A 43681-nucleotide genomic window follows, 5' to 3' on the forward strand; every position below is an offset into this window, starting at 1 on the left:
TTGGGATGTGTTATCTACGGAATAAGTGAACTATAACATATTTGGGATAGTGTTATCTATGAAAAAAGCGGAACTATAACATATTTGGGATAGTGTTATCTATGAAAAAAGCGGAACTATAACATATTTGGGATAATGTTATCTATGAAAAAAGTGGAACTATAACATATTTGGGATAATGTTATCTATGAAAAAAGTGGAACTATAACATATTTGGGATAGTGTTATCTATGAAAAAAGCAGAACTATGACATATTTGGGGTAGGCAAGTTTAAGATATTACCAATTAGAATATTCTGAAATATAACAGTTAATAATCTTTTGTTATATTTCACTTTCTTTTCTCTGAAAATAATGTCATAATTTGTTTAAGATTACAAACTTGTTAGTAGGTGATAGTTTGATAGAAACAAAGCAAGTTGAATTTAAAGTAAATGATCTAATCATCCAGTCTAATGATTTAATAGAGGCTTATTATGATAATGAATTAACCACTTTAGAGCATAAGTTTATTCGATATGTTGCTAGTAAAATTAAGAAAAATGATTCCCAATTTCCAGACTACACAATTACTGTTAAAGAATTTGCAGAAGTCATGAATGTTAAAGGAAATAATTATCATAGTCAGGTAAAAGAGTTAGCTGATGATCTAACAAGAAAAAGAATAAAGATTCGCTCGTCTAATGATAAAATGGGATGGTTTCCATGGTTTAGCGCTATTATATATGATAATGGTACTGTTCATGTTTCTTTTAATCCAATAATTAAAGATTATTTAATTAGCTTAGACAGTAGATTTACAGGATATTCATTTGATGATATAAAAAAATTAAAAAGTGGATATACAGTGAGAGTTTATGAACTGTTAAAACAGTATGAGAAAATTGGAAAAAGAACAATAGAGCTAGATGAACTTAAAAGGATGATTGGAGTAGGGGATAAGTATCCTGTATACGGGAATTTCAAACAACGAATATTAAATGTTGCAAAAAAAGAATTAGAAGCAACTGGAGAATTATACTTTTCTTTTAAAGAAGTCAAACAAGGTAGAAAAACAGTAGCAATAGATTTTAATATTCATAAAAAAAGTCCTAAACAACAGACTCCTCTTTCAAAAGAAGCACAAGAATTTATTGAATCAGTAAAGAAATCTCTATATATTCATGGTATCGCTATTTCTGATAAGAAAATTCTATCCTGGAAAAAGTATGGAATAGAATTAATTTTAGAAGTTTTGGAAGAAATAAAGCATAGAGACATTGAAAATTATGAGAATTACATATCAAAAGTGTTAAAAAGTAAGTATGAAAATAAAGATGTTGATCCTGATATAGGAAAAGAGGAAAATACTAGCAAAGAAGTAATAGATGATATAAATGAAATAGATGAATCTCTATTAAATCTTGCTCGTCAAAACATCGTTGCAAAATATGCGCCTGGTAAGGAATTAATTCCAGATTATTTTCTAGAAAAAGAAGTAATTCCATTTTTCATGAAGTTCATGAACGTTAGTGAAAAAGTTGCAAGTGAATTATGGGAAAAATATAAAACAATTATTATGTATCAAATTAAAACCAAAAAAGATGAACAATTACAGAAACGATATAATAGATAACATAACAAAAAATAACTCAATGGGACTACCCCAAATATGAAGGTAAATCAAAGTTACCTAATATTTGGAGTAGTCTTTTTTGCGAAGGAGACTGAATAATGAGAAAGGAAAGAATACATTCAATTGATATTATAAGAGGATTTGCAATCTTAGGCATAGCTTTTGCAAATATATTACCACTAAGTGGTCCTCATTTATATGAATCCTCTCCAAGTAGTATTTGGATGGATCCTATTGATAAACTAGTAGAATCGATTTTATTTATCTTCGCTGAAGGTAATTTTTATTCCCTCTTCTCTATCCTTTTTGGTTTTAGCGCAATTATTTTTATGGAGAACGCAGAAGACAAAGGATATAATCCTTACTATTTATTCTCAAAGAGATTATGGATACTGTTTGCAATTGGAATTTTACATGCCTTTTTTATCTTTTATGGAGATATACTCATGATATACGCAGTAATAGGTTTGTTCTTACTTCCTGTTTATAAAGTTCCAGGACGTATTATAATGATAATGATTGGAATATTTATGGTTCCAATATTGTTTGAATTAATTAAGATACTGTTATTAGATTATCAAATTGCTGGTGTTGACTATAACTTATTACAAAATATTATCATTAATTATCAAACAGGGGGAAGAATTGGATTATTACAAAATACCGTCGATTGGTTAACGATTTACTCTATAGGAAATCTTCCAACTTTGTTCTGTAGTATTTATCCAATGTTTTTGTTAGGGATGGTGTTAGGTAAAAATAAAGCATTGATCATAGATATTAAAGGAATTCATAAATTAATGTGGGGTATAAGTGGTAGTATCGGGATAGCAATAAAAACATTAGCGATAATATATTCAGACTCCTACTTTTTATTAAGACTTTCCGAAACTTTTGGTAATATAAGCATGTCCATATTTTATGGTTTATCAATTCTGTTATTAATTAAAATAACAGGGAAGCGCTTCAAATTAGTTGCTAATATCGGAAAAACATCTATGAGTAATTATTTATTTCAAACAACATGTTGTTTTTTCATGTTTAAAGTATTTAAGTTATATGCAAAAGTTTCACCTGGTCATTTAGTCTTTCTTTCTATGGCTTTCATCTTCATACAAATATTATTAAGTAATTGGTGGTTAAAAGAACATAAGCAAGGACCCATTGAATCGTTATGGCGTAGATTAACTTATTATAAAAGGACTCCTTTATATAATAGGGTTGATAAGAAATAGATATAATAGTAGAATAAAAATGTAACTATTTTATATTTTCAACATTTTAGCAGCCTTTTATTGGCTAGCAGTTTCGATATTAAACGCAGCGTCCTTTGGGATGATTTATTGAGTATTACACTTTTTGTGTAATTCATTAAACCATCTCTCAGGGCGCTTTTTTGCGTTTTATATAAATAATATATTGAGAGGATGAAGAAAAATGATGAAAGAAACAATTAGTAAGGGACCAGTTTTTCAAGGAAATGTATTTGAGGAAAGTAAAAGAAAAGCGGAAAAAATTATTGCTAGTAAACCAATCTTACATTCTCGTCATAGTATCGAGATTATTTTGCCAGATGGGGAACGAAGAATATTTAAAGCTAAGTCAGTGTCTAAAGAAAATGCCTTTAATGAATTTTTAGTTTTTATTGAGTGTTTAGAGCAAGGAATTAACTCAAAAGTAATGTGGAGGTATAAAGGCGATAAGGTTTATCATTTTAGTACACTTATCAACGAAAAACCTTCTACAATTAAACGCTTAAAGAAAGCGATAATGGGATATTTTTTTGATATTGAATAAATATCTATGAGGGCATTTACATTTAAATAAGAGAGGTAGATTTATAATGAGTAGATATAACGACGCAAAGGAATATATAAATTTTTTCGGGGAGAATGATACTAGTTTTCCACATTTATTGGCTATTATTGTGGGTGAAAACGTATGTGACTCAACAATCGATATACTAGGTGAGTTAGGTTTGAGTGGGATTTCTCAATTATCTGAAGAGGAACTATTGAATTTAGAAGGAATAACCACTGAAACCTTATTTAGAATAAAAGCATTAAATGGAATTTTAAATATGGTACCAAAATTTGATTGGCAATCAGAATTTAAAATATCTACCAAATTTGATGTAGTTGAATATGTGAGAGACATTCGTTATAAGCAGGATTCACAACTAGATCTTTTATTTTTAAATAAGAATAATGTGGTAATAGGCAGACAAAATATTATTAAAGGGACTAGAACACTCAATAAGGACTTAGTTCATTTGGCTTTTCGACAAGCCATTAAAAGAAACGCTTCGAAGATCGTAGTCTGTAGTAATGAACCTGCAGGTTATGCAGTTTTAAAAGATGAAGACTATTCTTTATTCGACTATTTTGTATCCATATCCAATCTTGTGAATATTGAGGTAATTGATCATATTATTTTGGGTAAAAAAATGTGCGTTTCAGTTGCGGAAGGAATTTCGAAACAATCCAAAGGAGAGTTAGCATGAAAAACCAATGTAACCTAATCGGCCGTTTGAGTAGAGATCCATATTTAGCTGGTACAGAGGAAAATCCAGTCTGTTTTATGACACTTGCTGTAAATCGAAATTATAGAAATCAGCAAGGTGAAAGAGAGGCGGATTTTATTCCAATTAAAGCTTTTAAAGAGAAAAAGTTAGCTACCACTTGTCATAATAATTTACAAAAGGGGAGTTTAATTGCTGTTACTGCACGTTTGCAAGCTAAATTTAAAGATAATAAAACGGAAATAGAAATCATTGCAGACGATATAGTCTTTTTGGAATCAGGAAAAAAGAGACAAAAGTCTGAGGATGATGGAGAGTATAATCACGAATATTCAAATGATTATTCTAGTAATTATGAGAATTATCATCAAGAGGATAAAATGCCTTGGGAAAGGTAATATCGAGTAAACGTTCATTCTATTAGAATGGGCGTTTTTTCATGATTAAAAATAGGAGGAAACAACATGTCTCATATAGGTAACAAATGTGCGACACGTTGAGCTATAAATGACATTAAAAAAAGTCGTGAAAAGCTCGGATATGGGATTGCAAATTCATATCTAACTGTCATTCCAAACTATGAAATGAGGGAACTAACCACCCCGAAGCATAGTCACTAAGACTCCTACATGCGTCAACTCCCTCCGAAGGATTTGAGGTGTGAAGCTAGGTAAAGTCGATTGAAGTTGGTCCCAATGCTGTTATATGTAATGGTTCAACGATAAATCGGGTGTCTATAAAATATATATGGTGAGAATGTCCTTGTAACTGACGAACTTTCGAATGTACACAACTATAACCTAGATGATTAGGAATAATCATCGCCGTATAAAGCGGTACTTGTGAGGATGAGTAAGAATGTTTGTTATGAAAATCCTTAGCAACAAAGAAGGGTTGCTCCAGCAAGTAGTTGTAAAGAAAGCACCTAAGTATATATGAACAGATAGGAATGATTGGAACGTGGAAAGCGAGTAACGTGGAGGTTCGGAGACTTTTGAAGCGTTCATACGGAAAAGAGCAAATCTATAACGTGTGTTAATACTCGTGATGGTGGTGGCATGGTACCGAAGAAACAGGGATAACAAACTGTGGAGGGAAGGCCACTAGTCTAACGGAATTAAACAGAAAATTACTAGGGTAAGCAATCGGTTAGGACAAGTAGGCAAAATCCTTTTAAAGGAGAGTAGCGAACTTACCAATGAATGATAGTGTAAGATATTCCGAATATTATTTAATGCAACCAATTTTTGATAATCTATACGCCAAATCAAAAGAAAATTTTTCATTTTCTAATCTCTATGAACTAATTATTAGTAGAGACAATCTACTTTTAGCATATAGAAATATCAAATCCAATACGGGCAGTAAAACTGTTGGAACAGACGGATTAAGTATCAAAGATTATAAAATAATGGATGAAGCTACCTTTATCAATAATATCCGAGAAAGGTTAGCCAACTTCCACCCTAATAGTGTACGTCGAGTTTTCATTCCTAAAGCTAATGGAAAGGAAAGACCGCTTGGCATACCTACAATGGAAGATAGACTTATCCAACAATCCATAAAACAGATACTTGAACCAATATGTGAAGCGAAATTCTTTGAACATTCCTACGGTTTTAGACCAAACCGCTCAACACATCACGCTCTTGCAAGGATGCTAAACCTTATAAACGTAGGGAAAAATCATTATGTTGTTGATATTGACATTGAAGGATTCTTCGATAACGTCAATCACAACAAATTGATTAAACAACTATTTTCTTTAGGTATTAAGGACAAAAAGCTCCTGGCAATTATTAAAAAGATGTTAAAAGCCAATATTGAAGGTGAAGGGATACCAAACAAAGGTGTTCCACAAGGTGGAATACTTTCCCCTTTACTCTCAAATGTCGTTCTAAACGAACTCGACCATTGGGTAAGTGACCAATTTGAAACCTTCGACATTAGCAAACTAGGAAGTAAAGATACTCGTAAATACCGCTTTTTGCAGACCAAAACAAACATGAAGCAAGGCTTTATTGTTAGGTACGCAGACGACTTTAAAATCATCACAACTTCATATAATGAAGCGAAAAGATGGTATTTTGCAGTACAAAATTTCCTTGAAAAGAGACTAGGTTTAAATATCTCGAAAGAAAAATCGAAGATAACTAATCTCCGCAAAAGAAAATCCGAATTTCTTGGATTCAAAATTAAAGGGGTTAGGAAAGGAAAAAGAATCGTAGCACATAGTTTCATCAGCGATAAAAAGAAACAAGATATTATACAATCCTTACGCGAAAGAGCTAGAACACTATATCGTTCTAACACCCGAAAAGAAGCATATGAATACAACTCTTATATTAGAGGAATTCATAACTACTTTTCTGCTGCATCGCACGTTAGCGTTGATATGAAAGAAATTGCCTACAAAACTTACCGAACTATATGGAATAATCTTTCAAAAATTAGTGAATCAGGCAAATGTGAAGTGAAAGGATATGAAAGATACAATTACACTACCTTTTCCATCAAAGAAGTACCTTTAATTCCTGTTTCAGCGGTGAAATCTATCGTGGTGAAACAATTTCAACAGGATATTAATGACTACAGTCCGAAAGGTAGAGAGCTAAATAGTAAAGTCAATCTCATGTATAACATTCAAAAAGCTGTGCAACAACTAGCGAAAACTTACATTGAGAAAAGAAGCATTCAATACAATGATAATCGTGTCTCAAAGTTCAGTGCCAGTAAAGGCAAATGTTTTGTTACAGATGTGGACCTAACTAGAGACATTCACAACTATCATTGCCACCATATTACACCTATATATTTAGGTGGAACTGACGAATACGAAAATTTGGCTGTACTTCATAAATTTGCTCATATCTTGGTTCATGCTACGAAAGAGGAAACTATAGAAAAATATATGAGGTTGTTGAATATAAACGAATATCAACTAAAGAAATTAAACAAGCTTCGTAAAGCTTGCAAACTACAACCTATTAAAGACTAGTAAACTGTATAACCAGTTAGATGGGGCGCCGTATGAGGTGAAAGTCTCACGTACGGTGCTAACCGGGGGAAAAGTCGGAGATTACATCAAAGACTTACCTATCGGAACTAAAAGCAGGTTTTTTTGCAACACCTGAAACACAAGGTGAATATATCATTAAATTACTAAATGTAGAAGGTAGTGGTGTTTGGTTCGACCCCACTTGCGGAGAGGGAAAGATTCTAAATCAACTTGCAGCTGCCTTTAATAATGAAGAGACTATTATTAATACTTATGGAGTCGAACTTGATAGAAGACGTGCAGAACGCGCTTCAAAGCTTTTGAATCATTGTATAAATGCCCCTATAGAATCTATGGTAATACAAAATGAAGCTGTGTCATTCTTATTTCTTAATCCACCATATGATTTTGCATTAAAGGGGATGGATGATCCTTCAGCCAAAAGAAAAGAATGGGTTGAATTAGAAAGGAATTATAGATATTTAAAAGAGAATGGAATATTGATATATATTATTCCTTCATATCGTTTTGCTGATCAAAAAATTTCTAGGTTTTTAGCAACTAACTTTAATGAAGTTGGCATTATGCGATTTTCAAAAGAGGATTATGAAGACTATAAACAGTGTATTTTTATTGGAAGAAAAAAGGCAGGAAAATATAAAGGAATTAATGAAAAATTATATGATTTTTTATTAAGAATGGATTCCGAGGAATTTATATTAAAGAATGTAAATACGATTGATCAGATTGTAACTAGAGAATTTAAATGGAATGTACCAAGCGGTTATAAAAACTTATCTACATTTTATACAAAATTGGCAAATAAAGACGATTTTGTTGAAAGTATTAGAGAGAGTAAAGGATTCGAAGCTTTTATGAATAGAACCAAGCCACGCCAATTAAGTATAGGTGGAGAACCTATTCTGCCGCTTAATCAAGGGCAATTGTCTTTATTATTAGCAAGCGGAGCGATTAATGGTGAGCTAGGTGAAGGCGAAAATTATCATTTAGTACAAGGTCTTGAATCCGTTTCTAAAATTGTGGATGAAGAGGTAAAACATCACGACAATGGCAGCAAGACTGTAATAACTAAAACCAGAACAAAGAGGGATGTATCTGTAAAGATAATAACTCCAAATGGGATGATAAAAAAATTAGTGTGACGGTGATTGATATGATAAAAATTTTAGAATTATTCGGAGGTATTGGGGCCCCAAGAAAAGCTTTATTAAATCTGGGGGTTGATCATAAAGCTATAGATTATGTAGAGATAAAAGAAAATAGAGTACGTGCTTATAATGCTCTATATGACCATGCCCACAATCCGTTGTTGGATGGAATCTGAAGCCGGATGTCCTTATCCACGGATCTCCCTGCCAAGATTTTTCAAGGGCAGGATATAGAAAAGGTGGAAATATAAAGACTAAGTCTCGCAGTTCATTAATGTTTGAAACGCTTAAAATTATAGAAAATATGGGGAAGTGGAAACCAAAAGTTGTAATTTGGGAAAATGTAAAAGGCGTTTTAGATAGAGACCTAATTGGCCCGTTTAACTCTTATATTCAACAAATGCGTAAACTAGGATACACAAATTCTTTCGATGTTTTAAATGCTGTTGACTTTGGTATTCCACAGCAAAGAGAAAGAGTGTTTTGTATATCCATTTTTGGAAAAGAGGCATTTGACTTCAATAAATTAGAAAGAACCCCAATGCGTCATATTAGTGAATTTTTAGAGAATAAAGTAACTGGCTCTCAGTATTTGGTTAATGTTCCAAGTATGTTGAGTAGAATAGAAGAATTTAACCCAGTAAAGGAAACGGATAAGTACAAACGTAGATTATCCGTAATAGAAGATTATTGTTGGACTATAACAGAAAGACAAGATCGATGTCCTAACGCTGGAATTATTAGATTAAAAGATAAAGTGGGATATAGATATCTAACTGAAAGAGAAGTATGGAGATTAATGGGTTTTGATGATAAAGATTTTGAATTAATCTTGGAACAATTCCCTTCTAGAAAGGGTTGTAGAAATGCTACTCTTTACGAACTAGCAGGAAATAGTATAGTCGTCCCAATTTTAGAAGCAATTTTTAAAGTTATTCTAAAAGAGGATTTTGCAGAAGATTTACTAACAAATACAAAAGGGCAATTAGAGTTGATTATTTAATTAAATGGAAAAAACGGATTAGATCTAATATTCTAATCCGTTTTTTAGGAGGATATAAACATGAACTCACAATTAAGTATTTTTGATCTTAATATTAAGAAAGTTAAAGAAATAAGAACAGAAAAGCAAATTGATAAGAATGTTGCATATGACGTTGGAGACTTTATTACTGGTTCTAGAAAAGAACTAGATAAAATAAAAAGAAGATTTCAGGAAAATCATTCTGAGGAAGAATTAGAAAACATAGAAAAGCTTAATCCGCTTCTTTCAGAGGAATTAATAACCAAAAGAGAATTAACAAAATCTTTTTCTCTGAAGCTTGAAAAGGAAAATGGTGTAGAACCAGGAGTTGCTAAATTGAAGCAATTAATTATTAATAGAATAGATAAGGTTCCCGCTGTTCAAACAAAAGAGGGAAGAAGAGACTTTATGTTAGCAATCCAAAGTTTCTTAGAACTTATTAATAAAGTGAAAAAGTGGGACGATGTTTCAGACTTTATTGTTGGTTTTTCCAAAACGCTTATATTAGAAAGAAATAAAGAATCAGATACAAATTTCTTTATTTTAGGGAAAAGCTTCTTAAAATTTTTTCTGAGGGCAGGATATAAATCATCTATTAATACAGCATCAAAAATAAATACATGGGACGATATCTTTGGGAAAAAGGAAAATGGTGTAAAAGGTACAAAAAAGAAAAATAGTAAATGGGAAAGAGTATTACCAGAAAGACCTGATAGAAGAGGTGGGAAACCAAGCCCGGTAAAAAAACCAGAAGATTTGGTGGAGTTGTTTGGATTTCGAGGAGTGCAATTTGGCCATTATATGGATGATGAAAAAGGCATGGAGCATTTAGTTCGAGCTTCAGAAGCAATTTTGGATTTAGCAGATGTACTTGAAATTGATGTTACTTCTTTATCTTTAGATGGAACACTTGGACTAGCTTTTGGAGCAAGAGGAAGAGGCGGAAATGCATTAGGTACTTATGAGGCTCTATCAAGAGTTATTAATATGACAAAAAATAAAGGTTGTTTAGGAATTCTCGCCCATGAGCTATTTCATAGCATTGATCACTACATTTACATTAAAAGTAATAAAAATACAAGTAGTAGAGGATATGGAACAGAATGTAATACACTAGGTGAACAAATACCTTCTCAAATAAAAAGTGCATTAGAATATTTATCTGAGAGTTTAAGAGAAGGAAATGGAACAGCATATTTCATAAACACAAACAAAGATGATGTAACTTATAGAGGAGTTGCTTTAAAAAGAGATTATGAACGTTTTAACGGAGATATAGCATTAGCTATAAAAAAAGAATGTACTATTCAGCGAGAAAGCATAAATAGAAGACTTGATTTTTCTCAGTATTATGGAGCATCAGAAATTTCACTAAAGAAAGAAAAAGAAAAACTCAAAAGAAGGGCAAAAAGAGAAGTTAAAAAATATGCATTGGCTATGGCTTGGTATCATGAAAAAATTACTGGAGAAAGAGTTGAAAGAATACCTTATCCAACTGATAAATCACAATATTACCTAAATGCAATCGAGTTAGACAATGGAAATGAATCTAAATATTGGAGTAATATTATTGAAATGGCTGCAAGGGCGTTTGAAGCTTACATTGCAGATAAACTATCAGCAACTAATAGACGTAATGACTATCTAGTGTATGGGACATCAGATGAGATTGCTTTTCCTCAAGGAAAAGAGCGAGAAAAAATAAATAAAGCTTTTGATATATTATTTGATACATTAAAGATCAATGACATATTATAAATCAAAAAATATAAGAAACCCAAGATATCTAGCTCAAGATACCTTGGGTTTCTTTTTTATATAAAAATTACTATTAACTTCTTTATAACTCTAACTTTAGACCCTAACATTTTGTTTATTCTTTATATATACTTTATACTATAGTTTTATTATGATGATGGTAAATGATAACTAATAGCCAATTTAATTGAAGAGTGAATAAATAAATGGAGTGTCCAAAGGACTTTAAAAATAAAGTTGTTTTCTTCCTCAAAATGGTTATAATATAGGTAATATGTCATTAACGTTACAAAAGAATAGGAAATTTATAAAGAAATTCACTGTATACCGGAACTTTATTACTTAATATCTAAAGTGTAATAACAGCTAAGTAAACGTTGGTTTAGTTAGCTTTTTTTTGGTGAATTATATACTTTATTGAGAGATATCTATAGAAATTTATAAAATGTTTGTATATATAAGTTAAAATAAATAGAAGATGATATAAGAATGAGGGATATTAAGATGGAAAATTACTTATTAAAGCGGATAGGTTTTACATCTGAAGATAATTATGTGATTTTATATTCTTTGTTAAAGGAAAATTTTACAAATTGTAATGAAAATATAAGATCTAGTGTTTTACTTTCTATAATTCAAGAAAAACCTAAAAATAGATGTAAAAAAGTCCAAGAAGTAAAATTGCTAATTTCTAAGGAACAAGCCGATTACTTATTAAAAATTAATGAAGAAAAAGAGTTAATAAGAGAAATAAATTCCATCATATTGAAATAATTAATATCTTTGGAAATTAATCCTATTGAATAATTCCAAAAAGTATGTTTTAATAAATTCAATATTAATTACAAAGGGAAAAACCCTATGAAAAGGCCAAATTTCGATTTGGTATTTTGTCATAGGGTTTTTCCCTTTTTGTTTAATCCATAAACAAAAGCTTGTATGATAAAATAAAAAAACCCACCTAGATACAATTAAACTATCAGGCGCTAAACTGAAGTAGTTTAATTGAGTGAAAGCGGGAGTTTTCTAAACTTATATTCTTGAAAATATTTTAACATAAATATATGTTTTAGCAAGTAAAACTCCTTCTTTAATTTGTTTACTTGGGTTTACTTAGGAGGAACAATAGTGGAAGAAGAGTATTATAATTTAAAAGGTAAAAAGGATAAACTAAAGTATTTTCGATTAAAAGATACAGGTATGTTTACGCAAAGAAGTAAATTGATAAATATAGAGGATACTCAAGAATATAAAACCTATTTTTACCCAGAGCAAGATAAATTGATCTTTGAGGAAAATCAAGTTAGAAATTTTAGTTTAGACGAGCATGGAGAGTCTATTCCAGCAATTGATGGTGAGCTTACTATTTTTAATAACTATTTTTTTGACTTTTGGGGATTTTATCTGGGAGACGCCACACGATTATATGCATATTTAAAAAGACATGCTTATGGGGAAAAAGACTATGTGTATCCCAATTTTGAATTGATTTCAGAGAAAATGGATAAATCAAGAAAAACATTACATACCTATTTAGATATACTAGAGCATTACGGCTTTGTCTATAAGTTTAATGTAATAAATGAGTCTCGGAATAATATGGAAGAGAGTCCTATTTTTAAAGTCAGGAAACAAACTCCTTTATTATCTAAAAAGCTAATAGAGGGAGATAATAATATAATTATCCCTGAAAATGCACCTGCTCATGTAAAGAAAATGCTAAAAAAAGAGCGTGAAGGATTACCTCCTAGATTACGCAAAGAGCACGAAGTTTTTACCAAGAAGCATTTAAAAAACAAAGCGGATATCCTTCCAGAACAATTAGATTATGAGGAGATTTACAATAAATACTTACAATATAAAGATATACTTAAAAATATTCATAAAAAAGTTCAAAGTGAAGAAGTTGACCCATCTATTACCTATTCTGAAACAGAGGTACATTTAAAAAAGAATATGACACAAGATGAAAAACTGCTTTTAGCTGTTGTTCTAGAATCTGCACAAGCAAATATTTCTAAACCCTCTTTCGATACTTGGTTTAAAGATATCCTAATAAAAGTTCAAAATAATATTTTAACTATTTATGCACCGAACGAATTTGCTATGGATTGGCTAGAAGAAAGATATAAAGATAATATAGTAGAATGGGTGAATAAAACAGGTAGTTGGATCACTGACATAAATTTCTCCCATTATGAATTTTATAAGCAAGTTTAATTAATATTGTTAAAGACACAACTGTAATAATTGAGGGGGGAAGCTAGTTCTTCCCAATCTAATAAATGAAAAGGACCAGGATTGATTTCTGGTCCTTTTCTATATATTATTTACTCTCTTTTAACATGCAAAATAGCAGCACTTCTCTTAAACATCTCAACTGTCGTATAGTTTGATTTATGGACAGCAATAAATAAAAGCAGCTTCAGTATGTAATTATTAGAATATGCAGTAATTGCGGTATGAGAAAAAGCATATAAAAAATACGTCTACAGTTACAAAAATAGATTGTGACTACATTTCTATCTAAAATGTATGTGGAATGGGGATTCGTATGCTTGTAGAGGCAATATGCAAGGAAAAAGGGATTACTCAAACTCAAGTAATGAAAAGTGGAGAACCAAAGATAGGAATTAAAACCTTTTTGAAAAAATAAATACTCTTAAGGAAAAAAATATTATTGATGAGGCTCAAAAACAGGTTCTGCCCCAGATTAGAGACATGGGGAATCATACTGCGCATGAAATAAAAACACATGAAGTAAGAATATTAAAACAAGCTCTTCATGTTGTTGAGTTTGTACTCTATAACATATATGAGCTACCGAATATTACCATTATCACCAAGCCGTAGCGATGTAAATATTTCTTAATTCAAAACTATAAATAATGTTAAAGTAATCCACTAAAATTTCCGCATTATCAAAATTGTAATGGGGGTTGTAGTTTTTTCAAAGCGTTTTGTAAATTTCACAACACCCCATGTAAAATTTACAAAGCGGAAATATAATATGGGTTGTAAAAATTACAAGGCGTAATTATCTAACAATTTTCGCTTTGTAAAATTTTCAACCCCTATTGTGAAATTTTCAAGGTATTTATAGGTTGAGAAATTTACAAGGGGTGGTTGTAATTTTTGCAAGCAAATAAATACTAAGTTAATAAAAACAATTCTTTTAAAATATATATTATATAAGGGAAAACCAATTTTGTTATCTACTTGTCTTAAAAGAAAAGTAGGGATATAATACCACTATACAAATGTTTCGTACTTTTATTTTTTATTTGCAATCCCTTAAGGGATTAGCAGTCTTAATATAACGTTAACAGCCTTTGTGGTTGATGAAAATAAATAGCTTATAAGCTATTTATCTACATTAAATCACAAAGGCTTTTTTGTGTTATTTTAACGAAGCATTTGTACAGATGAATTCATAACAGAAAGGATTGAGAGAGGTATGACGACGAAAAAGCAATCTAAAAAGAGAAAATTAAAAGAGGGGACCAAGAATTCTAGGACCACCAAGGAACTAGTAAAACAAATCGAAAAGAAAGTAGAACAGGATGGATATTGCATTATAAAGCAGATTCATCATGGGAATGAAACTTACCATAAAATTTGGTGGTGGATGGAAATAGAATTAATGATTGGAGAATATGACGTAGCAGTTAACAAAGTTAAAGAAATAAAAGATATCAATATCGAAAATCGACAGAATCTACTAGATATTGTAGCAGGATTAGAAGGTAGCGTATCCCTTGTACCGCTTGTTAAAGATTAAACCAATCAGGAAGCACAATGTAATGGGAAATGAGATTATAACCACACACAAAGGTGAAAATATGAACATAGAAACTGTTCAGTTCTCGTATTTCAAATACAAAGATAGATATATAGAATATTGCGGTTATCAATACAACCAATATTGGTTTTTGATTCATAATTCAAAAAGATCCGAAGTAGTGTCTATATCTAATGAGCTTTGTCCATCTTTTGATACAGCAATGTCTTATTTATCTAAAATGTATATTGATAAAAAAATGAATTAATAAGAGGGAGGTGCCCTACCTAATTAGATAGAGGCATCGATGCTTTCTATTCTGATTAGGTAGAAAGCATGAAGGAAACTAAAACGATAAGTATAACAGAAGAGTTAATAGAAACACCAAAAATGATTGAAGTATATCTTGATGATGCATGGCAGACTGCTTTTTGCTATGGATTAGCCTATGAAAAACCAAAGCAAAATTGGCAAAGAGCAAAACTGCTTTTAACTATTATTGCTGGTAATGATTCTACTGTACAAGCTATGAAGGCTGCTATTGATATAGGATCAAGTGGTTTGTCTTTCGGAAACGGAGAGAAAGGCTTAACAGATTATACTTATACAAAAGAATTGGAACTCTATACAGAAAAAGGGAAATACGAAAAATTTCCAATGACTATTATTAATAATAGAAAAGCAATTGTTGTTGTTCATGATGAATTAATGGGAAATGATGATTATATTTTATCTTTTACTGGGGATCCAGCAGAAGACTTACGTACAGTTTTAGGCGGAGGCAAATTTGGACTACATATCCTACCCGAATGGAAAGATATTATTTTTCATGAATTTTTAAATATAGGAATTTTACAATCTGTAGATATTTACTTTGATTCTAAATTATTTCCAAAAGGATTTTCCTTATTTAAGTTACAAGCTACAGAAGAAGAGGTTGATAATTTAATCTCTAAAATGATTAAAGAGAAAAAGTTAAGATTCCGCAAAGAGGGTACTGGAACTGAAGTAGAAATGGTATCAGATTTGACAGAGTATATGCAACAAAATGTTGAGGGAATGATTAATAAAGTTAGCAGAGAGGTATCACCAATTCATAATCCTTTAGTGGATCATATTAGTCCTAAAATTAGTACTTATAAACGTGAATTGTTTCCAGTTCAAGCTCATGTAAGTACTGCTGTAGCGAAAATACTTGCTAAGAGTAAGGCTGTAATCATCCAAGGCGAAATGTCGACAGGTAGTGCGGCACGTTCCGCTATAAGTGCAGCTTAAACACGAAAAGCGGGGGCCGAATCTTTATAAGATTGGTTACAACTCTTTAATCGATTTACAGGGTGAAATCCCCTGTCATGACTAATATTCCAAGTCAAGTCATGTCTATGAGACTCCTACATGCGTCTATCATTCCAATGTGATAGAGGTCTGAAGCTAGGTGAAGTCGTCCTTGAAGCGAACTCGTTAAACGTGGATTTAGGGCGGTAGGCTTTAAAAACATTCTATGATGAGCGAAATCGAACCCTCGTATGTACGCTCCGTTAGACATTCCCCAACATAATAACGAGATATATGGTTGGGTAAAGCGTGAAGGTATTTCTCTCTTGCCTGTGGAGAAATTGCTTATATAGGTCTTTCCAGTGCCTATATAAGATTCATGAGAGTTAGGAATAGTCTACTCATGAACAAGTAGCGTCGGAGTATAGAGGGCATCTAAGGAATGTAAAAGAAGGGCTAGTTTAAAGGGAACGTGCGAGAGCCAATAAGCGGAGGCATTGGAGCCTAAGAAACTTATTGGAAGTCAGCGACACCATAGTACCTATAATGAATAGCCGTTTGTATCTTGCTATAAGTTGCTTCTGCAACGAAGTGTAAGAGAGGGTAGAAACTATTCTAGGGAAGGGTGTTAGTCGAGAAGTATTACACTAATGAGGAAAGTGTTCAAACGAACCATGTGAGAGTAAAAGAGTTAATTCATTTCGGATAGTCCATTCCTCTAATCAAGGGGGCGATCCACATAGAAATGAAGGATAATAAACAATTTCCGCAAAACGAAAAAGAGCTAAAACTAGCACTTGATAGTATGTACCGAATAGCCAAAGAAAGCAATAAACCTTTCTACAACCTTATTGAACTTATGAAGAACGAGCAGACTATACTGACCGCCATTCATAATATCAAGGGTAATAAAGGAAGCAAAACTGCTGGAATTGATGGTAAGACTATCGATTACTATCTTCAAATGGACAGAGATAAGTTGATGTCCCTAATTCGTAGGAATATCAATAATTATCAATCTAGTCCAGTAAGAAGAAAGTACATTCCCAAATCAGACGGTAAGCAACGTCCCTTGGGTATTCCTAACATGTTAGACCGCATCATACAAGAAATAACCAAAATTGTCATTGAACCCATAGCAGAAGCTAAGTTTTACCATTACAGCTTTGGTTTTAGACCAATGCGTTCAGCTGAACAAGCCATTGCTGAAACACTTGAACGTATTAGGAGAAGCAAAACCTATTGGGTAATAGAGGGCGATATTAAAGGATATTTCGATAACATCAATCACAATAAGTTGATTGAAATAATGTGGACATTAGGAATCCGAGACAAAAGAGTGCTTATGATGATTAAGAAAATGCTAAAAGCAGGAATTATGGAAGAAGGTAATGTCAAAGATAGCGTTAGTGGTTCCCCACAAGGCGGTATCATCTCACCTCTTCTGGCTAACATTTATCTTAATTTCTTTGATTGGGAGATTGCTAGAATGTTCCAAGAGCATCCTGCTAGGTATAAGGTCAAAGACGTTTCTCGAAATGGGTTACAACGTGTCCGTCAAAGACACGAAGATACATTTCTAATCAGATACGCAGATGATTGGGTTATCCTCTGTAAAAGCGAGGAAAATGCCAAAAGGATTCTCAAAAAAGTGGAAAAATATTTTAACCACCAATTGAAACTGGAGCTATCCAAGGAAAAGACCTTAATCACTGATGTGAGAACTAATAGGGTCAATTTCTTAGGATTCTGGATTTTTGCAGAAGAACATCGGCTTAGAAAAGGCAGCATACAAGGAAAAGCTATCCCTAATATGGATAAAGCCAAGGTGAAAATAAGGGAAATTAATAAAGATATTAAAACCCTTTATGACCACCGCGGTAATAAATCCAAACAGGTCGCTATAATCGAGAGCATCAACTCAAAGATCGTCGGTATAGCAAATTATTATAAAATCGCCAACGTATCTACTATATTTCAAGGGTTTGATAAACGTATTCATTACGCCCAATGGAGAACATGGTTGTTTATGAACAATCGTCGTGGACGGTATCATCAACTGACCACTCCAGCGGACACCCTTATAAATAGAAGAGACAGACATAAAGAGCAGAAAAGCAAGGTGTTCTTCGTTGAAGAGCATGGAGCCAAAGTAGGAATCACCAAATTTGCATTTACTCCTAAACGTAATGCAATGAAAGTGAATCTCTTAATGTCACCCTACACAGAAGAAGGCAGAAATATTTATAAACGGACAACCGGTAAACGTGAGGCATTAGAAAGACCGAATTTCTTCCAAGAGGATATTCCTTTCTATCAACTCAATAACCGTTATCCGATATATAATTTCGAATTCTATCTGAATAGAGAATATGCATTTAACAGAGATAGGGGAAAATGTAACTGTTGTAAGGTTCCGTTAAATGAATGGAATCTCAACACGCACCATAAGAACCCTAAACTACCGCTCATCAAAGTCAATAAGGTGATGAATCTAGTATCCTTGTGCAAAACATGCCATAAGCTGGTACACAACGAAAATCCTATTACCAATACAAAAGGTGGAAAGAAAATTGAGCAACTTAGAAAGTTGCTTAAAGAGGCTAAGTAAGTACGGCTTTCGAGTATAAATTAACTCTTATTCGTATTTTGAACAAATTAGTGTAATGGCGGTTATAGTCGTAATGCTATAACGGTCTTTTTGGAGAACTGAGACAACAGTTTGAAATAAGGCTTCCCGATGGAACGCCGTATGCGGTGAAAATCGCACGTACGGCGTGGGGCGGGGGAAAAGATGGAGATTACTTCAAAATCTTACCTATCGCACCCGAAATGGGTAGTGGCTACCTCAATCCTTGCGGATTGAGATGCCACACATAAAGTACTATTATGACTGCTGTGGCTGATGTACTATCGGATATGAAAAATAAAGAAGGATATCATAGTGTTTTAATGTGCCCACCTTCTTTAACTAAAAAGTGGCCAGAAGAGATTAAAGAAATAATTCCTCATGCTGAAGTGAGAGTAATTGAAAGAACGAGTCAATTAATTACTTATCATCGTGATTGGTTAATGAGTGGAAGAAAGAAACCAAAAAAACCAGTTTTTTTCGTTATATCTTTTACGACCATGAGAGGAGATTCATCTATCGTTCCGGCTGTTCAATTTAGTCAGAAAAAAACTAGTAAACAGCAAAGTGAAGATAGATTACCTTATCGATATGGTTATTATTGTCCTTCTTGTGGAAAGGCTCACCAGGTAATTGAAGATATAAAAATGATTCCTGATACGGATGAACCTTCTAAAGAAATAGAAGTGCGTTCTACAAGAACCATGGATAAAGACGAATTCGGAACTGGAAGAAGGCTCCAAAATACACAAAAGCCCGCAAATGCCTTTTGTTCAGAATGTGGAGAAAGCTTATGGACCAAGAAGGTAGCAACTCGTTATTCATCAATAAAAGAATGGTATGTATATGAAAAGAAATTGATTCATGCCATTAAAGAGGGAAATAAGAACTTATTAGAGCATATTCAAAGTAACCAAAAAGAGGTACCAAAAAAGCAGGGTCAACCACGAAGAGTTGCTAGTATTGAATACATTCGAAGAAAAATGAAAAATTTTTTTGATATTGCAATTGTGGATGAGATTCATGAACGTGTGACACGTTACCTTATAAGTGTCGCTTGATACGAAATAGGTGGTCTAAAGTAAATCTTTAGATACAACTGATATACCGATGTCGGGAATGAAAGCCGTCATGTTGAGCTGAAACCGACAGTCTGATACTCCTACACGCATATATCGTGATAGCGATAATTTGCGTTTTGTGTGGAACTAGGTGAAGTCGGCTGAATCTAGCACTAAAGCCACTCGAAAGAGAAGGTATGGTTAGAGATAGGCCGGGACGCTATAAAATACCTATGGTGAGAATGTTCCGTTGGGGAACTGACAAAGATCGCGAATGTACGCGCCTAGAGGATTAACGACTGGGAAACCTTTCGTACTACTTTTGTAGGGTGAGATACCGATGAGTAAGATTGTTCGTTATGAAAATCGGGATAACCAACAAAGAGGTTATAAGGCTCACAGGTGTAAAGCGACCACCTACGGGTATATATGCATAGCTAGGTATATCGGAACGTGGTAAGCAACCAACTCCTACCCAAACACCTATCAGTGGGGAGGTCACTATAAGATTAATTTTAATCGAAATGTGTTTATGGTTGTGAAAGTAGGGTCACAGTACCGTTGAAGCTATGGAAACATAGTGGAGGGATAGGCCCAAGTCTAGTCTTACTAATAGAAATTCGAGTAAAAGTTGAAGCTCATGTTTCGGGTAAGAAGGTGAGTTGGAAATCACGCCAAAGGAGTTGATTTCTGCACCAATGAGCGCAATAACGAAAAGACACAAACAATACTACGACTTCTCAGAAACACAAAACAATTTATTCCTTAGAAGTCGAGAGGGAACAAAAAATTTCAAGAATTTGTTAGAGTTAATAATTTCTGATGAAAACATCCTTCTGTCCTATCGGTTAGTTAAGTCAAACATGGGGTCAAAAACTCCGGGTACTGATGACCAGACAATTCTGGACCTAGCCAGAAAGGAACAGAGTGAATTCATTTTATATATGAGAAATCTCGTGTTGAATTACAAGCCCAAGACTGTTAGACGCAAATGGATTCCTAAGAATTATGGTAAAGGTAAAAGACCATTAGGAATACCTTGCATACAAGACCGAATTGTACAACAAATGTTTATGAATATTCTGCAGCCTATATGCGAAGGAAAATTCTATAATCATTCTTACGGTTTTAGACCGACCCGTACTACAAGGCACGCAGTCGCGAGGGTACAAACACTAGTTAATATTAATAAATATCACTACACGGTAGATATTGATATTAAAGGATTTTTCGACAACGTTAATCACTCCATACTTCTTAAACAAATTTGGAATATTGGCATAAGAGATAAAAGAGTAATTGCAGTAATCGGAAAAATGCTTAAAGCCCCAATAAAAGGCGAAGGAATACCAACAAAAGGCGTACCGCAAGGTGGAATACTCTCGCCTTTGTTATCCAATATTGTTCTAAACGAACTAGACCATTGGGTAGCAGATCAATGGGAATCCTTTGAAACTAAGCGTAAATACTCGGTTAATTACTCTAAATATGTAAACCTTAGAAGAACTTCCAAATTGAAAGAAGGGTTTTTAGTCAGATATGCCGACGACTTCAGAATCATGACTAATAATCATGACTCAGCGGTTAAATGGTTTCATGCAGTAGTTGACTTCTTAAATAAAAGACTAAAGCTAGAAATCTCGCCCGAAAAGTCAAAAATTATTAATTTAAGGAAAAAGTCTTCAATCTTCCTTGGTTATAAATTTAAAACGGCTATCAAAGGAGACAAAAGAGTGTTCTTCTCTCATATAGAAGATGATAAACAAAAACAAATCGTCAGAAAATTAAAAGGTAGAATTCAAAGCATACAGAAACATCCGACAGCCTCAAACGCTAATCTTTACAATTCGGTGGTCTTGGGAGTACAAAACAACTTCAAATATGCCACCCATATTGTCAAAGATATGAGCGATATTGAGTATCGAGTTCTTCGAACTCTTAAAAACAGGCTGAAAAAGATTTCAAAATATGGTATCCCTATTAACCTTCCTAGGAAGGGAGCGTATCTAAAGTTTTACAAGAATACACGTAAAACTTACAAAGTAGCTGATGTGTACTTGTTCCCAATAGGACAAGTAAAGACAACGAATAATTTCAATTATTCCCAGTCTATAAATCCTTATACAGATGAAAAGAATTTTGATTGGGACAAACAAATTGCTGAATTAATGAGATCCAGACTTCCTAATAGAAGTGTAGAATACATGGATAATAGATTATCTAAATATTCCGCTCAAAAAGGGAAATGTTTTATAACTGGAATCCCTCTTAAAGCGATTAATGTTCACTGTCATCACAAGAAACCTACTAGCTTAGGCGGAACAGACGAATTTCAAAACCTCGTCATCGTTCATAAGGACATTCACATTCTGATACACGCTACTAGGGAAGGAACCATATTAAAGTATGTTAATAGATTCAACCTTCATACTAAACAAATCGAGAAAGTAAACCAACTCAGGAAACTTTGTAAACTCGAAAGGATTACTATTAGATAAAACTAGATGGAACGCCGTATGAGCTGAAAGGTTCACGTACGGTGTGGAGCGGGGGAAAAGGTCAGTCTGAAATGACTGTTTAAGGAGGAAGTTTATTCTAAAGTTTATTCTATTAAACTATCCAAATACTTACCTATCGCTATTGAAAGCATCGACAAGTGCTCAAGGAAATGCACTTGGAAGTATTGCAGCGGCAGCTAAGAAAGTGGTTGGAGGAACGGGAACATTATTTGGTGGAAAAGTGCGCCCATAAGGGCATTTAGTAATTCGACTTTAGGCAAGTCGTAGGAGTGTAGAGGCATCGATTGTCTCCTATCATCTACTAATTTACTCGTGAGGGAAACCAATAACGGGGAACACAGCATATTAGGTGAAAAGCCATAAGTCACCAAGTTGTCATGGTGCAACTGAATGGCAAGATGAAACCGAAACAGACGAGGATGAATGCTAAACTGCGTGAACGATAGCCAAAGGAGTCCTAGCGAAGACATAGACGGAAGACTTCTATTAACGTCTATTGACCAAATATTATCTAATAGCCTTGCCGTTAGATAATTACTGCTTTATAAATAGCTTTTCCGTTTATAAAGTTATGCCTCAGTGGTCTTCCAACCATAGTAAATGGTAAATGGCGAAAGTCGCATCCGACACTGGTTCAAGCCTATTACTAAATGTACTAAATGGGGATTGCCTAAGTTGGAATGCCTGTAAAGGCTATGGCACTTTAGGTGTCTGAATATCCAATATGGCAACAGAGAGTCCGTAGTAGTCAGAGCTAGGGAAAGCCTAGTACATGGCGAAGGGACCAAGTTATCTAGTCCAGAACAAAATCAGGAAGGTGTGGAGACACTTTGAGAATCCCAAAAGTAGTTATGGACAACCTAGTTGAAATGTCCAAGAGAGATGAGAATTACGTTTTCGAGCGTATATATCGAAATCTATATAATGAAGAGTTCTTCCTAGAAGCTTATGCAAAGTTAGCCAAAAAGGAAGGTAATATGACAGAGGGAACGGACGGAAAAACCATTGATGGTATGAGCATCGACCGAATCCGTAAAATTATTGAACAGTTAAAAGACGAAAGTTATCAACCAAGACCTTCAAGAAGAGAATACATCCCAAAGAAGCCAACAGGTCAAAGACCTCTAGGAATTCCTTCAATGGATGATAAGTTAGTTCAAGAAGTAGCACGTAGAATCTTAGAAGGGTTATACGAGCCTATCTTCCGTGATTCTTCACATGGTTTTAGACCTAAACTTAGTTGCCAAACTGCTGTAGACAAAATACAAAAAACATTCACTGGAGTTAAGTGGTTTGTTGAAGGAGACATCAAAGGATTCTTTGACAACATTGACCATCACACTTTAATCAATCTTCTTAGGAAAAGGATAAAAGATGAAAAGTTCATCCGACTTATCTGGAAATTCCTCAAAGCAGGATACCTAGAGGATTGGGTTTACCACAAGACTTTCAGCGGCACACCTCAAGGTGGCGTTATCAGTCCATTATTAGCAAATATCTATCTACATGAATTGGATAAGTATATGGAACAATATGCTGAAGAATTCAATAAAGGTAAGAAGCGAAAACGGACACATGAATACAGAGCGTTAGAATGGCAACTAACGAAAATGAAGAAATCAGATGAAGAATGGGCTTTAATGTCCACTTCCGAGAAAAAGGAACACACCAGAGTTTACAAGGCACTCATTAAGAAACGTAATGAGATGAATGTGACTGACCCGTTTGATCCTGACTTCCGAAGAATCAATTATGTTCGTTATGCTGATGATTTTCTTGTCGGTGTAATTGGTAGCAAGGGAGATGCATTAAAAATCAAACAGGATATTAAAGCATTCTTAGCTAATAAGCTAAAACTTGAACTATCTGTAGAGAAGACCCTTATCACTCATGCTCATAAGGAGAAAGCTAGATTTCTAGGTTTTGATATTGTAACAAGTTACAGTACACAACCAACAAGAAATAAAGATGGCAAACTCCAAAGGCAAAATAACGGTAAGGTTAAACTTTATGTCCCGAAGGAAAAATGGGTAAATAAACTTCTTGATAGGAACATTCTAAGAATAAACGATAACGATTGGAAAATGATTCATAGACCTGAACTTATCAATAATGACGACCTTGAAATTATTAGCATCTATGATGCTGAATTACGAGGATTCTACGAATATTACAAAATAGCAAATAACGTGAGTGTGCTTAATAAAATGGCATACATCATGGAATACAGTATGTATAAAACGTTTGCTAGTAAATATAAAATTTCGGTTAGAAAAGTCATAGATAAATTCAGTGTTAATGGAGTATTTACTGTTCAATATGAAACGAAAAAAGGAATGAAGTCTAAAACTTTAATCAGCTCGTTTACAAGAGCAGAAAAAGTAAATAAAGATTTCAAAGTGGATAATCTACCTAATGGTTGGATGTACAGTGGTATCACAAGCCTAATTGACAGAATGAAAGCTCGCGTATGTGAATACTGCGGAGCGATAGATGTCGATTTAGAGATGCATCATGTCCGGAAATTAAAAGACCTCAAAAAGAAGAAAAATCTTCAAAAGTGGGAAATGATTATGATTGCTCGTAACCGAAGACAATTAGCTTTATGTGCTAGAGGACAAGGAAACGACTGTCATATGAAATTACACAAAGGACAATTGTAATTAAACTAGGTGGATAATAGTGAGCCGTATGCTTGGAGACTTGCAAGTACGGTTCTGGGGGAGAGTTGGTGGAAACCTACCATAGTAATATGGCAAGGCACCGCCTTCTTATCCCGTTGCGGAAGATATTTATTATACCTTATGGAGGCTGTTTCCTTCTTTGATGGTGGAAAATGGTTATAAATATTCTGAAGTTAGAAAATGGAACGAAGAATATGGGGTAATTGAAACCACCACTTATAATCAAGATTCCAATGCTGAATATACAAACAAGCAATCAAGAGGTGGGACAAAAAGAAACGAGAAAATACTACCAGGTATTTCACCGTTTGTTTTTTCAAAATTTCTTGTACAAAATACAGTACTTGTTAGATTAGTTGATGTTTGGCCAGATCCAGTTGAATTCGTGAATGTGCCAACTATACTAGTGAAACCAGATGAAGATCTTCAACAAAATTATCTGAGAATGGTCAACACTTTTGAAAGATCCATTGAGGAGTTAGAAGATGGGTTTAAATTATATATGCCGTTAACTCAGACTGGAATTTCATACCCAGATAATCCATTTACTTATCCGGCATTTTATATGAATGGTGAACTTATTTGGAAGCCAGAACCATTTGAACAAGAAAGAATTCTTAGCAAAGAGAAGAAGTTACAGGAAATAATTAAGGGCGAGATATCTGAAGGAAGAAAATCTATTGTTTATGTTCGAGATACCGGGTCAAGCGTTGAAGGTAGGGATGTTAGACCACGATTAAAGCATATTTTAGAAATGATTGGTGCTAAGGTCTGTATCCTGGATACTTCTTCAACAAGTACAAATAGACGAAGTGAATGGTTAGAAAAAAAGATAAAAAAAGAAAATTATGATGTTTGTATTGTATCTCAAGAATTAGTGAAAGTAGGATTAGACCGTGCGACAAGAAGTTGCTAAATAATAGTGTTTCCATAAGAAACCGTCTTAGTCATTGAGGACGTTCCCGCCCGAAACTGCTTTTCGAGTAATCGAATTGTTGGGTTGCATGAGGGTTAAATGCTTAATGGAGGAATTTACACAGAATTCCAAAAGAGCTAGGAAAGTTAGGAAGGTATAAGCGTAAGCTGAACCTTTGTAGTCTTCGTTACCGACAACAAGCGTACTGTGATTGAACAAGCTTGTAGATGTGGATAGGAAAAGTTCTACGGTCGAGGAACTGCGAAATGACCCATAGATCCACCGGAGTAAAGAAGGATGCCTAACCTAACGTATCTATTATTAGTGAAACTTGGTAAGCCCTATACATTCCTCTCATCTAAGGTAGGGTGACCGTAAGGAAACCACAATATGTAGAGGGTAAAGGAACGTGGAGAAAGCGAATGTCGACATAACGAAAGTTAAGGTGAAAACTCATTTGTATAAGCCGTCGAATAGGGCAATACCCAAATCGAAAGATTGCAGACTTCCACGTGGTCATCAACACGAATAGAAAGCGAAAAGAATAATCCTTAAAGAGAGGGAGATATGTTATGAAAACCAACGAGTACGTTGCGTCGGCTGTTTCCCCACTGGTGGATAACTGGCACTCAATTAATTGGATGAAAGTTAATCGCTATGTAAGGAAACTTCAACAACGAATCTATCGTGCCGAACAACTTAAACAAACGAGAAAAGTAAGGAAATTACAAAGACTTCTACTTAGAAGTAAAGCGAATTTACTGTTAAGTATTAAGCGCGTAACGCAAGAAAATAGAGGCAAAAAGACAGCTGGTATAGACGGATATATTTCTAACACTCCGCAAGAGCGAGTTGAATTATACAACAAACTTAAAATGTACAGTATAAGAAATATTAAGGTTAAACCGGCTAGAAGAACATATATCCCTAAAAAGAATGGAAAGAAACGTCCGTTAGGCATTCCTGTAATTGTTGATAGAGTGTACCAAAACGTATTTAAAACTGCTCTAGAACCACAGTGGGAAGCAAAATTTGAAATGACATCGTATGGATTCAGACCTAAACGTGGCGCACATGACGCTATGAGCGATTTATTCGTGAAATTAAGCAGAGGAAGCGCTAAGGGGTGGATTTTCGAAGGTGATTTTGAAGGCTGCTTTGACAACTTAAACCACGACCTTATTATGGAAAGAATTAAAAACTTCCCAAATAACAAAATCGTTAGAGAATGGTTGGAAAGTGGATACGTTGACAATGCTACATTCCATAAAACAGACAAGGGAACACCACAAGGCGGAATCATCTCACCACTGTTAGCGAACATAGCATTACATGGGATGGAAGAAGAAATTGGAGTAAGATATATCCACTCTAAAAGACAGGGAGATACATTGTATACCTCGTCAGTTGGCGTTGTTAGATATGCAGATGATTTCGTTATCGTCTGCCCTACGAAAGAACAAGCCGTTGGGATGTACGAAAAATTACAACCATATCTAGACAAACGTGGATTGAAGTTAGCAAAGGAGAAAACAAGAGTTGTTCATATTAGTGAAGGATTCGATTTCCTCGGATTTAACTTCAAACAATACCCAACTAAGGATGGAAATAAATTATTCATTAAACCATCACTTGAAAGTGTCAAAAATGCTAAACAGAAAATCAAGGAAGTATTCGACTGGGGAAAAGGCAGAGAAACAGCATATCTAATTGAAAAACTGAATCGTGTATTACAAGGGATTGCAAACTATTGGTCACCAACAGTAGCCAAAGTAATTTTCAGAGACATTGATACTTATGTTAATGAAAAAGTCGTAATTTACCTTAAACACAGACATCATAGAACTTCATTTAGAAAACTGATGAAAATGTACTTTAAACCAGACAATACAGGCGTAAGCAAAGACAAGTGGCTCCTAACGTGTCCAAAAGATAATACGAAACAGCTTATTCGCATGAGTTGGACTAAGATTGAAAGACACGTAAAGATCAAACAATATAATAGTCCATTTGACGCATCGCTTAAAGCTTACTTTGATAAACGTGACGAGAAAATATTCAATAGGGAAAATACTAATGCTAAAAGGAAACTTGCGAAAAAGAGCAGATACAAATGCAGAATTTGTGGTGAATCCTTACAAGGAATAGAACCAATTGAAAGCAATCATATAGTGCCTGTAGTAATTGGCGGAGTTGATAGTTATGATAACCTCGAACTACTACACAAATCATGTCATAAAACACACCATGTATTGTTAGAGAATTATGGCGAAGGTAAGAAATTACCAAAAGTCGTAAACTACCTAGAAAGCAATGGTATCAAAGACGTGAATAGTAAAAAGGCTATTAATCTTATGAAAAGAGCATTCAAGAAGTTCCGTTATTAAGTTGAGAGGATGATAGATGGCTTGAGCCGTATGTGCTGAAAGGTACAAGTACGGTTCTTAGGGGGGAAAGAGGTGGTAACATCTCCGACCTACCCGACTATTATGTACTCCAACATTGATATTTTATCAATTTAGTTGGTCTTTATTTACAATTAATCAAGCTGCACGAAGAGCGTGGAGAATAAAACAAACTGAGGAGTGTAGACTGTATTATTTAGCGTATAAAAATATGTACCAAGAACAAATGGCAACATTGATAGCCATGAAGAATAAAGCTGCTGGTGCTATTAACGGTGATGTTTCAAGTGATGGATTGAATGCTATGTTAGGGGATACTGGCGATTTACAATCCATGTTAATACAGTCGATAAAGAAAGGAAATGTGCTTCAAGGAAGTACGGAAGAATGGGTTGCAGAAGCGTCTGATAGAGCTAGAGAAATTCTTTCTAATATTGGAAAACCAAAGAATTTCTCATTAAAATCAAACAAAGAATATTTCGAAGAATGGGCTAATAAGTACATTAAAACTGACAGTTCAAGAAATGTTCTTATAAGAAAATCTAAAACTATCGCTAGCAATATAGAGAAAGGTAAAATTCCTGGTTTTCATTTTAACGAAATGATATTGGAAGTAGATTTATATGCTGCTTTTGGAAGTGATTCAGCTCTTGATGGTGAAATAGTAGACTATTTAACTCGAAGTGAGAGGGAGTCTAAAACAAATAATGATAGTTCACAAATTTCCTTGTTTGATTTAGTGGAGGAAAAACCAGAAAAGAAAAATAAACGTAGAGTAGTCAGTGGTCAGCTGGCATTCGAATTATTTTAGGAGGATAAAAATGCATACTATTACGATAAATTTAGATTGGTTTGTATATATGTATTTTCTAATAGAATATTTTTTCCATGCAGTCTGTATGGATTTAAAGATGAAACAGTATTATTTAGAGAATGGATTAATTCCAACAGAGACAGAATCTAAATCGAAAGATGAAATTATTTATTTAGAAGAAACTCAAAATCTAAATATACAGGAAGATGATTGGGAAGAAGTTATGCGCCCAACTAATATTTATCATATTACTCCGACTGTTTCAGAATTAGATGATAGAACAATAGAATACTTATCGAATTTGACTAAAGAAATTAATTTTGAGGAACTATGTGACGAGCAAAGTGGACCTCTTGAAGAGGAACTTAACCTTACAGATTTAAATACCACAACTTCTCGAGAATGTAGAAATAAACAAGTAAATTCAGAAATAGAGGATCAAGTGGATGATATACCCACTACAAAAATAGCTGATAATTTACAAGGGAAGCAGCGTTGGCTTGTATCTGTTCTAGGTATGGAAGAGGAATATATTCATGTTTCAGATGGTAAAAGAGCGTGGATAAATATTGGCGAAAGTGTGTATCGAATAAATAGAAAGGATTCCTTGTCTTTAGAAATTGAAAGAGAAGGAAAAAATATAAGAGTTTTAAAGATAGAAATTTTAGAACATGCTGTTTCATCAGATTATATTATCCCGGATGAAAAAATCGAATATGAGGCAGCTGCAATTTAAGGGTTATTTGCTATTCGGAGGAAGTGAATTTAGTTCACCTCCTTCACTAAATGAACAAATTAGGATTTGTTCATTTAGTGAAGGGGGAATCCTCTCGGGTACAAATCCACCAGTCAAGGTCTATTTAACTAGTTTTTGGTGAATTTTTCATGAAAATTAGTAAAAATATCCCTGTAATCGACAAGCTTCGACAGTTTTACTATATATATTAATACTATACTAATGTACATCAATGATAAAAAAAATGAAAGAAATTATAAAAAGCCATCTAAAGGGGGCAGTGGAATGAGATCTGAAATCAACACAGCTGGTTTAGAATCTATATTGTCTGTGATTGAGGATGACAATCGTTATATTCAAAAACTAAATTTAGATTATAGGATAAAAGATAATAAATTCTATATTGGTTGTTTATATGGAGATACATTTAATATGTCACTCAAGAAAAATTACTTAGAGGTGCTATCTCAAGAAGTAATTAGTATGTACGAGAGATGCTTATTGCCTTTAAGCACTCTTAAAGTTCATGATTTTACAGTAAATTTAGAAATTAATGATAGAGGTGAATTTATACGGGAAGAGCAATATATAGAGATTATTATCCCTGTAGAAGCAGTTGATAAATTATCAACTTTATCCCAATTATATAGCAAATTGAAAAAGCTCATCCCTCTTTTTCCCATAATTAATTCGATAGAGGTTCAAGGAGAAAGAAAACAGTTAAATCAAATTCGAATTTACCTTAACCCTAAGGAAAAATCCTATTTAATAAATGAAAATAAAACGGATGTTTTAGGACAATGGATAGCAAGTTTTGATAATTTTATAGACAATCTTCCAGAAACACCGTTCTATACAAAAATTAAAGTCCAAAATGGAATGATAAAACCAATACAATTTAAAAATGAAAAGGAGAAATGGAAATGGTTCGTATAGGAGAAAAAAGTATAAATGAGATTATGGTAACAATTAAGGAAAAACAATTAAACTTATCGAGATTAGAATTTAAAACGAGAGATAAGTTTGTTTTAATAGGGCCAATTGGTACAGAGAAAATAAAGCAAGAAGATGACTATTATGAAAATGTAAAAGAAAATCTTATATTTGCTAATTATAGCTGGCTTTCACCATTATGCGATGATTTAAATTGTCCATTTCAAGGACATTTAGAAGTCTTACCTTCAGGAGAAATGAACCATCATAATATTGATTTAACAATCAGTATCCCACTATCTGGAAGCCTAGAAAAGGCAAAAATAATGAGTACATTATATGAGCAATTTAAGGTGTTAGAAAAATATCGGAATTTCATCCAATTTTTTGATGTAAGTGGTTTTAAATACATGACAAATCTCATCCATGTAAGTTTAAAAATTCCTGGTAATAAAATTACGCCTCTTTTAAAAGAGGCAAAAACAAAACCTGTGAATAAACAAATTATTTCTCAGTGGTTAGCTACAGTAGAAAATATCATGGATCAGAATGCCAATAATTTCAGTTATTCACATAAGGTTTATGCTGTTGATGGTAGAATGCAATCCACTACTTTTGAGTCCAAATTCACTTTTAAAGTTCATCAACGAAGAGGGATCTTTAATGATTAGAAGCCAAGTCAAAACGATTATGTCATTAATAATAATCACAATTTTATTGATTCCTACAAAAGCAATGGCAAATCCCTTTAGTGATGCTCCATCTATGGATGATATGATTACAAATTGGGGAAATTCCATAAATGATTCTGCACCGATAGTTTCTAGTTTATTCTCATCTCTTTTTACGATAATGTTCCTGGTTGGAGTTGTTAGGCTAGGGTATTCAATTGTTACAAAAACTGGGCAAGTTATGAAAGGGGCTACCGGTGTACTAATTTGGGCTCCAATTTCTTTCTTTATAATTCGTATTTTTTTAATTGTATTATTTACAATAAACACAACAAATGTTACACTGTTTGCAACTGATGTAATAAACTTATTACAGTTATCTGGTTTTTATACAGTAGTGGGAATGACATTAGTTGGATTAGTTATGTTTCTATTCTATAAACTTTTGAAACACCCTGAATTTGGTAGATGGAGTAAGAGACTATGGGCATCTGCGGGGTTTCTATTGATTATTAGCTTTATAATCCCATATGCATTTGGTGCAGCATAAATAAAGAAGGTGATATCTTGTTGTCTTTAGTAGTAGATAATACAAAAAATGCGAAAGAAATATCTTATACATGCCGGAATTCTTGTGATCTTTATGATGTTTTAACAGAATCCTGTTCAATTAAGAATAAGGTAGATGTAGATAATCCGTTCGTTGTTTCAAAATGTAGTAGATATTTACCCATAAGTAGTTTGGAACTGGATATAAAAATAAATCAAAAAGAATTGGATGGATTAGAAGAAGAGGAAATCTCTTATCCTGAGATACAAGGACAAATTGAAACCTTAGAAAAATCGTGCTATCCTTTTAAACCGGATTTTCCAGCTGGAAGAACGGATGCCAATTGGTATGTTTCTCCTTGTCAAGAATACGGTTGTTGGATAGTTAATGATTATAAGAAGCCAATTGTATTAGTTAGTCCTAATCCTGGAGAAAAAGTCTATAAGTCGGCAGTACCACTTCATAATCATAATGCATCAATAGGTTTAGCATCACGAATAGCTTGGTATATTGATGAAAATGGTATAGGGCGATATGTAACCTTACTCAATGGACATATTCTAAACTAACAAAGCCATCAAAGTTTGAAGTAAACGTTGATATCTAGCGATTCAAAGGATATAATAATATCAATTAATTGAATATCTAAAGGGAAAAACCCTATCTGAGTTAGACACTTTTATGGTGTCTTACTTAAGATAGGGTTTTTTTGATTTCTTAGGGAGGACCAGCTATGAAGGAATGTATTTTTATTGTTGAAAATGAGAATATTACTTTTCGCAAAGGCTTTAAAGATCTATTGGAGGTGAAATTCGGTAAAGATTATATAGTCTCGACAAAAGATAGTCTACAAGATACTTTACGTGGTGAGCCAAAACTTATAATTCTCACACAAGAGGCTTTAAAAGAAGTAAAAGCTATGGATAAGATAAAGACTTTGTACGAGTATGGTACTAAGTTCATTTTGATTAAGGAAAATGATAATGGGTTTCCTTTTGAATTAAATATGTTTAACGGTTTTTTATCCAAACGAATGCCTACTAAAGAAATGACTGAAGCGATAGAAAACGTATTGTTACATGGAACAATCTATGTTCACCCTGATATAGGTGCATATATCTTATCAAAATATAACCGATTTGTTAATGTCTTAAAAACAAAAGAAGAGATTCGGTTGTGAATGATGTAATGAAAGTTTTGTTTTATTTAAAAAAAGTTGTATTTGTGGTATTTTGTGTTATGATTATTTTAAATTAAGTAATTGGAGTGATCATAATGGCAAATACATTGTTGGTTGTTGGTGGAAATCAAGATAAAACGTTCAAAAAAATGGGCGACAGATTTGAGCTTAAAGTGCTACATCATCCTGGAGAATCGAAAAAGTCAGGAAATAAAAAAGAATACCAAACGTTAATCAATAAGGCGGATTGTGTAGTTGTGTTAAAAGGGGCAATAAATCGTAAATCTATGATTATGGTTAAGGAGATTTGCAAAGAGCAAAACAAAACAATTGTTTATCATCAAGGACGCGGAGTAACTGGAGCAATTCAATCATCACTTGCTTATTTTGAAGGATTGTCTGCATAAAAAGGAGCTAAGATAATGTTCTTCATTACTACGGACATTAAAGGTGTAAAAGGTAAGATTTGCGTATTTTATAAAATTTCTTTTTCAGATGAAAAATTTGAAAAGTATTTATTAGAATTAGCTTACCAAAAGGTAACCATACATTTAGAAATTAAAAAGAAACATTTTCATTTGTTTAGTAGAAATAAAGGAGCAAAAATCATTTTCTCTGATAGTTTGCTAACAAAGGATCAGGACTGTTTAGAGGACTATATTTTGAGCGGAACGACATTCTCCTTTTCTGAGATGGAAGAGGCATTAGAGTTTGCAAAAAATGTTAGAAAAGCAACTATATCTTATTTGAGAAAGCAAGAGAAGAAGTATAAATGGAAATGCCGCCAAGTTAATTGGAGCACATATGTTAAAGCTAAATTTATGTTATGAAAGGAAGACATAAAATGATATCAGCTATGTTTCGTGATGGAAGGATTATCTCTATTAATGAATATAATGATGATCTACACAGTCAACAAATTTATTGTATCGATAAAAGCTGCAAGGCACCATTGGTTCATGTAAAAGGTAACGAAAGAACAACACCATATTTTAAAACTACAGGTAAAAATGAATCTAAGCATACTTCTTCCTGTGGATTTTACAGACCTCTATCGTTTGAAGAGAGCCTTTCGAAAATTAATGACTATCAAAGTGATTTTATAGATCAAGGGTTAAGTGAAACAGTGATTAAATTAAGTTTTAATAAATTAGACCCTGATTATGAACCTAGAAGAATCCAAAGAGAAGACAAAGATGAAGAAAAAAAGAATAAGGAAACTATTAAAATAAAAAACGAAACCGCTCCTCCTAACAGCATAAGCTCACTGAAATCTATTGTTAAATTGTTTTCCACTTATGAACCAGATATTCTTAGTAGTATTTTAATTCAAGTGAAAGGCCACAAAATCCCTATTTCCAATTTGATTTTGTCCCAAGAGGTAGCTCATGAGAAGTTATGGTCTGATATGGCTGTACTTAACCTTCCTTATTTAGTTCATGGAGAGATAGAAGCAATAAATAGAAGAGAAAAAGTTATTTACTTGAACTTTAAAAAAATTAATAATATCCCTTTTTCAATCGTTATCTTTGAAAAATACTTTAAATATTTCACTTATACGGATGAAGAATTAATCGGAAAGTACATTCTTTGTTGGGGACACCTACATAAAAATACATTTAACGATAAGAGTTTTACCAATCTACTAATTAAATCGGACGAATATATAGAAATCATTAAAAAAGGATGAATTAATTTGATCAGACAAGAAGTAATAGAAACCTTAGAAGGCAACCTAATAAAAGGGGTATTTTTAGGGGGATGTTTCTCCATTCCGTTATGGATTTGTTTGATAGGTTGGATAAAGCTATTTATATCTATAATGGAATATTTTTTTGAAACGGGTTTCCCCTACATATAGAAAATTTCAACTTGTAGGAGAAACAAAAAGGTGAGGTTGTACATGAAAAGGGTGGGTTACTTAACTAAGAAAACCTCTAAAGGAAAGGTGTATTTGTATATTCGTAAATCTTATAGAGAGGGGAAGAAGGTAAAACATCAATATATATATGGATTTGGACCAATTGAAACGGCCAAAGAAAAGCTATATAAAATTTTTGAGGAAGAAATAGAATTCCCAAAAGAATTGAAGATAAATGGATTTAATCTAGATGATGTCTATGATTGGATATTAACTTTAGAAACAGGTGTAACAAAAAGTGGAAGGTTATTTGATATAGGCTGTTTTCGAAAATAGATAGGAGTATAGATATAAGATGATGAGTCAAGAAGAGAGAACAAAAATGAAAACATATGTAAGGAAAATTCTTATTTTTTTTATAGTATTGTTCATCGTAAGATCATTTATTTTTGTTCCTTTAAAGGTAGATGGAGAATCTATGAAGCCTACACTACAGAATGGTGATTTAGTTCTAATAAATAAATTTAATACACCGGATAGATTTTCAATCATAATTGCCCGTCTTCCATCAGGAGAGAAAATAGTAAAGCGAGTAATTGGGTTGCCAGGTGAAACGGTCCAATACAAGAACAATCAATTGTTTATAAATAATGAAGCTATTGATGAGGTGTTTATACCTAAAAACAAAGATATTTATACGGAAGATTATGCTTTAGTGGGGAAAGTACCAGCTGATCATTTATTTGTATTAGGGGATAATAGACAATTTAGTACGGATAGTAGAGAAATAGGAACAATTCCTATTGAAAGTGTAGAAGGCTGCATTGGAATGCGTTATTGGCCTTTAAACAAAGTGTCTATTTCAATCGGAAAGGATAGTTTTAAATGATTATTTTTCTTCTAATATGTGTTATATCGTTAATGTTTGTTATTGACTACTTGAAAAGAAATATAACGGAGTTGAAAAAAGAACAACGAAGAGACAGTTTGGAACATAGAAAAATCCAACAATTTATAAACGTAAGGAATGGTACTGAAATAAGAGAACGAAGTGGAATGAAAAATGGGCAATTGAAAGGTTACTCTAATAAAAGCAGTTATGAAACTAACAAAAACTCTAATGAGTTTTTCAATAATAATTTTTATTTTGAAAATGGAAATGTACTAAGGGAAATGATTGAAAATTCAAACGAGTAATCAAGTAGTTCTGATTATACAAACAATAATTCTTATGATTATTCATCTAGTGATTATAGTAATGACTCTTCAAGTGATAGTTCTTCATCTTTTGATTAAGGAGGAAAATGTAATGAACCAAAAAATAGCAATAATGACCCTCAGTATTATTTTATTATTTTTCACAGCATATAGTACAGCCTCTGCAAAGGTATCTTTAGGGAAAACCGGAGGTTCTAGTGTGAAAAGTTCTTCTATTAATAGCGGTAAGGTTAGCTCAGTGAAATCAAAAAATAATACAAAAACCAATGCAAAAACTAGTCCTAGTAATATTAAAAGTAAAAATGCTGCAGCAAATGCAACTAAAGGAAAAAATAAATATAAAGGACAAGCTTATTATAAGGGGAATAATTTTAGCAAAACATTATTAACCGCTGCTGGTGTGTATTTGATTTTAGATTCTGTGACCAATGAAGGAGATCCGATATACGTTTCTGCTGAAACAGGCGAACCAGTTAAAGTTGAAGAATTGAAAGATGTAAAAGCTGTTGAGGATACTGAACCGATTACTGAAGAAGAAAAGGAAGAGGCGAGCAAAAAGGTAAATAGTTATTATGAATTAATAAGACAAGGGAATTATGGAACAGCAATTAAAGAGCTGTTACTATCTAAACCGGAAATTGAAAGTCAATTAGTGCCTGAAGAAAAGAGAAATACCTCTGATATTCAACAAGTAATAAAACAAATATCCCAATTTTATACTAGCAAAGTTAATTCTGTTGCTACTTTTAGCATAGAAGATGCTAAGGAAATCGATGGAAGAAGTATTTTGTTTACTGCTTCGTTAACTGACTCCAAAAAATATACCTATCAAGAAAGAATCGTTGCTATTAAGTTTGAAAATCAATGGTATTTAACTTTTGAACTAGTAGATGATGCTGTTAACCAAGTGATCGATAAACATGATTTAACCCCAAGGGAAGTAGTTACTAAATATTATAAAGAAGTAATAAATGCAAACTATGGGGCTGCAAGCACTTTAGTCTCTAAAAATCAAAGCTTTACAAAGGGGAAGACAGATGAAGAAATTAAAACTGAAATGATTGAAGCATTTAGTGAAAACGAAAACCCGTTATCATCAATAGACATACTTAAAGAGAAAAAAGAAAATGATCAAATGTATTCTTTCACCGTTAATCTAACTCATCTATATCCTGGATTTTTTGACGATTATATAGAGAAAACAACTGAGGTTGAAATTAAAGCTTTATATGAGGGAGGAATGTGGAAGCTTAACTTTGATGACGAGAAAAAGGCAAGTAGCAAAAACGAATCTCCCTTTTTATCACTAGATGATTTAAAGATTCTGCTACATATCGTCTTTATAGGTGCTTTATGTATTTCAATAGCGATAATGTTAAGCAATGGTTTAAAAGATAGGAAGAAGCTTAAAATGGCCATTATAAAAGGGAGAAGGTAATAACATGCAAATAATATTATGGATAGAAAAAATACTGTTGGTATTTCTTATTGGTTCATTATTATTTAAGATTCATTATTCTCGTAAATATTTGGACCAATTAAAAAATCATAAAAAGGTAAGTTTTATAAATGAAATTGATATTCCTTATGGGAAGAGCATAGGGAAAGTTATTGAGTTTTCTTTTCCTATTAATGAATATGACCCTCTGAATCCGAAATGGAATCTGATTTGGTCCATGAGAAAAGAAAATCTTAGGGTAAGTAACCGTTACTACGAAGTAAATAAAAAGAGATTTGCTTTCAAGCTGGACAATAGCAATTATTACTTATTCAGAAATGAAATTTTGATTCCTTTATCAAAAATTAAAGAAGAATATTTTGTGATTCATTTTAATGAAGAAATTATTTATTCGATTTCGTCATTGGAAGACCTCTCTAAAAAACTTTCTGAGCAGGATTTAAAAAAAAGAGATAGAGAGAGTTATAGGTTTTATTAAGGAAATTTCTGAATATGCTAATGGAATTGAAATGCAGGCTAGTCAAAAAGTAAAAATCTATCAAGATGAAAAGATGAAAGATTTATTAGAGAAACATCATTTAGCTATGGAACAAAATATAAAAAAGGTGCAATTGATTAACAAGATCAAATAAATAGAGAAGGAGATCAGGTATGTTGTTTTATATTGATGTATTGGGGGCAATTCTGAAGATACTTGGTTGGATTAAATCATTGATAGAAATGATAGATTAGTAATAGGGAATAAAAGAGGTTTATCAATGAATAATTGTGTTAATTTTTGTGTTAGCAGGTTTTATTGGCATACTTTTAGGAAGACCATTTAAAAATTGAAGTTGAAAAATAAAGACCTTTAATGCGGAATTGAAATGAAAATATAAAAGAGAGGGTCATTAGTGAGTATGAAAAATAAGAAAAGAAATTTAATTGTGTTCGGTTTTTTAGTTATAACTATCATATATATTTTTAGTTCATTTATTACAAGATCTTTAGAAAGCACATTTAATGTTTTACCTAAAAAAGATGAAGATATTGTTGTTAATGAGGAAAGAATTTATAAGATAGGTGATTATATAGTAGATAATTCCGTTTACTTCTCTGGTTTTATTAATGATTCGATTTCAATTGGAGTAATGAATGTAAGTAGTCGGGGGGATGATACTACACAGCTATATTACCCTTTAAAAAAAAATCAAATAATTGAAACGGATGTTATTAATGCTCCATTTAGTTTCACTGAAAAATTTAAAGTTGTTGATTTTAATGCTGAGACTGGAAGGCTGGAGTTAAAGAGAGTGAAGTAGTAGATAACCTATTTGCGGTAGAAAAGATTTTAATTGTGGCAAATTGACAGCTCCCATTAGAGAATGAGACTAAAACGATTACAGACTAAAGGAGAGGGTTTCACATATGTTTAAAAATCCGAATAGTAATCACTTCGCAAAAAAAATTATATAGGTAGGTAAACTTATGAATATGATACAATTTTTTGAAAGATTTTTATTATATGCCAAAATATTTGCCCCAATATTAATTTTCTTGATAATATTTTCAATTTTAATGGTTTTTGTATTAGTTGTTAGGGATATTTTTGATAGTCTTCGCATTAAATTTCTTGATAATAAAAATACAAATAAAGATAGTGATGATAAATTCAACTTAAAACAGGACATAGAAAATTAGTAGATAACTAAAGTTTGAGGGTTATAAAGAATTAAATTTGAATAGATAACTATTATTCATTAAAGGGAGGTAGTAAGTATGAAAAGAGTGGCAATAAAAGTAACACTAGAAAGAGAAGTTTGGCTTAGTAAAGAAGTATGGGAAGAAAGTTTTGGAGGTCAGTTACCTCAAGACATGGACGATTTAGACATGATAGAAGAAGAATGTTTAAGGAGAAATACAGAGTTTAAAAATGCAGAATTCATAAGTGAATTCTAGTTAAAGTACTTCCAAACCATATAAAATTAAAGTGCGTTAAAAAGGAGTGGGAAAAATGAAAGAAATTTTGATCGATATAACTTTAGATGAACCAAAAGCAACAATATTAGAAGCGATGGAACAAGCAGGATACAAGTATAAGGGTATATTCAAATACGACTATCCAGAATGGGGGCATAAATACTATGAAAGAATAAAAACAGAGTTATTCGAAAAAGAAAACAAACTCTTCTATTTTGCTAATGTTCCCCAATGGAAGGAAGGAAATATTTCAGTTATCAGAATCGGTGAAGTGGAGAATAAAAGTAACAAAAATCCTGAATATATTTATGCGTAGTTCGAAACTATTCTGCTGTAGAAAGGGGTTTATATATGAAAGTTCCAAAAGAAATAAAGGATAGTATTAGAAAGTCTGCAAAAGCGTTTCACACAGCGAGAGAACATGAAAAAATAGTAAGGGGTTAGCTTGATGAACAAGGTCTTGAAAATGATACTGTTCACGATAGCTGGATTGACACAATTGAAATGGGGTCTGGAAATTCAAAAGATTTTATTGAATTTCTAAAAAGAGTTGATGAATAGTTCGAAACTATTGTGAAGGAGTGAGTTGTTAATGGAAAATGAAGTGGTTAAGACAGTAAGTCTTGAATGTTTAGGTGTGAATCTGATTTTCTTGCTTTAACTAATAGCAAAGAATATGAATTGAATATATGTTATTGATGTTTTCTAAATGGTATGGCTAATTCATATATGAAGAGAAACGGAATAGAAAATAGATAATTTATATGGGGTAGAAAGAAGGGGATTTTCTCAGTGTCGCAAAAAGATTTAAGAGTATGTCCGAAATGTTTAAATGAGAAGAATATTGCTGATAAGACATGTAGTTACTGCAAAGAAAAATCAATAGTAATTAAAGATGGGGTTATTCTGAATTTCTTATTATTCTTTGTCCTTATGGTAATTCAGCTTGTAGCATATACATACAATGCAAGTTCACAAGATAAGTTGCTAATAGGATTTTTCTCAATGTTACTTCTGATTTTAACGAATATATTAGTTTTTGTTGCCTTGAAAAAGTTTGAAGAGAAGAATAAGTATCGTAGAAGTAACAAAAATTGAATCAAACAAAAAACGTGTTTATCTTATATTATAATTGCAAATCATACAGCAAAAGATTATATAAGGAAAAAATGATTTCAAAGTAGATAACTATTATTCATTAAAGGAGAGTTAATCGTGAAGAAAGAAAAATTAAACAAACCTTACACCATAGTTATTTTTCATAATGATAAGCCAGTTAAAAAGAAGAGATTTATTTCATTAGAAAAGTTAGATAGATATTGTGACCACGTTGAGAAATTAGGTAAAACCTATGGAACGTACAGCATAAACGCTTGGTAACTATTGCGAAGGAGTGAGGAAATGGAACACTTTTTAAAAATACAACCGCAATATTTTGAAGAAGTACGAAATGGAAATAAAAGTTTTGAAATCAGAAAAAATGACAGAGATTTTAAAGTTGGAGATACTCTTTATTTACAAGAATATAACCCTTTAGCACAAGAGTATACAGGGGAAGTAGTTAAAAGAGAAATTACTTATATTACTAATTATGCACAGCAAGAAAATTATATAGTAATGGCTATTGTTTGATAACTATTGTACGGTAGGAAAGGGGTTTTGCAATGAATAAGAATCAGAAAATTGTATGCGACTGGTTTCTAAACAATGGAATGGATTTTTTATCAGCTATAGTTGAATTAGAAGGGGTTTATGAGAGTATTCCTAACGAGGTTGCAGAAGCTTTTAGCGAACTAACTGATAAAGAAATAATAGAAGTAATAAAAAAATCAGCAAATAACATATTAAAACGTATAGCATAGTACGAAACAACTGTTCATTAGATAACCATTATGACAAAAAAATTTTAAGATTGGAGAAGCGAATCAAAAAGATGTGAATTTTAAAGTGAGTACCTTTCTAACAATAGAAGGATATAAAATATTAATACAATTAGTTGAATAGTACAAAGGTTATATGAAGGAGAGAAAATAAAGTGAATTTAATAAATATATTAATAGTGAGTTTAGTCATCATTAATTTATTTTTAATTAAGAATAAACGTTTTCCAATTATAAAAAAAGTATTGCCTTGGATAATTGTCATATTATTTTCATACCATTGGGGTGTCGGAGGATTAATTCAATATCCTTTTCTCGCTAATGTTGTTGGAATTATAGTCATTTCTTTTTGGTTTATAGTCATTACACAATATTTAAGAAGTTTATACATGAATCAAAAAGTAGAATAACTAAATTTAATAGGGTTTAACAACACGAACTTGAAAAACTTTTATAATGAAAATCGTGTTGTAAAGATAGTACTTATAATATGCCTTGATATTGAAAATTAAATAACTATTTTGTGGAAAGGGAAATGAAGAATATGAAAGATTCCATTATTATTAATGAAGCGAGAGGAAAAGCAGTAAATAATTTAATAAAGATTATGAAGAGTAGTTCGAAAAAAAGTAGAATAGCAATTCATTTTACTAGACTTAATAACAAAAGTGAAAATCTACAAAGAATAATTGAAAAGAGATAATTACAAGGTTTTAGATAGATATAGCTATAGTATGGAAAATTAACCATAAGAAAAATAGCTTAGTAATGTAGGAAGGAGAACAAAATTTTGATGATAACAGCAAAAAGTTATTTTAGTGGTGCTGGTGGAATGGACTTAGGAATGTTAGACGCTGGTATTGAAATTATGGAATCTTTTGAAATAGATAAAGTTGCTTGTGAGACTTTAAGGAAAAACTTTAAACACAGAATAAACCAAACCGATATCACAAAAATAACTGTACTCGATCAGCAAGATGCAGATGTTTATATTGGAACTTTCCCTTGTACGAAGTATAGCCGGATTGCTGATATACATGGAACTAGAACAGGCGATGATTTATTTTTACATTTTTTTAGACATGTGGCTTTAGCACAACCAGAAGTGTATATAGTTGAAAATGTTCCTGGTATGCGAAAATTTCAAGTGGTGATGGAGTGCTTAACTAGATTACCCAATTATTACGTTAGAGTAGAATGCCCTGTTAACGCAAATATGTGGCTCCCTCAAGAACGTAAAAGATTAATAGTTATAGGAACTAAAAAGCCTTTCCATAATTTATCTTATCCAGAAGCAAAACCAATGAGAATGAGAGATATTATTGATATTGGAGCAGAAGTATATACTCCTGATTATGTTCAAAAAAGATTAAATGGTGCATATCGAGATAAGCCAATTATTACAGATTTAGATGGAAAAGCTCCAACTTGTGTAGCGCAAAATATTGCCTCAATCTCTTACAAGTTGCATTTGTAGACAATGAGCACTATCGATACCTATTTTGCTTACCACTACAGAAGACTTATCATTAAAAACAAAAATGGAAGAAAGGAAAGAAGTATGCTTAATAAACTCATCGAGTTGATATCTGAAGGAAATATTAGTCTTGGACAATTATCCATTATTTTCGCTGTTATTCTAACAATAACTGCTATAATCGGTTACACCTTTCTTTTCTGGGAGCAGCGATCTTATGAAAAACTACTAACAGGTAAACCATTACCTTCTAATAGGGGTAGCGTCAGGAAAATGCGGATTTACAACGTTAAGGAAATCAAAATATAAAAAGCCTAATTTCTCGGTGTTATAAGTGAAAAATTAGGCTTTAGTTACTTCATTAAAGCGCCTGATTGTTGAAGACTAAAGTTTATATTCACCAAGAAATGCTCTTATCCTAACAAATTTTATTTAGGACTTACATGTATGCCTTCACTCTCTCGCCAATCTGCGTAAAGTATACGCTTTACATTATCATATCCATTGGTAGTTAATTGGTTATCTAACCACTGTTGATCAAATCCGAGTTCATGTAAATTATCCCATAAAATTTCCCCATCTATAATT

Annotated in this window: 49 protein-coding genes; 48 read left to right on the forward strand and 1 reads right to left on the reverse strand. The window is 32.6% G+C overall.

Annotated features, from left to right (window positions below; translation table 11 throughout):
• The first annotated feature begins 400 nt into the window (after positions 1 to 400).
• The 48 genes from ACTQ5K_RS19310 (at position 401) to ACTQ5K_RS19545 (ending at position 43402) form a co-directional block, all read left to right on the forward strand.
• Positions 401 to 1615, forward strand: coding sequence for a replication initiation protein (locus ACTQ5K_RS19310; protein WP_016205244.1), 1215 nt, complete (start codon positions 401 to 403; stop codon positions 1613 to 1615).
• 98 nt (positions 1616 to 1713) lie between these two features.
• Positions 1714 to 2850: a DUF418 domain-containing protein gene (locus ACTQ5K_RS19315; RefSeq protein ID WP_441994207.1), complete on the forward strand. Its 1137-nt coding sequence runs from the start codon at positions 1714 to 1716 to the stop codon at positions 2848 to 2850.
• 202 nt (positions 2851 to 3052) lie between these two features.
• Entirely contained in the window at positions 3053 to 3412 is a 360-nt protein-coding gene (locus ACTQ5K_RS19320) for a DUF6018 family natural product bioysynthesis protein (RefSeq protein WP_441132333.1), read from the forward strand.
• Between the two features lie 46 nt (positions 3413 to 3458).
• Positions 3459 to 4118: a JAB domain-containing protein gene (locus ACTQ5K_RS19325; protein WP_251628110.1), complete on the forward strand. Its 660-nt coding sequence runs from the start codon at positions 3459 to 3461 to the stop codon at positions 4116 to 4118.
• Positions 4115 to 4534 carry a single-stranded DNA-binding protein gene (locus ACTQ5K_RS19330; protein WP_441994208.1) on the forward strand — a complete coding sequence of 140 codons (420 nt, stop codon included), beginning with the start codon at positions 4115 to 4117 and terminating at the stop codon, positions 4532 to 4534. Before ACTQ5K_RS19325 ends, ACTQ5K_RS19330 begins: the two co-directional genes overlap by 4 nt.
• Positions 4535 to 5334: 800 nt before the next feature.
• On the forward strand, positions 5335 to 7134 hold the full coding sequence (ltrA, locus tag ACTQ5K_RS19335; protein ID WP_016205239.1) for a group II intron reverse transcriptase/maturase: 1800 nt from the start codon (positions 5335 to 5337) through the stop codon (positions 7132 to 7134).
• A gap of 80 nt (positions 7135 to 7214) precedes the next feature.
• The gene (locus ACTQ5K_RS19340) at positions 7215 to 8297 is read left to right on the forward strand and encodes a DUF6094 domain-containing protein (RefSeq protein ID WP_441994213.1); all 1083 of its coding nucleotides are present in this window, start codon (positions 7215 to 7217) and stop codon (positions 8295 to 8297) included.
• 11 nt (positions 8298 to 8308) lie between these two features.
• A complete protein-coding gene (locus tag ACTQ5K_RS19345) occupies positions 8309 to 8479 on the forward strand; it encodes a hypothetical protein (protein WP_441994209.1) in 171 nt (56 codons plus the stop codon).
• Positions 8480 to 8493: 14 nt separating this feature from the next.
• Positions 8494 to 9306: a DNA cytosine methyltransferase gene (locus ACTQ5K_RS19350; RefSeq protein WP_441994214.1), complete on the forward strand. Its 813-nt coding sequence runs from the start codon at positions 8494 to 8496 to the stop codon at positions 9304 to 9306.
• A 60-nt stretch (positions 9307 to 9366) separates the two neighbouring features.
• Positions 9367 to 11085, forward strand: a complete 1719-nt coding sequence (locus ACTQ5K_RS19355) for an LPD1 domain-containing protein (RefSeq protein ID WP_144545606.1) — start codon at positions 9367 to 9369, stop codon at positions 11083 to 11085.
• Positions 11086 to 11589: 504 nt separating this feature from the next.
• Positions 11590 to 11859, forward strand: coding sequence for a hypothetical protein (locus tag ACTQ5K_RS19360; protein ID WP_016205235.1), 270 nt, complete (start codon positions 11590 to 11592; stop codon positions 11857 to 11859).
• A 354-nt stretch (positions 11860 to 12213) separates the two neighbouring features.
• Positions 12214 to 13305, forward strand: coding sequence for a DnaA N-terminal domain-containing protein (locus tag ACTQ5K_RS19365; RefSeq protein WP_369989742.1), 1092 nt, complete (start codon positions 12214 to 12216; stop codon positions 13303 to 13305).
• Positions 13306 to 13764: 459 nt separating this feature from the next.
• Positions 13765 to 13938 carry a hypothetical protein gene (locus ACTQ5K_RS19370; RefSeq protein WP_369989789.1) on the forward strand — a complete coding sequence of 58 codons (174 nt, stop codon included), beginning with the start codon at positions 13765 to 13767 and terminating at the stop codon, positions 13936 to 13938.
• A 604-nt stretch (positions 13939 to 14542) separates the two neighbouring features.
• The gene (locus tag ACTQ5K_RS19375; protein WP_016205233.1) at positions 14543 to 14866 is read left to right on the forward strand and encodes a hypothetical protein; all 324 of its coding nucleotides are present in this window, start codon (positions 14543 to 14545) and stop codon (positions 14864 to 14866) included.
• Positions 14867 to 15202: 336 nt separating this feature from the next.
• The gene (locus ACTQ5K_RS19380; protein ID WP_441994210.1) at positions 15203 to 16141 is read left to right on the forward strand and encodes a hypothetical protein; all 939 of its coding nucleotides are present in this window, start codon (positions 15203 to 15205) and stop codon (positions 16139 to 16141) included.
• Between the two features lie 745 nt (positions 16142 to 16886).
• Entirely contained in the window at positions 16887 to 18752 is a 1866-nt protein-coding gene (gene ltrA / locus ACTQ5K_RS19385; RefSeq protein ID WP_047940450.1) for a group II intron reverse transcriptase/maturase, read from the forward strand.
• Positions 18753 to 19030: 278 nt separating this feature from the next.
• Positions 19031 to 19831, forward strand: a complete 801-nt coding sequence (locus ACTQ5K_RS19390; RefSeq protein ID WP_321198297.1) for a hypothetical protein — start codon at positions 19031 to 19033, stop codon at positions 19829 to 19831.
• A 698-nt stretch (positions 19832 to 20529) separates the two neighbouring features.
• The gene (gene ltrA, locus ACTQ5K_RS19395) at positions 20530 to 22329 is read left to right on the forward strand and encodes a group II intron reverse transcriptase/maturase (RefSeq protein WP_144545677.1); all 1800 of its coding nucleotides are present in this window, start codon (positions 20530 to 20532) and stop codon (positions 22327 to 22329) included.
• An 851-nt stretch (positions 22330 to 23180) separates the two neighbouring features.
• A complete protein-coding gene (locus ACTQ5K_RS19400) occupies positions 23181 to 25013 on the forward strand; it encodes a reverse transcriptase/maturase family protein (RefSeq protein WP_341118255.1) in 1833 nt (610 codons plus the stop codon).
• 160 nt (positions 25014 to 25173) lie between these two features.
• Positions 25174 to 25950: a hypothetical protein gene (locus ACTQ5K_RS19405; RefSeq protein ID WP_441994211.1), complete on the forward strand. Its 777-nt coding sequence runs from the start codon at positions 25174 to 25176 to the stop codon at positions 25948 to 25950.
• A 572-nt stretch (positions 25951 to 26522) separates the two neighbouring features.
• Positions 26523 to 28337, forward strand: a complete 1815-nt coding sequence (gene ltrA, locus ACTQ5K_RS19410; RefSeq protein ID WP_144545618.1) for a group II intron reverse transcriptase/maturase — start codon at positions 26523 to 26525, stop codon at positions 28335 to 28337.
• 115 nt (positions 28338 to 28452) lie between these two features.
• Positions 28453 to 29166 carry a hypothetical protein gene (locus ACTQ5K_RS19415; protein WP_341195284.1) on the forward strand — a complete coding sequence of 238 codons (714 nt, stop codon included), beginning with the start codon at positions 28453 to 28455 and terminating at the stop codon, positions 29164 to 29166.
• A 10-nt stretch (positions 29167 to 29176) separates the two neighbouring features.
• The gene (locus ACTQ5K_RS19420) at positions 29177 to 29905 is read left to right on the forward strand and encodes a hypothetical protein (protein WP_047944133.1); all 729 of its coding nucleotides are present in this window, start codon (positions 29177 to 29179) and stop codon (positions 29903 to 29905) included.
• 285 nt (positions 29906 to 30190) lie between these two features.
• The gene (locus ACTQ5K_RS19425) at positions 30191 to 30841 is read left to right on the forward strand and encodes a hypothetical protein (RefSeq protein ID WP_152116066.1); all 651 of its coding nucleotides are present in this window, start codon (positions 30191 to 30193) and stop codon (positions 30839 to 30841) included.
• Positions 30829 to 31509 (forward strand): hypothetical protein, encoded by a 681-nt coding sequence (locus tag ACTQ5K_RS19430; RefSeq protein WP_047944131.1) that lies wholly within the window; start codon positions 30829 to 30831, stop codon positions 31507 to 31509. Before ACTQ5K_RS19425 ends, ACTQ5K_RS19430 begins: the two co-directional genes overlap by 13 nt.
• Positions 31502 to 32059 (forward strand): hypothetical protein, encoded by a 558-nt coding sequence (locus tag ACTQ5K_RS19435; RefSeq protein WP_047944130.1) that lies wholly within the window; start codon positions 31502 to 31504, stop codon positions 32057 to 32059. The genes ACTQ5K_RS19430 and ACTQ5K_RS19435 overlap by 8 nt, the downstream gene beginning before the upstream one ends.
• A gap of 20 nt (positions 32060 to 32079) precedes the next feature.
• Positions 32080 to 32628, forward strand: coding sequence for a hypothetical protein (locus ACTQ5K_RS19440; RefSeq protein WP_144545622.1), 549 nt, complete (start codon positions 32080 to 32082; stop codon positions 32626 to 32628).
• A gap of 164 nt (positions 32629 to 32792) precedes the next feature.
• The gene (locus ACTQ5K_RS19445) at positions 32793 to 33239 is read left to right on the forward strand and encodes a response regulator transcription factor (RefSeq protein WP_047944127.1); all 447 of its coding nucleotides are present in this window, start codon (positions 32793 to 32795) and stop codon (positions 33237 to 33239) included.
• Between the two features lie 95 nt (positions 33240 to 33334).
• Positions 33335 to 33646, forward strand: a complete 312-nt coding sequence (locus tag ACTQ5K_RS19450) for a DUF2325 domain-containing protein (protein WP_047944126.1) — start codon at positions 33335 to 33337, stop codon at positions 33644 to 33646.
• Positions 33647 to 33661: 15 nt separating this feature from the next.
• The gene (locus tag ACTQ5K_RS19455; RefSeq protein ID WP_047944125.1) at positions 33662 to 34069 is read left to right on the forward strand and encodes a hypothetical protein; all 408 of its coding nucleotides are present in this window, start codon (positions 33662 to 33664) and stop codon (positions 34067 to 34069) included.
• Positions 34070 to 34083: 14 nt separating this feature from the next.
• On the forward strand, positions 34084 to 34929 hold the full coding sequence (locus ACTQ5K_RS19460) for a hypothetical protein (RefSeq protein WP_047944124.1): 846 nt from the start codon (positions 34084 to 34086) through the stop codon (positions 34927 to 34929).
• A gap of 264 nt (positions 34930 to 35193) precedes the next feature.
• A complete protein-coding gene (locus ACTQ5K_RS19465) occupies positions 35194 to 35436 on the forward strand; it encodes a hypothetical protein (RefSeq protein ID WP_235251773.1) in 243 nt (80 codons plus the stop codon).
• A gap of 19 nt (positions 35437 to 35455) precedes the next feature.
• Positions 35456 to 35989 carry a signal peptidase I gene (lepB, locus tag ACTQ5K_RS19470; RefSeq protein ID WP_053215780.1) on the forward strand — a complete coding sequence of 178 codons (534 nt, stop codon included), beginning with the start codon at positions 35456 to 35458 and terminating at the stop codon, positions 35987 to 35989.
• Between the two features lie 71 nt (positions 35990 to 36060).
• Entirely contained in the window at positions 36061 to 36297 is a 237-nt protein-coding gene (locus tag ACTQ5K_RS19475; protein WP_441994212.1) for a hypothetical protein, read from the forward strand.
• A 112-nt stretch (positions 36298 to 36409) separates the two neighbouring features.
• Entirely contained in the window at positions 36410 to 37756 is a 1347-nt protein-coding gene (locus ACTQ5K_RS19480; protein ID WP_047944121.1) for a hypothetical protein, read from the forward strand.
• A gap of 4 nt (positions 37757 to 37760) precedes the next feature.
• Entirely contained in the window at positions 37761 to 38255 is a 495-nt protein-coding gene (locus ACTQ5K_RS19485; protein WP_047944120.1) for a hypothetical protein, read from the forward strand.
• A gap of 31 nt (positions 38256 to 38286) precedes the next feature.
• The gene (locus ACTQ5K_RS19490) at positions 38287 to 38409 is read left to right on the forward strand and encodes a hypothetical protein (RefSeq protein ID WP_264298272.1); all 123 of its coding nucleotides are present in this window, start codon (positions 38287 to 38289) and stop codon (positions 38407 to 38409) included.
• A gap of 261 nt (positions 38410 to 38670) precedes the next feature.
• Entirely contained in the window at positions 38671 to 39078 is a 408-nt protein-coding gene (locus ACTQ5K_RS19495) for a hypothetical protein (RefSeq protein ID WP_047944119.1), read from the forward strand.
• 457 nt (positions 39079 to 39535) lie between these two features.
• Entirely contained in the window at positions 39536 to 39715 is a 180-nt protein-coding gene (locus ACTQ5K_RS19500) for a hypothetical protein (RefSeq protein ID WP_047944117.1), read from the forward strand.
• 55 nt (positions 39716 to 39770) lie between these two features.
• Positions 39771 to 40052 (forward strand): hypothetical protein, encoded by a 282-nt coding sequence (locus ACTQ5K_RS19505; RefSeq protein WP_047944116.1) that lies wholly within the window; start codon positions 39771 to 39773, stop codon positions 40050 to 40052.
• A 476-nt stretch (positions 40053 to 40528) separates the two neighbouring features.
• A complete protein-coding gene (locus tag ACTQ5K_RS19510; protein WP_016204188.1) occupies positions 40529 to 40834 on the forward strand; it encodes a hypothetical protein in 306 nt (101 codons plus the stop codon).
• A 117-nt stretch (positions 40835 to 40951) separates the two neighbouring features.
• Entirely contained in the window at positions 40952 to 41116 is a 165-nt protein-coding gene (locus ACTQ5K_RS19515) for a hypothetical protein (protein WP_161798411.1), read from the forward strand.
• Positions 41117 to 41137: 21 nt separating this feature from the next.
• A complete protein-coding gene (locus ACTQ5K_RS19520; RefSeq protein ID WP_016204189.1) occupies positions 41138 to 41368 on the forward strand; it encodes a DUF3850 domain-containing protein in 231 nt (76 codons plus the stop codon).
• Positions 41369 to 41400: 32 nt separating this feature from the next.
• Positions 41401 to 41598: a hypothetical protein gene (locus ACTQ5K_RS19525; protein ID WP_047944115.1), complete on the forward strand. Its 198-nt coding sequence runs from the start codon at positions 41401 to 41403 to the stop codon at positions 41596 to 41598.
• A 173-nt stretch (positions 41599 to 41771) separates the two neighbouring features.
• Positions 41772 to 42026, forward strand: a complete 255-nt coding sequence (locus ACTQ5K_RS19530) for a hypothetical protein (protein WP_047944114.1) — start codon at positions 41772 to 41774, stop codon at positions 42024 to 42026.
• Positions 42027 to 42151: 125 nt separating this feature from the next.
• Complete coding sequence (locus tag ACTQ5K_RS19535) at positions 42152 to 42319, forward strand: hypothetical protein (protein WP_156827845.1); 168 nt, start codon at positions 42152 to 42154, stop codon at positions 42317 to 42319.
• Between the two features lie 90 nt (positions 42320 to 42409).
• The gene (locus tag ACTQ5K_RS19540; RefSeq protein WP_226793783.1) at positions 42410 to 43093 is read left to right on the forward strand and encodes a DNA cytosine methyltransferase; all 684 of its coding nucleotides are present in this window, start codon (positions 42410 to 42412) and stop codon (positions 43091 to 43093) included.
• A gap of 84 nt (positions 43094 to 43177) precedes the next feature.
• Positions 43178 to 43402, forward strand: coding sequence for a hypothetical protein (locus ACTQ5K_RS19545; RefSeq protein ID WP_152116065.1), 225 nt, complete (start codon positions 43178 to 43180; stop codon positions 43400 to 43402).
• A 119-nt stretch (positions 43403 to 43521) separates the two neighbouring features.
• Here ACTQ5K_RS19545 and ACTQ5K_RS19550 read toward each other — a convergent pair whose 3' ends face one another.
• Positions 43522 to 43680, reverse strand: a complete 159-nt coding sequence (locus tag ACTQ5K_RS19550) for a YetF domain-containing protein (protein ID WP_348774647.1) — start codon at positions 43678 to 43680, stop codon at positions 43522 to 43524.
• Position 43681 lies beyond the last annotated feature (1 nt).

The organism is Niallia sp. Sow4_A1 (assembly GCF_052116745.1).
GTDB classification, from domain to species: domain Bacteria; phylum Bacillota; class Bacilli; order Bacillales; family Cytobacillaceae; genus Niallia; species Niallia hominis.

Bases quoted from the DNA above. Each gene is read 5' to 3' on its own strand.
- ACTQ5K_RS19375 (WP_016205233.1), top strand. From the start codon at position 14,543: ATGACGACGAAAAAGCAATCTAAAAAGAGAAAATTAAAAGAGGGGACC.
- ACTQ5K_RS19535 (WP_156827845.1), top strand. From the start codon at position 42,152: ATGAAGAATATGAAAGATTCCATTATTATTAATGAAGCGAGAGGAAAA.
- ACTQ5K_RS19525 (WP_047944115.1), top strand. From the start codon at position 41,401: ATGAATAAGAATCAGAAAATTGTATGCGACTGGTTTCTAAACAATGGA.
- lepB (WP_053215780.1), top strand. From the start codon at position 35,456: ATGATGAGTCAAGAAGAGAGAACAAAAATGAAAACATATGTAAGGAAA.
- ACTQ5K_RS19490 (WP_264298272.1), top strand. From the start codon at position 38,287: ATGCAGGCTAGTCAAAAAGTAAAAATCTATCAAGATGAAAAGATGAAA.
- ltrA (WP_047940450.1), top strand. From the start codon at position 16,887: ATGAAGGATAATAAACAATTTCCGCAAAACGAAAAAGAGCTAAAACTA.
- ACTQ5K_RS19315 (WP_441994207.1), top strand. From the start codon at position 1,714: ATGAGAAAGGAAAGAATACATTCAATTGATATTATAAGAGGATTTGCA.
- ACTQ5K_RS19445 (WP_047944127.1), top strand. From the start codon at position 32,793: ATGAAGGAATGTATTTTTATTGTTGAAAATGAGAATATTACTTTTCGC.
- ACTQ5K_RS19360 (WP_016205235.1), top strand. From the start codon at position 11,590: ATGGAAAATTACTTATTAAAGCGGATAGGTTTTACATCTGAAGATAAT.
- ACTQ5K_RS19380 (WP_441994210.1), top strand. From the start codon at position 15,203: ATGAAGGAAACTAAAACGATAAGTATAACAGAAGAGTTAATAGAAACA.
- ACTQ5K_RS19320 (WP_441132333.1), top strand. From the start codon at position 3,053: ATGATGAAAGAAACAATTAGTAAGGGACCAGTTTTTCAAGGAAATGTA.
- ACTQ5K_RS19435 (WP_047944130.1), top strand. From the start codon at position 31,502: ATGATTAGAAGCCAAGTCAAAACGATTATGTCATTAATAATAATCACA.
- ACTQ5K_RS19450 (WP_047944126.1), top strand. From the start codon at position 33,335: ATGGCAAATACATTGTTGGTTGTTGGTGGAAATCAAGATAAAACGTTC.
- ACTQ5K_RS19480 (WP_047944121.1), top strand. From the start codon at position 36,410: ATGAACCAAAAAATAGCAATAATGACCCTCAGTATTATTTTATTATTT.
- ACTQ5K_RS19425 (WP_152116066.1), top strand. From the start codon at position 30,191: ATGAGATCTGAAATCAACACAGCTGGTTTAGAATCTATATTGTCTGTG.
- ACTQ5K_RS19505 (WP_047944116.1), top strand. From the start codon at position 39,771: ATGAAAGAAATTTTGATCGATATAACTTTAGATGAACCAAAAGCAACA.
- ACTQ5K_RS19520 (WP_016204189.1), top strand. From the start codon at position 41,138: ATGGAACACTTTTTAAAAATACAACCGCAATATTTTGAAGAAGTACGA.
- ACTQ5K_RS19390 (WP_321198297.1), top strand. From the start codon at position 19,031: ATGACTGCTGTGGCTGATGTACTATCGGATATGAAAAATAAAGAAGGA.
- ltrA (WP_016205239.1), top strand. From the start codon at position 5,335: ATGAATGATAGTGTAAGATATTCCGAATATTATTTAATGCAACCAATT.
- ACTQ5K_RS19430 (WP_047944131.1), top strand. From the start codon at position 30,829: ATGGTTCGTATAGGAGAAAAAAGTATAAATGAGATTATGGTAACAATT.
- ACTQ5K_RS19460 (WP_047944124.1), top strand. From the start codon at position 34,084: ATGATATCAGCTATGTTTCGTGATGGAAGGATTATCTCTATTAATGAA.
- ACTQ5K_RS19545 (WP_152116065.1), top strand. From the start codon at position 43,178: ATGCTTAATAAACTCATCGAGTTGATATCTGAAGGAAATATTAGTCTT.
- ACTQ5K_RS19500 (WP_047944117.1), top strand. From the start codon at position 39,536: ATGAAAAGAGTGGCAATAAAAGTAACACTAGAAAGAGAAGTTTGGCTT.
- ACTQ5K_RS19540 (WP_226793783.1), top strand. From the start codon at position 42,410: ATGATAACAGCAAAAAGTTATTTTAGTGGTGCTGGTGGAATGGACTTA.
- ACTQ5K_RS19485 (WP_047944120.1), top strand. From the start codon at position 37,761: ATGCAAATAATATTATGGATAGAAAAAATACTGTTGGTATTTCTTATT.
- ACTQ5K_RS19345 (WP_441994209.1), top strand. From the start codon at position 8,309: ATGATAAAAATTTTAGAATTATTCGGAGGTATTGGGGCCCCAAGAAAA.
- ltrA (WP_144545677.1), top strand. From the start codon at position 20,530: ATGAGCGCAATAACGAAAAGACACAAACAATACTACGACTTCTCAGAA.
- ACTQ5K_RS19420 (WP_047944133.1), top strand. From the start codon at position 29,177: ATGCATACTATTACGATAAATTTAGATTGGTTTGTATATATGTATTTT.
- ACTQ5K_RS19355 (WP_144545606.1), top strand. From the start codon at position 9,367: ATGAACTCACAATTAAGTATTTTTGATCTTAATATTAAGAAAGTTAAA.
- ACTQ5K_RS19455 (WP_047944125.1), top strand. From the start codon at position 33,662: ATGTTCTTCATTACTACGGACATTAAAGGTGTAAAAGGTAAGATTTGC.
- ACTQ5K_RS19330 (WP_441994208.1), top strand. From the start codon at position 4,115: ATGAAAAACCAATGTAACCTAATCGGCCGTTTGAGTAGAGATCCATAT.
- ACTQ5K_RS19325 (WP_251628110.1), top strand. From the start codon at position 3,459: ATGAGTAGATATAACGACGCAAAGGAATATATAAATTTTTTCGGGGAG.
- ltrA (WP_144545618.1), top strand. From the start codon at position 26,523: ATGAAAACCAACGAGTACGTTGCGTCGGCTGTTTCCCCACTGGTGGAT.